Origin of the sequence: uncultured Flavobacterium sp., from assembly GCF_963922255.1 — a bacterium.
Classification (GTDB): Bacteria; Bacteroidota; Bacteroidia; order Flavobacteriales; family Flavobacteriaceae; genus Flavobacterium.
This window is the reverse complement of sequence record NZ_CAWUIC010000002.1, coordinates 115343-173013: the sequence shown is the minus strand read 5'-3', so window position 1 is coordinate 173013 and position 57671 is coordinate 115343. Positions and strand designations below refer to the sequence as shown.

Annotated in this window: 44 protein-coding genes, 1 tRNA gene and 1 pseudogene (2 of these 46 running past the window's edge); 26 read left to right on the top strand and 20 right to left on the bottom strand. The window is 30.5% G+C overall.

Annotated elements, in window-relative coordinates:
* Positions 1-1767, bottom strand: partial view of a transcription-repair coupling factor gene (gene mfd, locus AABJ49_RS02825; RefSeq protein WP_338376182.1) — the 5' portion only. The gene continues 1545 nt to the left of window position 1, outside the view; 1767 of the gene's 3312 nt are visible here — the first part of the coding sequence; its start codon is at positions 1765-1767; its stop codon lies beyond the left edge, outside the window.
* A gap of 45 nt (positions 1768-1812) precedes the next feature.
* On the bottom strand, positions 1813-2475 hold the full coding sequence (locus tag AABJ49_RS02820; protein ID WP_338375955.1) for a hypothetical protein: 663 nt from the start codon (positions 2473-2475) through the stop codon (positions 1813-1815).
* A gap of 249 nt (positions 2476-2724) precedes the next feature.
* On the opposite strand from AABJ49_RS02820, the gene AABJ49_RS02815 reads away from it, so the two are divergent.
* On the top strand, positions 2725-3681 hold the full coding sequence (locus AABJ49_RS02815) for an L-threonine 3-dehydrogenase (RefSeq protein WP_338375953.1): 957 nt from the start codon (positions 2725-2727) through the stop codon (positions 3679-3681).
* On the opposite strand, the gene AABJ49_RS02810 is transcribed toward AABJ49_RS02815, so the two are convergent.
* Positions 3682-4191, bottom strand: a complete 510-nt coding sequence (locus AABJ49_RS02810) for a nuclear transport factor 2 family protein (RefSeq protein ID WP_338375951.1) — start codon at positions 4189-4191, stop codon at positions 3682-3684.
* A 55-nt stretch (positions 4192-4246) separates the two neighbouring features.
* Positions 4247-5581: an ammonium transporter gene (locus tag AABJ49_RS02805; RefSeq protein ID WP_338375948.1), complete on the bottom strand. Its 1335-nt coding sequence runs from the start codon at positions 5579-5581 to the stop codon at positions 4247-4249.
* A gap of 309 nt (positions 5582-5890) precedes the next feature.
* Between AABJ49_RS02805 and AABJ49_RS02800 the strand changes: the two genes are divergently transcribed.
* The 4 genes from AABJ49_RS02800 to AABJ49_RS02785 all read left to right on the top strand — a co-directional run bounded on the left by AABJ49_RS02800 (position 5891) and on the right by AABJ49_RS02785 (position 10469).
* Positions 5891-7258 (top strand): HAMP domain-containing sensor histidine kinase, encoded by a 1368-nt coding sequence (locus AABJ49_RS02800; RefSeq protein ID WP_338375947.1) that lies wholly within the window; start codon positions 5891-5893, stop codon positions 7256-7258.
* A gap of 2 nt (positions 7259-7260) precedes the next feature.
* A complete protein-coding gene (locus AABJ49_RS02795; RefSeq protein WP_338375945.1) occupies positions 7261-7959 on the top strand; it encodes a response regulator transcription factor in 699 nt (232 codons plus the stop codon).
* Positions 7960-7979: 20 nt separating this feature from the next.
* Complete coding sequence (locus tag AABJ49_RS02790; RefSeq protein WP_338375943.1) at positions 7980-9707, top strand: T9SS type A sorting domain-containing protein; 1728 nt, start codon at positions 7980-7982, stop codon at positions 9705-9707.
* Positions 9708-9854: 147 nt separating this feature from the next.
* Positions 9855-10469, top strand: coding sequence for a 2OG-Fe(II) oxygenase (locus tag AABJ49_RS02785; RefSeq protein ID WP_338375941.1), 615 nt, complete (start codon positions 9855-9857; stop codon positions 10467-10469).
* On the opposite strand, the gene AABJ49_RS02780 is transcribed toward AABJ49_RS02785, so the two are convergent.
* The 4 genes from AABJ49_RS02780 to AABJ49_RS02765 all read right to left on the bottom strand — a co-directional run bounded on the left by AABJ49_RS02780 (position 10456) and on the right by AABJ49_RS02765 (position 18175).
* The gene (locus AABJ49_RS02780; protein ID WP_338375939.1) at positions 10456-14529 is read right to left on the bottom strand and encodes a choice-of-anchor L domain-containing protein; all 4074 of its coding nucleotides are present in this window, start codon (positions 14527-14529) and stop codon (positions 10456-10458) included. The genes AABJ49_RS02785 and AABJ49_RS02780 overlap by 14 nt on opposite strands.
* 123 nt (positions 14530-14652) lie before the next feature.
* Positions 14653-14726, bottom strand: a tRNA-Asn gene (locus tag AABJ49_RS02775).
* Between the two features lie 109 nt (positions 14727-14835).
* Positions 14836-16161 (bottom strand): RIP metalloprotease RseP, encoded by a 1326-nt coding sequence (gene rseP / locus AABJ49_RS02770; protein WP_338375937.1) that lies wholly within the window; start codon positions 16159-16161, stop codon positions 14836-14838.
* 73 nt (positions 16162-16234) lie between these two features.
* Positions 16235-18175 (bottom strand): M1 family aminopeptidase, encoded by a 1941-nt coding sequence (locus tag AABJ49_RS02765; protein WP_338375935.1) that lies wholly within the window; start codon positions 18173-18175, stop codon positions 16235-16237.
* 159 nt (positions 18176-18334) lie between these two features.
* Here AABJ49_RS02765 and serS point away from each other — a divergent pair, with 159 nt between their 5' ends.
* From serS to AABJ49_RS02720, 9 genes and pseudogenes are all read left to right on the top strand, one after another.
* Positions 18335-19606: a serine--tRNA ligase gene (gene serS, locus AABJ49_RS02760; RefSeq protein WP_338375934.1), complete on the top strand. Its 1272-nt coding sequence runs from the start codon at positions 18335-18337 to the stop codon at positions 19604-19606.
* Between the two features lie 84 nt (positions 19607-19690).
* Positions 19691-21466: a tetratricopeptide repeat protein gene (locus tag AABJ49_RS02755; protein WP_338375932.1), complete on the top strand. Its 1776-nt coding sequence runs from the start codon at positions 19691-19693 to the stop codon at positions 21464-21466.
* A gap of 33 nt (positions 21467-21499) precedes the next feature.
* Entirely contained in the window at positions 21500-21823 is a 324-nt protein-coding gene (locus AABJ49_RS02750) for a DUF4286 family protein (protein WP_338375931.1), read from the top strand.
* A 39-nt stretch (positions 21824-21862) separates the two neighbouring features.
* Complete coding sequence (gene rsmA / locus AABJ49_RS02745; protein WP_338375929.1) at positions 21863-22639, top strand: 16S rRNA (adenine(1518)-N(6)/adenine(1519)-N(6))-dimethyltransferase RsmA; 777 nt, start codon at positions 21863-21865, stop codon at positions 22637-22639.
* Positions 22629-23981: a magnesium transporter gene (gene mgtE / locus AABJ49_RS02740; protein ID WP_338375928.1), complete on the top strand. Its 1353-nt coding sequence runs from the start codon at positions 22629-22631 to the stop codon at positions 23979-23981. The genes rsmA and mgtE overlap by 11 nt, the downstream gene beginning before the upstream one ends.
* Before the next feature lie 60 nt (positions 23982-24041).
* Positions 24042-24989, top strand: a pseudogene (locus tag AABJ49_RS02735) (2-hydroxyacid dehydrogenase); the annotation flags it as partial.
* Positions 24963-25400 carry a VOC family protein gene (locus AABJ49_RS02730; protein WP_338376181.1) on the top strand — a complete coding sequence of 146 codons (438 nt, stop codon included), beginning with the start codon at positions 24963-24965 and terminating at the stop codon, positions 25398-25400. The pseudogene AABJ49_RS02735 and the gene AABJ49_RS02730, both read left to right, overlap by 27 nt.
* 36 nt (positions 25401-25436) lie before the next feature.
* Positions 25437-25805: a DUF4234 domain-containing protein gene (locus AABJ49_RS02725; protein WP_338375926.1), complete on the top strand. Its 369-nt coding sequence runs from the start codon at positions 25437-25439 to the stop codon at positions 25803-25805.
* Between the two features lie 26 nt (positions 25806-25831).
* A complete protein-coding gene (locus tag AABJ49_RS02720; RefSeq protein WP_338375924.1) occupies positions 25832-26248 on the top strand; it encodes a DUF2752 domain-containing protein in 417 nt (138 codons plus the stop codon).
* A gap of 3 nt (positions 26249-26251) precedes the next feature.
* On the opposite strand, the gene AABJ49_RS02715 is transcribed toward AABJ49_RS02720, so the two are convergent.
* Positions 26252-27259: a serpin family protein gene (locus AABJ49_RS02715; RefSeq protein ID WP_338375922.1), complete on the bottom strand. Its 1008-nt coding sequence runs from the start codon at positions 27257-27259 to the stop codon at positions 26252-26254.
* A gap of 5 nt (positions 27260-27264) precedes the next feature.
* Entirely contained in the window at positions 27265-29070 is a 1806-nt protein-coding gene (locus tag AABJ49_RS02710) for a lysophospholipid acyltransferase family protein (protein ID WP_338375920.1), read from the bottom strand.
* Positions 29071-29259: 189 nt separating this feature from the next.
* Here AABJ49_RS02710 and AABJ49_RS02705 point away from each other — a divergent pair, with 189 nt between their 5' ends.
* The 5 genes from AABJ49_RS02705 to AABJ49_RS02685 all read left to right on the top strand — a co-directional run bounded on the left by AABJ49_RS02705 (position 29260) and on the right by AABJ49_RS02685 (position 34571).
* On the top strand, positions 29260-30021 hold the full coding sequence (locus AABJ49_RS02705; protein ID WP_338375919.1) for an exodeoxyribonuclease III: 762 nt from the start codon (positions 29260-29262) through the stop codon (positions 30019-30021).
* A 189-nt stretch (positions 30022-30210) separates the two neighbouring features.
* A complete protein-coding gene (locus AABJ49_RS02700) occupies positions 30211-31173 on the top strand; it encodes an OmpA family protein (RefSeq protein ID WP_338375917.1) in 963 nt (320 codons plus the stop codon).
* Positions 31174-31265: 92 nt separating this feature from the next.
* Positions 31266-32942: a S41 family peptidase gene (locus AABJ49_RS02695; RefSeq protein ID WP_338375915.1), complete on the top strand. Its 1677-nt coding sequence runs from the start codon at positions 31266-31268 to the stop codon at positions 32940-32942.
* Positions 32943-32944: 2 nt separating this feature from the next.
* Positions 32945-33436: a MepB family protein gene (locus AABJ49_RS02690; RefSeq protein WP_338375913.1), complete on the top strand. Its 492-nt coding sequence runs from the start codon at positions 32945-32947 to the stop codon at positions 33434-33436.
* Between the two features lie 94 nt (positions 33437-33530).
* Entirely contained in the window at positions 33531-34571 is a 1041-nt protein-coding gene (locus AABJ49_RS02685) for an aldo/keto reductase (RefSeq protein WP_338375911.1), read from the top strand.
* A gap of 71 nt (positions 34572-34642) precedes the next feature.
* Here the strand turns inward: AABJ49_RS02685 and AABJ49_RS02680 are convergent, their stop codons facing one another.
* From AABJ49_RS02680 to panC, 6 genes are all read right to left on the bottom strand, one after another.
* The gene (locus AABJ49_RS02680; protein WP_338375909.1) at positions 34643-36256 is read right to left on the bottom strand and encodes a DUF4139 domain-containing protein; all 1614 of its coding nucleotides are present in this window, start codon (positions 36254-36256) and stop codon (positions 34643-34645) included.
* Between the two features lie 380 nt (positions 36257-36636).
* The gene (gene radA / locus AABJ49_RS02675; RefSeq protein ID WP_338375907.1) at positions 36637-37998 is read right to left on the bottom strand and encodes a DNA repair protein RadA; all 1362 of its coding nucleotides are present in this window, start codon (positions 37996-37998) and stop codon (positions 36637-36639) included.
* Entirely contained in the window at positions 37998-39146 is a 1149-nt protein-coding gene (locus AABJ49_RS02670; protein ID WP_338375905.1) for an alpha/beta hydrolase-fold protein, read from the bottom strand. Before AABJ49_RS02670 ends, radA begins: the two co-directional genes overlap by 1 nt.
* Before the next feature lie 37 nt (positions 39147-39183).
* Positions 39184-40146, bottom strand: coding sequence for a lysylphosphatidylglycerol synthase transmembrane domain-containing protein (locus AABJ49_RS02665; RefSeq protein WP_338375902.1), 963 nt, complete (start codon positions 40144-40146; stop codon positions 39184-39186).
* Complete coding sequence (panD, locus tag AABJ49_RS02660; RefSeq protein ID WP_338375900.1) at positions 40147-40497, bottom strand: aspartate 1-decarboxylase; 351 nt, start codon at positions 40495-40497, stop codon at positions 40147-40149. It lies immediately after the preceding gene.
* Positions 40498-40510: 13 nt separating this feature from the next.
* Positions 40511-41359 carry a pantoate--beta-alanine ligase gene (panC, locus tag AABJ49_RS02655; RefSeq protein WP_338375899.1) on the bottom strand — a complete coding sequence of 283 codons (849 nt, stop codon included), beginning with the start codon at positions 41357-41359 and terminating at the stop codon, positions 40511-40513.
* Between the two features lie 101 nt (positions 41360-41460).
* On the opposite strand from panC, the gene AABJ49_RS02650 reads away from it, so the two are divergent.
* The 5 genes from AABJ49_RS02650 to AABJ49_RS02630 all read left to right on the top strand — a co-directional run bounded on the left by AABJ49_RS02650 (position 41461) and on the right by AABJ49_RS02630 (position 47819).
* Entirely contained in the window at positions 41461-42264 is an 804-nt protein-coding gene (locus AABJ49_RS02650; protein WP_338375897.1) for a glycogen/starch synthase, read from the top strand.
* Positions 42265-42275: 11 nt separating this feature from the next.
* Positions 42276-43940, top strand: coding sequence for a DUF4270 domain-containing protein (locus AABJ49_RS02645; RefSeq protein ID WP_338375895.1), 1665 nt, complete (start codon positions 42276-42278; stop codon positions 43938-43940).
* A gap of 8 nt (positions 43941-43948) precedes the next feature.
* The gene (gene glmS, locus AABJ49_RS02640; RefSeq protein ID WP_338375894.1) at positions 43949-45796 is read left to right on the top strand and encodes a glutamine--fructose-6-phosphate transaminase (isomerizing); all 1848 of its coding nucleotides are present in this window, start codon (positions 43949-43951) and stop codon (positions 45794-45796) included.
* 152 nt (positions 45797-45948) lie between these two features.
* Positions 45949-47460 (top strand): F0F1 ATP synthase subunit beta, encoded by a 1512-nt coding sequence (gene atpD / locus AABJ49_RS02635; RefSeq protein WP_338375892.1) that lies wholly within the window; start codon positions 45949-45951, stop codon positions 47458-47460.
* Positions 47461-47537: 77 nt separating this feature from the next.
* Positions 47538-47819, top strand: coding sequence for a F0F1 ATP synthase subunit epsilon (locus AABJ49_RS02630; protein WP_338375890.1), 282 nt, complete (start codon positions 47538-47540; stop codon positions 47817-47819).
* A gap of 71 nt (positions 47820-47890) precedes the next feature.
* On the opposite strand, the gene AABJ49_RS02625 is transcribed toward AABJ49_RS02630, so the two are convergent.
* From AABJ49_RS02625 to AABJ49_RS02615, 3 genes are all read right to left on the bottom strand, one after another.
* Positions 47891-48097, bottom strand: a complete 207-nt coding sequence (locus AABJ49_RS02625) for a helix-turn-helix transcriptional regulator (protein WP_026717633.1) — start codon at positions 48095-48097, stop codon at positions 47891-47893.
* Positions 48098-48099: 2 nt separating this feature from the next.
* Positions 48100-48657: a DUF2975 domain-containing protein gene (locus tag AABJ49_RS02620; protein ID WP_338375886.1), complete on the bottom strand. Its 558-nt coding sequence runs from the start codon at positions 48655-48657 to the stop codon at positions 48100-48102.
* An 81-nt stretch (positions 48658-48738) separates the two neighbouring features.
* A complete protein-coding gene (locus tag AABJ49_RS02615) occupies positions 48739-50235 on the bottom strand; it encodes a PLP-dependent aminotransferase family protein (protein ID WP_338375884.1) in 1497 nt (498 codons plus the stop codon).
* A 77-nt stretch (positions 50236-50312) separates the two neighbouring features.
* Between AABJ49_RS02615 and AABJ49_RS02610 the strand changes: the two genes are divergently transcribed.
* On the top strand, positions 50313-52136 hold the full coding sequence (locus AABJ49_RS02610; RefSeq protein ID WP_338375882.1) for a TonB-dependent receptor: 1824 nt from the start codon (positions 50313-50315) through the stop codon (positions 52134-52136).
* Positions 52137-52206: 70 nt separating this feature from the next.
* On the opposite strand, the gene AABJ49_RS02605 is transcribed toward AABJ49_RS02610, so the two are convergent.
* Entirely contained in the window at positions 52207-52590 is a 384-nt protein-coding gene (locus AABJ49_RS02605) for a regulatory protein RecX (RefSeq protein ID WP_338375881.1), read from the bottom strand.
* Positions 52591-52822: 232 nt separating this feature from the next.
* Here AABJ49_RS02605 and AABJ49_RS02600 point away from each other — a divergent pair, with 232 nt between their 5' ends.
* A protein-coding gene (locus AABJ49_RS02600) for a choice-of-anchor D domain-containing protein (protein ID WP_338375878.1) crosses the window boundary here: on the top strand, positions 52823-57671 show its 5' portion. The gene runs 1046 nt beyond the window's last position; 4849 of the gene's 5895 nt are visible here — the first part of the coding sequence; it begins with the start codon at positions 52823-52825; the stop codon falls past the right edge of the window.

Genomic DNA, 57671 nt, shown 5'->3' with positions numbered 1-57671 from the left:
TTTGAATGCTGCTCTTATGGCAACTTCTGTTTTTCCAAAACCTACATCACCACAAACCAATCTGTCCATTGGTCGTTCGTTTTCCATGTCAGCTTTTACATCAGCTGTTGCGGTAACTTGATCTGGTGTATCTTCGTAAATAAAAGAACTTTCTAATTCTTTTTGCAAGTAACTATCAGGTGCATATTGAAACCCTTTTTCCAGTCTTCTTTTCGCATATAATTGAATCAAATTGAAAGCAATATGTTTTACTCGAGCTTTAGTTTTCTGTTTTAAAGCTTTCCAAGCACCACTTCCTAATTTGTAAATTTTTGGAGCAATTCCGTCTTTTCCATTAAATTTTGAAATTTTGTGTAAAGAATGAATACTCACATAAACAATATCGTTATCAGCATAAGCAATTTTGATAGCTTCTTGTGTTTTGCCTTCAACCTGAATTTTTTGTAAACCCCCAAATTTTCCAATTCCGTGATCAATGTGTGTTACATAATCTCCAACTTGTAAGGAAGTCAATTCTTTGAGCGTAATGGTTTGCTTTTTAGAATAATTACTCTTGATGTTGAACTTGTGATAACGTTCAAAAATTTGATGATCTGTATAACAAGTTATTTGCATTTCTTCATCAATAAATCCTTGATATAAAGGAAGAACTACGCCTTTGAATTTTGGATTTTCTTTCTGACTTTCATCTTCTGTTAAATCTTCAAAAATATCTTGAAAACGAGTGATTTGATTGCTATTGGAACAACAAATAAAGTTGGTATACCCATTAAAATGATGTTCGTTTATATCATTCAATAATAAATCAAACTGCTTGTTGAAAGAAGGTTGCGGTTGAATATGAAATTCAAATGTTTTGGTAGTTTTGAATAAAGCAGTGTTGTTTAATTCAACTATATTGAAGTTAAGAGCTTGTTTCAAAAATTGTTCTTGATTGACAAATAATTCTTCTGGTTGCGCATGTTTGATGTCTTTGGAAAGTTTACCAAAGGCTTCCACAGCTTTTTCAAAAATTTTGTCTAATTGATTCCCAATGAATTCAGAATTTTGAGTGAAAATAACCGTTTTCTCATTGATATAGTTCAAGAATGTTTCACGATTTTCATTTAAGAACTTATTTTCCACATTTGGAATAACTGAAATTTTCTTCAATTTTTCAACGGAAAGTTGGGTTTCCACATCAAAACTTCTGATGCTATCGACTTCATTTCCAAAAAATTCAATTCTGTAAGGATGATCATTTGAAAATGAAAACACATCGATAATTCCACCACGAACCGAAAATTCTCCGGGTTCAGTTACAAAATCAACTCTTTTAAAATTGTATTCAAATAAGGTTTCGTTTATGAAATCAATAGATAATTTATCGTTTACATGAACTTTTAAGGTGTTTTTTTCTAATTCTTTTCTAGTAACTACTTTTTCAAACAAAGCTTCAGGATACGAAACAATTATAGCAGGTTTTTTTCTGGAATTGATTCGGTTTAAAACTTCAGCACGAAGCAAAACGTTGGCATTGTCTGTTTCATCAATTTGATAAGGTCTTCTGTACGAACCTGGATAAAACAACACATCATTGGTATTGATAAGCAATTCCAAATCATTCAAAAAATAAGCCGCTTCTTCTTTATCATTAAAAAGCAAAAGAAAAGGCAAATCCGATTTTTCAAACAAAGCCTGAATTACAAATGAAATGGATGAACCTAATAAACCTTTGGCATGTATTTTTTGATTTTGTTGTGCTAACGTTTCGGCAAAAACAGTAATTTTTGCAGATTTTTTATAAGAATTGGCTATATCAGGTTTCAAAAATTATTCGGTTTTAATAAGTTTTTTTCTCTGTGGAATAATATTACTATTCTGTGTTTGTTGATTATTTATTGAATCTTGTTTACGCATTTTTTCCATCATTAATTCAGGGTTAGCATTTCTAGTAGTGTCTAAAGCCTGAATCATATATTCTTCTCCAATTTCTTTAGGAATTCTTTTCTTGATGATAATTTCTTCCCACTGACCTACTAAAGAAGTCATTTCTTCATTAATTTCAGGAATCAATTCTTTAATTTTACTTTGAGGAACATCTGTCAAATGGATAAAAGTGTCTAACATTTTAATTTTAGTATCCAAAGCTGCAATTCTGCTTTTAACTTGAGGAATATTAAATTGTGGTGGAATATTTAACTGAAGTGAATCAATTTTAGAAGATATATTCTTAGTTTTTAATTGAAAAGCCGTCAAATTACTTTTAGGTTTCTGGTTAATTTCAATGACAAATTGTTGCCATTCATTCCAATTACGTACTTCATTTTCAGCAGTTGGTGAAAGTGTAGGAGTTTTTAAGTTCCAAATTGAACTTAACAAATTAAAAGTTTGCTTGTTTTTGGCTATAATTTTTTCATTGTCTTCTTGAGTAGTTTCATCATTACAACAAATAAACAAAAGTGAAATTATAAATATAAAAATCGATTTGTGCATAAATATCAATTAGAATACAAATGTACAAATGTTTAAAAAAGAAAGTATAGTAATTAGCATAAGTTAACACAATTTAGTAAAAAAAGTAAATGTGTTTAAATCAGTAAATTAAAGGGTGCTAATTATGACATCTTGAATCAAAAGCTTTGAGAGTGAGAAGTTTTTAAATTTTTACTAAAAAATTAGCGATAAAATTCAAAAATCAACAATTGAAAATAATATATTTGTACTCGTTAATTTAATGACAATATGAAAACAAAAATTTTAATTATCGGTGCTTGTGGGCAAATAGGAACAGAACTTACCAAAAAATTGCGTGAGATCTATGGAATTGAAAATGTGATAGCCTCAGACATCAGAAAATTAAATATTGATGTTGTCAATGAAGGAATTTTTGAAGTAGTAAATGCTTTAGATTACAATCAAATTGAGCATTTGGTGGAACAGTATGAAATAACAGATGTTTATTTAATGGCTGCTTTACTTTCGGCAACTGCAGAAAAAAATCCAGCTTTTGCTTGGGATTTGAATATGAATTCACTTTTCCACGTTTTAAATATTGCCAAAGCAGGTAAGATTAAGAAAATCTTTTGGCCTTCAAGTATAGCGGTTTTTGGACCAACAACTCCAAGTCAAAATACACCACAATATACAGTTATGGAACCTTCAACAGTATATGGAATCAGTAAACAATCAGGTGAAAGATGGTGTGAGTATTATAACAAACAATATGGTGTTGATGTGAGAAGCATTCGTTATCCAGGTTTAATTAGTTGGGTTTCTGAACCAGGTGGAGGAACTACAGATTATGCGGTTGAAATTTATCATAAAGCTATCAATGAAGGGAAATATACTAGTTTTTTATCTGAAAAATCAGCTTTGCCAATGATGTATATGGATGATGCCATCAAAGCAACAGTTCAAATTATGCAAGCTCCTGAAGAACAAATTAAAATTCGTTCTTCTTACAATTTAAGTGCAATGAGTTTTACTCCAGAACAAATTGCTGCTGAAATTAAAAAGCATTATCCAGATTTTAAAATGAGTTATGAACCTGATTTTAGACAAAAAATTGCGGATAGTTGGCCAGCAAGTATTGATGATTCTTCTGCTCGTGAAGATTGGAATTGGCAAAACGATTTCAATTTAGAGAATATGACTACTGAAATGCTTAAAAATCTAAAAGAGCATATTTACAACGTTTAGTTATTTCTTTTTATCGTCTATAATTTTATCCTCAATTGCTGATTTTATTGAAATAACGTCACTAGAATTATCATTTGGAATTGTCATAGACAGGACATAATGTTTGATTTTCAACTGACCATCAATTTTTTCTAAAACACCTGAACCTCTACAAAGTTTCATTTGAGTGTCTAATAATTCATCAAACCAAATGGTATTTTTGTCTTTTGAAAAATAGATGTTTCTTTCTAATGCAGTAAAATTCCATGCTTTTCCTTTATCGAAATAAGGTTTTGAAAAAGCCATAAATTCTTTTTTGTTCCAATTTTCAGTAGCATCTGTTCCAATGAAAATACCATCTTCTGCAATTGCATCAAAATACGCTTGAAAATTAGTTTCAGCAGCATCTTTATGCCATTTGTCTAGGAAAGTATTTATTTCTTTTTTTGTGGTATCGGTATTTTTAGCTTTAGGTTCAATGCAAGAAACACTTAGGAGTAACAACGATAAGAATAGAAAATATTTTTTCATTTTGAAGTTTTATTTGTTCTAAATGTACAAAATTTTCAAACGATACTATTGTTTCTTAAAATTTCTCATCATGTTGTGATAAATCTAATCCAACTCTTTCTGAATTATCAGAAACACGAAGTGGAATGATGCTATTGGTTATTTTAAATAACAAAATAGATCCAAAAAAAGTAAAGAATGAAACCATAACAAGAGCCATCATGTGATGACCAAAAATGGTCCATCCACCATGTAAAAGACTTGCATTTTCACCATTTGCAAAAATAGCAGTTAAAATCATACCCATAATTCCACCAATTCCATGACATGCAAAAACATCTAATGTATCGTCAATGGCTTTAAGTTTTTTCCAATATAACATTTTGTTAGATACAATTGCAGTAATGAACCCAAAGAAAATGCTTTCAGGAATTGTTATAAAACCAGCAGCTGGAGTTATGGCAACTAAACCGACAACAGCACCAATGCAAGCTCCTAAAGCAGAAACTTTTCTTCCGTTAATTCTGTCAAAGAAAATCCAAGTTATCATAGCAGATGCAGAAGCAATAGTAGTTGTTGCAAAAGCCATTGCTGCAGTTCCATTAGCAGCTAAAGATGAACCAGCATTAAATCCAAACCAACCAAACCATAGCATTCCAGTTCCTAATAATACAAAAGGAATGTTTGTGGGAATGTGTTCGCTGTTTTTACGTTTACCTAAAGTTAAAACTCCAGCTAAAGCGGCAAAACCTGCACTCATGTGTACTACTGTTCCACCTGCAAAATCTTTTATGCCAAAGTAGGCACCCAATAAACCGTTTGGATGCCATGCCATGTGACATAAAGGAGTGTAAATAAATAACGTAAACAAACAAATAAATAATAAATAAGAAATAAATCGAACTCTTTCGGCAAAAGAACCCGTAATAATTGCAGGAGTTATTACGGCAAATTTCATTTGGAAAAGGGCAAAAAGGACAAACGGCAAATTGGATGCAAGATTTTTATGGGGTAAAACACCAACATTATTAAAAAAAGTAAAGTCAAAAGGGTTTCCGATAATTCCGTAGAGTATTCCATCAATAGTAATTCCTATTGACGAACCAAAAGCCATACTAAATGCGACCACAACCCAAACCAAAGAAACAACTCCTAAACATATAAAACTTTGAAGCATGGTTGAAATAACATTTTTTCTTCCAACCATTCCACCATAAAAGAAAGAAAGTCCTGGTGTCATCAATAAAACAAACGAAGAAGAGGTTAGTAGCCAAGCTACATCAGCAACATTAATTTCTGATTCTGGTAAGAATTGATCCTTCAAGTTGTTAGAAGGTGTCCAAAATAAACTTGTTATTGCTAATATCGTTATAATACAGAACGAAATAATCCATCTTTTTTCTATTTTCATATTTTAACCCCTAAAATTATAGGGTAAAAATATAAAATATAGATTTATAAATAAAAGTAACCCCTATAAAATTAGAATGTAAAATGGATTTTTGTTATATTATTATAATTTTGAATTTTTTTTATTTTTTCTTCAAATAAAACTTGATTAATAAATAAATTGTTCAATTGGCTATCAAAATTATTTATTATATTTATGTAAAAACTTAGTTTACTGCTTATTACTTTTATGAAAATAGGTTAATAGTAAGTTAATGATTAAATGTTTTTAAATATAGTAATCACTTTATAATATTTTTACAAAATGTCCTTGAAGTCAAGATTTTTAATTTTAGGTTCTATTGTTACATTAATAGCGATTTCTGCTATTCAAGCCTATTTAATTTATAATACTTATGAATTAAAGAAGAAAACATTTGCAATGGATGCAAGAAATTCAATTGCAAAAGTTTATACAACGCAAGAGGTTGATTCTTTATCTTGGATCTATAGAAATGACTTTCTAAATCAGTTGGAGCTTTATGAAAATTCAAAAATTAGTAAATCAGAAGTTTTAAAAAATCTTGAAACAACAACAAGAGAGATAAATAAGTCATTTTTAAAATTATATGAAGAAGGAATTAAAAAAACGGATATAAACTTTGATGTTAAAATTAAGGTTTCTGTAACAGACATCATAATTTTAGATAGTTTAACAACTGTAGACGAAAAGATTTTAGATTCACAAAAGGACAGTGCTATTTTTATATTAGGAAATAATTTTTCTAGTAAAGACGCAATGTTGATCAATAAAAGCACTTGGCAAAAAGAGTTAGAAGATTCAAAACAATTTAAGGATTTACATTTTAAAACTCAAATTTACATGAACCTTGTAGATTGGGAAAACGTTATTATAAAGGAGCTTTCAGTTTTGTTAATACTTTCGGTTTTGTTATTTGCATTCGTAATAGGATTGCTCTCATATTCAATTCACAATTTAATAAAACAAAAAAGATTAGCCGAAATTAAAACAGATTTTATCAATAACATAACGCACGAGTTAAAAACACCTTTGTCAACACTAGCCATTACTACAAAAACCTTAACTAATAAATATGCAGAAGGTCAAACAGAAATTGCAAAAGAAACAATTCAAGTAATTGATAGGCAAAATAAGCGTTTGCAAAATTTAATTGATCAAGTCGTTAATAATAGTGTTGGTTATGACGAAATTGACTTATCATTAAAAAAATTCAAAACGATTCCCTTTTTGAATGATATTATTAATGATTACAAAATTACTTTAAATGAGAATGTTGAAATAGTTAGAAATTTTATTGAAACTGATGAAAAAATCATTGCAGATAAATTTTATTTGGGAACAGCAATTTTAAATTTATTATCAAATGCAGTTAAATATGAAGGCACAAAAATTGAAATTTCATACTCATATAATGAAAAAGTAAAACAGCATATAATTTTAGTTTCTGATAACGGAATAGGAATATCTAAAAGACATCAAAAACTAATATTTGAGAAATTTTTTAGAGTGAGTGAAAAAGACAGACATAACTACAAAGGCTTAGGTTTGGGTTTATACTATAGTAAGCAAATAATTAAGGCTCATAAAGGAATTTTAGAAGTAGAGAGTAAAGAAAATGAAGGCTCAGTATTTAAGATAATCATCCCAAAACAATAAAAATGAAAAGAATATTATTAGCAGAAGATGATTTTGATTTTGGAACAGCATTAAAACAATATTTAGAGTTAAATAAGTTTGAAGTTGTTTGGGGAAAAGACGGTGAAGAAGCCTTTGAATTGTCCAAAAATGATTCCTTTGATATTGGAATTTTTGATGTAATGATGCCAAAGCTTGATGGTTTTTCATTAGCTGAAAAAATTATAAAGCACAGTCCTGATTTGCCTTTTTTGTTTTTAACAGCCAGAAAAGCAAAAGATGATAGAATAAAAGGATTAAAGTTAGGAGCTGATGATTATATAGTAAAACCTTTTGAGGTAGAAGAATTGATCTTAAGATTGCAAAATATAATTAGAAGAACAGAAAAGAAGAATTCAATTACTGACGATTTTTTTAAACTTGAAAGCATTGCTATAGGTAAATACACATTTGATATTCAAAAATTAGAATTACGAATTAATGATTCAATTTTTAAACTAACAGAAAAAGAAGCGCGATTAATTTATTTTCTATATGAATCTAGAAATAATTTAATTCAACGAGATGAAATACTGTTAAAGTTTTGGAATAATAATGATTTTTTCTCAGGTAGGAGTATGGATGTATTTATAAGTAGAATTAGAAAACATTTTAAAGAAGACGAAAATATAACAATTAAAAGCACGCGAGGTATTGGTCTCGAATTTATCATTAACAATTAATTAAATCAAATATTAAAATCATGAAAAAGATTACTTTATCACTACTATTATTTTCGATTTCATTGTTGAGTTCTGCTCAACAATATTTTGGAACAAGTACATTTGGTACAACAGGTATAGATACCAATTATGATGTAGCAAAAGATAGTCAAGGAAATGTATATAGTGTTGGTTTTTATGCAGGAACATTAACAGTAGGAACCACAACTGTAACTTACAATGGTGGAAATGCGGATGGATACTTAGCAAAGCATGATGCTAATGGAAATCCTTTATGGGTTAAAAGTTTCGGTGGAGCAGCTGATGATGTTGCTATAGCAGTAACCATTGACAATGCAGATAATATTCTTATAACTGGATATTTTCAAGGAGCAGGTTCGAATTCTTTTGATGCAGATCCAGGACCAAATGTTTATCCTTTATCTCAATTAGCACCTATTTTAAGTCGAGATTGCTTTATAGTAAAATTAGACAGTAACGGAGACTTCCTTTGGGCAAAACAAGTTAGTAATCCTGCTGGTGCTGCAGCAAATGAGGATTCTAAAGATATAATAGTAGATTCTTCAAATAATGTATATGTAGTAGGTGGTTTTAATTATGCAGATTTTGATCCAGGAGCTGGTCAGCAAATTATATTAGCTACTGGAAGTGGAGCTAGTCAAGACGGTTTTGTTTTAAAATTAGATAGTAATGGGGATTATGTTTGGGTAAAAACTTTTAACTCTTCAAGTGCTGTAGTAGTTGAATCAATAGATATAGATACAGCAGGTAATTTATTAATCGCTGGTCGTTATCAGGGAATTGTTGATTTAAATCCATCTACAACAGTTGCAGCAAATTCTTCAACTTCAAACGGAAACTTTGATGCCTTTTTAGTAAAATTAGATGCAACAGGAGAGTATGTTTGGGGAAAAGTTTTTGGAGGAAGTGGATACGACAATCCTAAATTTGTTGAAACAATTGGGACAGATGTCTATATTGGTGGAGCTTTAATTGGAAATCAAGATTTGGATCCATCTAGTGGAACAAATATGTATACTGTTTTAGGCTCGTCAGATGGTTATATATCTAAGTTTGACTCTTCAGGAAATTATGTTGCTAGTTATGTTGTTGGTGGTTCTACTACAACTGAAAATGAGGAAATGTATAGAATGACAGTAGGTCCAAACGGAAATTTATTTGTTACAGGAACCTTTTTAGATACTGCAGATTTTGATTTTGGAACAGCTACAGTAAATACAACTTCAAATGGTGGATTAGATGCTTATATTTTAGAGCTTACTCCATCTATGCAATATGTAAATCATGTTACTGTTGGTGGTACAGGAAGAGAAACTTTTGCCAAAATGGTTTTTAATGCAGATAATTCATTATTATTCACAGGTTCATTTGTGAGTTCAACAGTAGATTTTAATCCTTACTCTGGAATTGATACCATCAATAATTCAGGTGTCAATAGTTATGATGTTTTCGTTTCTCGTTTTGAATGGTTAAGTATTGCATTGCCAACTGCTTCATTTATTCAAAATGAAGTAGTAATTTATCCAAATCCAGTAAAAGACATCTTGAGTATTAGTAATAATGAAAGTTTTACTTCATACAAAATATACAACACACTTGGTCAAATAGTAAAACAAGATTCTTTAAACGGAGAAACAATTGATTTATCTACGATTTCTAATGGTATTTACTCTTTGCAATTATCAGGAAACAATATCAATCAAACTAAAAAATTTATAAAAGAATAATTCTGTTTTTTATGAATTGTTATAGGGGAAGAAGGAAGTGGAAACGCTTCCTTTTTCATTTAAATATTTATTTTTTTAAGAGTGTGATTTTCAATTGAAAAATAATGTACTTTCGCACGTTATTTGTCCTTTCAGATAACCTATACAATGGAAGCTAGTTTTGAAGAATTGATTTCGAGTTATATTGACAATAAAGTTGGAATTTCAAAAGATTTTTTAAGTGAATCATTGGCAAATAATCTTAGAGATAGTTTGCTAAATCTTTATAAAGAAGAAGAATTAAAATCGGCTGGAATAGGTCATTTTGGTACATTTGCTAAAAATAAAGAAATCAGAAGTGATGTTATTTATTGGTTAGACAAAGCAAACAACAATCCTCATGAAATGGAATTCTTTGCACTTATTGAAGATTTTATCGATTACTTAAATAAAGAATGCTTTACAGGAATAAAAAGCTATGAATTTCATTATGCTTTATATAAACCAGGGACTTTTTACAAAAGACATTTCGATCAATTTCAAGATACTAGCAATAGGCAATTTTCAATGATTACATATTTAAATGTAGATTGGAAAGAAGGTGATGGTGGAGAATTAAAAATATATGACAAAGAAGACTCACAAACGATAAGTCCAACAAATAGAAAAACCGTTTTTTTTAAAAGTAATGAATTAGAACACGAAGTTTTAGAAACCAATCAAATGCGATTGAGTATCACAGGTTGGCTTCGAAAAGACCTTATTGAGGTTATCGTTTCATAGCAAAATGAGCTCTAAACTCTCTTGCTTCATTATTCTGATTAAAATAATTCACAACAAACCAATAATCAGTTGAAGGTAAATCATAACCATCTAATTTTCCATCCCAACCAAAACCTGATGTTTTAAATTGCTTGATGAATTTTCCATAACGGTCAAAGACAGTAACAGTAGCATTTGGACTATTTCTTAAATCCCAAATATTCCATGTATCGTTGTAGCCATCACCGTTTGGTGTGAAGAATTTTGGGTATTTTAAAACAGTTGCAGTTAAAGTTATATCATTACAATTTCCCAAGACATCTCGAACATGAATAATATGTTCTCCAGATGAAACATTAGAAAACACGTTACTTTCTTGAAAATTACCAGAATTATCCAATTGATATACATAAGAACCATAACCATTTAAAATGTTTACAGTTATTGAAGCAGTATCATCAAAATCTGTTGTTACAATAGCTTCTGCAACAGCATAACTAGATTGAGAAACTAAAACTGTCGTTGAGTTATAATTACAATTTGAACCCACATCTGGAGTCAGTTTACTGGTTTCAACAGTATAAGTTCCTACTTGAGTAGCGTTATAAAAAGAACCCGTGTGAACCAGATTGTTATTCAAATACCAATTTACAGTGAATTGCGATGGATTAAGGTTTGTATTTATAAATGCAGGTTGAATAATATCATTCGTAATTGGATCAACACACATATAAGCATCTTCAATATCTAAATTTAACAATGGATAAATTGTCAAAGTAAATGATTTTTCATCGGTACAATTTACATTGTTGAACGCAGTTGCATAAACATAAATGGTATAAGTTCCAGCTGTGTCAAAAGTGTAATCTGTTAGATTTATTATATCTGTTCCATTTGGACTTAAATAATAATTTACGTCATAAGCAGAATTATCTAAAAAAGGCAAAGTATATGTTCCGCATTTAACAATATTTGAAAATGTAGGCAAAGTGGGAGTTTCGGAAATAGTTATAGTAAATGATTCTTCATCACTACAAAAAGTTCTTCCTCCATTTTGAGCATAAACAATAATAGTATAAACTCCAGGAACATTAAATGTAAAATCTGAAACATCTATTGGGTTAACACCATTGGACTCCCAAAAATAGTTTCCAATAGTCAAAGCAGGTAATGTATAACTGTCACATTCTGAAATATCAGTAAAATTCCCTACATCAACACCTAAAACATTTACTTGAAAAACAGTTTCAGCATAACAACCGTTAGCATCTAAAGCATCATTAAAAATATAAATCACTTGAGTAGAATCTATAGCTGTTCCACTTGGGATTATATTTCCATTTCCAGCAGGTTCTGTGTAATAAGTACCGTATGTTAAATTCGGCAAAACAAAAGGATCACAAACAAAAATGTCTGTAAAATTTTCAACCAGAGGCAATGGAATAATCTCAACACTAAATGAAGTTTCATTTGAACATCCATTTAAAATATCATAAATATAAATAGTTTGATTTGTAGAAATTATATCTCCAGCATTTAACATAGTTCCTCCACCATTTGTAGCAGTGTAATAATTTCCTCCAGTTAATGTAGGTAATTGATATGGATTATTTGCACAACGAATGACATCACTAAGATCATCAACTATAGGTTTTGGTTTAATAGTAATTGGCAATGTAAAAGTTGATGTACAATTTGGAGTTGTAGTTGTGTTGGCATAAACATAAATAGTTTGTGAGCTTGCAATTGGTGTACCGGAAGGAATAATTGCACCTTGTCCTCCAATTTGAGTGTAATAATTTCCTGCGTCTAAAGCGGGTAAAATATAGTCTCCACAAGAAATCACAGGATTTGGTTGATTTAGAATTGCAATATAAAAACTAGTTTGATTGGTACAAATTCCGTCATCCGAAAAAATATAAATAGTATCAGTAGAACTAATAACATCTCCAGCAAATAGAGCAGTTCCTCCACCATTTGTGTCAGTAAAATAATTACCATTAGCTATAGGTTGTAATGTATAACTACCACATGTAACTACATCATCAAGAGTGTCAACAAGAGGTAATGGATGTATAGTTAAAGGATATGCTTCTTCTCTACAAAAAACACCATCAATTTCAACATAAAAATATATGGTTTGATTTGTAGTAATAATTGTTCCAGAAGGAAGAACCGTTCCTGTTCCATTTGGGCCACCTGTCTGTGTGTAAAATTCACCAGCTAATGGAGCAGGAACAGTGAATTCACCACAATGTTCAAGACCAATATCATATTCATCCATGAACGTTGCTAAAAAGCTTGATTGGTTTGTACAACCATTAGCGTCTGGACCACTAAAAATATAATAAGTGCCCGTTTCATCAATGATGTCATTTGGGTTTATCTGATTTCCAGTTCCATTTGGTCCATCATAATAAGCACCATTAGTCAAAATTGGCAGAGTGAAATTTTCACAAGCAACAACATCTGATAATGAATCAACAGCTGGTAAAGGATTTACAATAATATCAAAGCTAGTAACATCAAAACAATCAGGATTTGTAATACTTTCAACTCTTACCCATATTGTTTTGGGAGAAGTTGCTAATGTAATACTTGCTGAACTACTTATATTATTGGTATTATCGATTGCATTTGTTTCTGAATTAAAATAAGTGATAGATAAATCACTAGGATTTTGACCATTCAAAATTTGATTGTTTTGGCTGGTTAAGTCAACTGTTATTGAAGGAGCGTTATTGCATAAATTAATAGTACTAGGTTGATTAGCCGAAACTGTAGGATTCACCATTAAATTAAAAGAATACTGAGCATTACATATTGTATTAGTAGTAGTATTTAAGAGTTTAATGTAAATTGTTTCATTTCCACTACTAGAATATGCGTTTAAATTTGAATTTGGAATAGGGTTATTAGAAGCTACATTAGCTAAAGAATTAAAATATAAAACTTGATATTGATTAGGGTTTATTCCTAAAGCAGTAGAATTATTCTCAGTCAAATTATATATATAAGAGCCAGAATTATCATTACACACATATAAACCTTCAGGATTTGTGACTTGAAGGTCAGAAAAAACAATTGTATCTGTCATTTGACATGCAGTTCCGTCTTTTACAACAGTTACAACATAAGTTCCTGCTTGAGTAATTGATAAAATATTACTTGTTTCACCTACTAAAACATTTCCATTCAAAGACCATGAATGATTGTATTCAGTGCTATCAAGGTTGGTTGTTATAGTTGTGTTGTTTCCCGAACAAAGACTTGCATCTGGACCTAAATTTACGGTGCTGTTAAAACTAGCTGCCGAAATAAAAACTGCTGAATCATAATCAGCATCATTATAATCTCCAATAACAAGTTTTATTCGGTACGGATTATTTGGAATGGTTGGTGCTGAAGCATTTAATAACTTCGTAAATCCTCTCATGTTTAAACTTGAAGCAGCAGGATTATTTACATTGTAAATGTCAAATAAACTTGGATTTACAGAGCTGCAAGATGAATTATAGATATTATTTCTTATATCTTTTACGGAAATTGGTGTATTTGTTCCCGGAACAACCGCAATGTTCGTTGTTACACCAGTGGTTAAGTCAGTTAACAGAAAAGCAAAAACATCACTAAAACCACATTGAAATTCACCATATTCATTCGATGCAAATAAAAATCTAAAATTAAAATTATTAGAGATAGGAATAAAATCAAATTGTAAATAAGCTGCATCAGTTATAGTTGAGGTTTGTCCAGAACTATTACTGATGTTTACTAAATCAACATCGCTGTTTGAGTTTACTTGACTACTTAGGTTGTTTCCAGTGTAAATTCCTTCAGAGTGTTGGGCAATACCATTTCTGATAATAACACCTTGATTAATAGGAAAATTTGAACCATTCTTATTGAAATACGCTACAGATTGACCAGAAGAATAGGAAATATTGGTAGGACTGATACAAGAATTAGTTACCAAAAGATTGGCTAAATCTGAAGCTGAGTAGGTATTACTATCAACACTAATAGTTTGACTGTAGCTTATGAATGAACATAAGCATAATAAAAACATTAATTTTTTCATAGTTCGGGGCTTTATGAAAATGATTAACAATGTAAAGCACAAATATATACAATAAATATTTAAACGTAAATTTTTAAAAAAATTGCATAAAAAAAGCCTAACATTGCTGCTAGGCTTTTAAAGCTCCCCCTCTTGGGCTCGAACCAAGGACCCTCTGATTAACAGTCAGATGCTCTAACCAACTGAGCTAAGGAGGAAACTATATATCTTAGTTTATGAACGTCTATTTAAGAAAGGTTTTATCCTTTTTTGCGAGTGCAAATATAGCACACATTTTCTTTCTCGCAAACTTTTTTATAAAAAAAATTAAAATAATTTATCAGCAATTAATTGATATATATCCTTTCCAAAGGTTAAGGCCATCAATGTCAATAAGATAATCATTCCAAAGGTTTGAACTCTTTCTGCTGCTTTTACGCTTAAAGTTTTTCCTGTAATCATTTCTGCAATGGTAAATAGTGCATGTCCACCATCTAAGCCTGGAATAGGTAATAAATTAATAAACGCTAAACCAATTGAAAATAGTGCTGTAAAATTCCAAATGAATTCCCAATTCCATTCATCAGGTAAAATTCTTGCAATACCAACAGGACTTTTAACTTGTTTGTAAGCTTCTGTTTTTGGACTTAAAATTAACTTAAACTGTTTTACATTATAAATTAACAATTGCCATGCTTCTTTTGCAGCAGCAGGAATGGCTTCACCAATGCTCAATTGGTTATTAACAACATAATCAGTTGTGTCTGCGGGTTGATAGATGATTCCAATTTCATTTTTCTCATTAGCAATAGTCTTTATAGCTAAATTTTTATTATTTCTTAAGATATCAAGTGTAATTGTGTCTTTTTTCTCTTTATCTAAGACTTCTTTGAAACTAAAATAGTTGTCATATTTTTTTCCATTAATACTATTAATAATGTCTCCTTTTTCAAAACCAGCTAAAGCAGCATTAGAATTAGGCACAATTGAATCAATCTTAGCTAATTTTGGCATGGCAAAAGCAAATCCTTTTCCTTCTTTACTAATGATTTCTCCTTTTTGTTCTTCGGTTAAATCAAGTTCTATTTTTTTTCCATTACGGTCAATCTCAATTTTATCACTTAATAGAACATCAATAACCATCCAATTAAATTTTGGTTGTAATTTTCCGTCAACAGCAATAATTTTATCACCGTTTTCAAAACCAACGCTTTTTCCAACATCTCCAAAAGCTAAACCATTTTCTTGAATTAACTCCGTTGAGACATATTTTTGCCCAACCGTAGAAAACATAATTAAATAAATCAACCAAGCTAAAAGAATGTTTACAATAATTCCACCTAACATGATAATCAATCTTTGCCATGCAGGTTTTGCTCTAAATTCCCATTCTTGCGGTTCGCTATTCATTTGTTCAGTGTCCATACTTTCGTCAATCATACCTGAAAGCTTAACGTATCCACCAATTGGTAACCATCCAATTCCCCATTCAGTTTCCCCAATTTTTTTCTTAACTAAAGAAAATCCTGCATCCATAAATAAGTAGAATTTTTCTACTCTCACTTTAAACATTTTTGCTGCTATATAATGTCCAAACTCATGAAGAATAACTAATACGGATAATATAAATAGAATTTGTGCTACTTGAATCATTGTTTACTTAAATTTTATAAGCGACAAAAGTAAGGTTTTCACCTTACTTTTGATAATTATTTTTAAAAAGCGTTTATTTTTTTAATAGATTCTTAACGACTATTCCCTCATTTGTATAGATTTTAGCAATAAATAGTCCAGTTGACAAATCTTCAACTGAAAATTGAGTTGTTGTTTTGTGTGAAATTAATTGACCAAGAGTATTGTATAATTCAACTTTTTCGATAGAAATAGAATCAGGTGAACTGATTTCAAAGTAAGAATTTACAGGATTTGGATATATAGCAATAGATTCTTGTAATTCGAAAAGTGAATTAGATAAAACTGTAGTATTATTATTTGAGATAATATGTTTGTTAGGGTCAAATTCAACACCCGTAACAGTAAAAGGGACATTTACAATAAATTGTTGACCGTCAGAGGTGTTTTCTAATCGTGTATCAAAAACCTGATTTCCTGCACCTGTCAATCTAACTTCAATAGGCATTTCAAAGTAAGAAACACTTGAATGAGATTGAGTTTGATTAACTGTAATCTGAACTTGACTTGAATTTATTTGTGTAGCATTTATAGTATATGTGGGATAACCTTGGTTGTAAATCCAATCTGCAAAAAAATCAGTTAACGAGCTTCCATAAACAGTTTCTAAATGAGCTTGTAGATTTGATGTCAATGCATAAGCATAGGCTAAATTAGAATCATTTAAATAATTTTTTAAGGCTTGAAAAAACATAGTATCTCCCATTTTCCAACGAAGCATTTCCAAAACCATTGCTCCTTTTTGATAACTAAGTCTATAATTAAAAATTCGATTTACACTTTCAGCTTCGGTTGCAGTTAAATAAACAGCACCACCTGGTTGAGAAGTAATGCTATTAATCATATTATTTTTATCAGCTACAAAAGCGGCATTTCCATCTAAATTTTCAATAACTAATGAAGCTAAATAAGTAGCAAAACCTTCATTTAACCAAATGTCTCTCCAAGAACCGCATGTTATTTTGTCTCCAAACCATTGATGTCCTAATTCATGTGCAATTAGACTTCTACTATAAGATCCACTACTGTTAGCAGTCATAAATGAAACAGTAGTATGTTCCATTCCGCCTCCCCAACTAAATTGAGCGTGTCCATATTTTTCATTTCTAAAAGGGTAAGGCTCAAAAGTAGATTCAAAAAAGTTCATTATGGTAGGAGTAATAGCAACGCTTGCTATATTTGCTGCTGCTGTTTCAGGATACATATAATTAACAATTGGAAAAAATGGACTTGCAGTTGTTCCTAAACCAGCTTGCTGAGTATGTGTTTGATAGTTAGTGACAGCAATAGCAATTAAATAAGCTGGAATTGGATAACTATGATGAAAATGAGTTGTTTTATTAGAACCATTTGTTGTTTGAGAAATTTCTAATCCATTAGCTACACTTGTATATTGTGATGGTGCAGTTATGTAAACATCAATATTGTTTATTTTGTCATTCAAATCTTGTTTACACGGCCACCAATCTCTTGCTCCGAAAGGCTCAGATAAAGTCCACATTACAGGCACTCCATTATGCTGGGTATTTACAAAAGATCCAAAACCACTTGGATCTGGTGGACCAGCATAAGTTATAATTACCGTTGCACTTGTTCCAGTAGTTATTACAGATGGGAAATTAATTATTAACTCTTTAGTAGTGCTTTGAAAAAAGGTTAAAGCTTGCCCATTTCTAGTCACCGAACTAACTGTCATTGAATCACTCATGTCAAATGTAATAGATGACATATTGGCTAAAGCAGTAAAAGTAGTAGTAACAATTCCACTAATATTTGAAACCGCAGGATCAACAGTAAAACGTAATTCATGATAAGTAATATCATAATTCTGCGTATTTGGATTGACCGTGAAATTTTGAATTTTTGCGGCTGATTTCATTTCTGCTTCGACCATTTTTTCAAATTCAGAATTATCAATTTGTGCAAATGATATAGAGCTAACAATCAGAATTATAGAAAGTATTATTTTTTTCATTTTTTCAAGATATTTATTCAAAAGTAAAGTTTTTTTTCTAAAAAGTTTTTTAAGGGACATATTTATTAACAAATTGGAAAGAAATTTAACAACTGTTTTATGCTATTTTTAGTATCTAAACATTCTATTTTATACATTTGCATTCTTAAATAATTTACTATGTTACAAATACAATTTATTAGAGAAAACAAGGAAGAAGTTATTGCGCGTTTGGCAAAGAAAAACATGGATGCAAAATCGATTGTGGAAGACGTAATTAACTTAGATGAAAATAGAAGATCATCTCAGGTTGCTCTTGATAATATACTTGCGGAATCCAATAAAGTATCTAAAGACATTGGTGAATTAATGCGTAATGGTGAAAAAGCTAAAGCCGAATTACTTAAAAGCAAAACCACTGAATTTAAAGAGCAAACCAAGGATTTAACTGAAAAGTTGAATGAATTTGCTAGTAAATTAGAGGAAGAATTATACAAATTGCCAAATCTTCCAGCAGAAATTGTTCCTAATGGAAAAACTGCTGATGATAATGAAAATGTTTTTGAACATGGAAAAGTTCCAACGTTACATGAAGGAGCATTACCTCACTGGGAATTAATTAAAAAATATGATATTGTTGATTTTGAATTAGGGACAAAAATCACTGCACCAGGATTTCCAGTTTACAAAGGAAAAGGAGCAAAATTACAACGTGCGTTAATTTCATATTTCTTAGATAAAAACATCGATGCTGGTTACCAAGAATATCAAGTACCTCATTTAGTAAATGAAGCTTCAGCTTACGGAACAGGTCAATTGCCAGATAAAGATGGACAAATGTATCACGATGCAAAAGATAATTTATATTTAATTCCAACTGCCGAAGTTCCAGTAACCAATATTTTTAGAGATGTAATTCTTCAAGAAAATGAATTACCAGTTTTAGCAACAGGTTATACACCATGTTTCAGAAGAGAAGCAGGTTCATGGGGAGCACATGTTCGTGGATTAAATCGTTTACACCAGTTTGATAAAGTAGAAATTGTTAGAATTGAACATCCAGATAATTCATATAAAGCTTTAGATGGAATGGTAGAACATGTAAAAGAAATTTTGAACGAACTGCAATTACCTTACAGAATTTTGCGTTTATGTGGTGGCGATATGAGTTTTGCTTCAGCTTTGACTTATGATTTTGAAGTATATTCAACAGCTCAAGAGCGTTGGTTAGAAATTAGTTCAGTGTCTAATTTTGAAACTTTTCAAGCCAATAGATTAAAATTAAGATTCAAAGACAAAGACGGAAAAAACCAACTAGCTCATACATTGAATGGAAGTTCATTAGCCTTGCCAAGAGTTTTAGCCGGAATTTTAGAAAACTATCAAACACCAGAAGGAATTGTAATTCCAGAAGTATTAAGAAGATACACAGGATTTGATATTATTGACTAATAAACGTTAATCTTTATAAAAACAATGTACTAAATTGGCATAAAAAATGTTACTTTAGTACATTATTTGTTTCTAACTACTTGTATGAAAAAACTTTTTATTCTTTTTTGCCTGTTATTATCTGGTTTGGTTAATGCTCAATCGGAGCAATTGGCTTTTAACTATTTTGATAGAGGTGAATTTGATAAAGCCATTTCTTTATTAGAAGAATTAGTAGTTAAACAACCTGGAAATTATGCTTATTTTCAAAAAATGGTTGCTTGTTATCAGCAATTAAAACAATATGATAAAGCCGATATTGCTATTTCAAATAAGATAAAAACGTCCAAAATGCCTAATCTATATGTAGAATTAGGTTATAATTTTCAATTACAAAAAAACGAACAAAAAGCTACCGAAAACTATAATTTAGCCATTGAACAAGTGGTTTTACAATCCAATTATGCGTATTCTGTTGCAGCTGCTTTTGAACAAAAAACACTTTTAGAATGGGCTATAAAAGCTTATGAAGTGGGAAAAACAGGTAACCCAAATCTAAATTTTGATTACCAAATTGCGTTATTAAATGGACAAATGGGAAATTTGGAAATAATGGTTGAAAAATTGTTAGATTATTCATTTAGTAATCAAAACAATACTACTTTAGTTCAAAATCAATTGACTCGATTTATTAGTGAAGATACAGAAGGAAATTTTACCAATTACATAAAAAAAGCACTCTTACTGAGAGTTCAAAAAAATCAAGATATTTATTGGAACGAGTTTTTGAGTTGGTATTTTGTGCAACAAAAAGAGTACGGAAAAGCATTTGCTCAAGAAAAAGCTATTTATAAAAGAAATCCAGAAGGTTTTTATAATATTGTGAATTTGGCCAAATTTGCTATGGAAGAAAAAGAAAATGAAACAGCAAAAGAAATTTTTCAATTCATTTTAGAAAATACACAAGATTACGGGTTACAAATTCAAGCACATGATTTTTTAATTTCAATGCAAATTGAAGAAGCTTCTGAAAAAGAATATCCAATCATTCAACAAACAATAGAAGATTTGGTTAAACAGTACGGAATTTCTCCTTACACATTAAATTTACAGCTATTATCGGCAAATTTCGATGCGTTCTATATGAAGCAATTTTCTAAAGCAAAAGCAACACTAGAGAATGCACTAACTTTGCGACTTTCTCCAAGACAAGAAAGCGAAGTTAAAATGGAATTAGCTGATATTTTAGTGTTGGATGAAAAATTCAATCAAGCTATTTTGTATTATGCTCAAATTTCTGAAACCTTAAAAAACGATGAAAAGTCACATGAAGCAAGCATGAAAATGGCAACAACAAGCTATTATAAACAAGATTTTGATTGGGCTTTACAACAAGTGAAAGTTTTGAAGCAATCTTCAAGTTTATTGATTGCCAATGATGCTATTGAAATGTTTTTGTTGATTAGTGATAATTCAGCTGAAGATAGCACTAGAGTTGCTTTAAAAGCTTTTTCAAAAGCCGATTTGTTAACATATCAGAATAAAAACGAGCAAGCATTACAAGGATTTAAAGACATTCTTGAAAAATACAAAGGTGATGCAATTGAAGAAGTAACCCTATTTAAAATTGCACAGATTTACGAAAAGAAAAAAGACTATGCAAATGCTTTAGCTTATTATAAAACTATTTTAGATACTCATTTAGATGGAATTTATGTTGACGAAGCATTGTTTTATTCTGCAGAGATTTATCATAAATATTTAAACGAAAATGACAAAGCAAAACCACTTTACGAAAAAATGATTTTTGAACATGCTGATAGTATTCATTTTACAGAAGCTAGAAAACAATTTAGATTGCTTCGTGGTGATGCTATTTAACTTATAAATTCCAAATTCCAATCCAATTAAATAATGATTATATATAACGTTACTATAAATATAGACCATTCTGTTCACAACAAATGGTTACAATGGATGCAAAACAAACATATTTCAGATGTTTTAGCAACAGGTTTATTTAACAATGCAAGATTCGTAAAAGTACTTGTTCAAGAAGACGAAGGAGTCACTTATTCGGTTCAGTTCTTTTCAGATTCTAAAGAAAAACTTAACGATTATTACCAAAATCACGCACCAAGATTAAGACAAGAAGGTCTAGAACTTTTTGGTGATAAAATGTTAGCTTTTAGAACAGAACTTGAAGTTTTGAGTGAACATTTTCATAGTGAAAATTAAAATTTCTAACTTCTGAATTCTAACTTCAAAATTTCCAAAATGTCAGTAAAAGCAAAAAAACACCTAGGTCAGCACTTCTTAACAGATGAATCCATCGCACAAAAAATTGCTGATGCTATGTCGTATTCTGGCTATTCAAAAACAATTGAAGTTGGACCAGGAATGGGTGTTTTGACCAAATATTTATTAGAAAAACCTACCGAAACTTTCGTAATAGAAATTGATACGGAATCAGTGGAATATTTACAAACTCATTATCTCAATTTAGCCAATAATATTATTTCTAAAGACTTTTTAAAGTATGATTTAAATGAAGTTTTCAAAGGAGAGCAATTCGCTATTATTGGAAATTTTCCTTATAACATATCTTCACAAATTGTTTTTAAAGCTTTGGAAATGCGAAATCAAGTGCCAGAATTTGCAGGCATGTTTCAAAAAGAAGTAGCTCAAAGAATTTGTGAAAAAAAAGGAAGTAAAGTCTATGGAATTCTTTCTGTATTAACACAAGCTTTTTATGAAGCAGAATATTTATTTACGGTTCCACCAGATGTTTTTAATCCACCACCAAAAGTAGATTCAGGAGTTTTGCGTTTAACGCGAAAAGAAAATTATACTTTACCTTGTGATGAAAAACTATTTTTTCAAGTTGTAAAAACAGCTTTTAATCAAAGACGAAAGACATTAAGAAATAGTTTAAAATCCTATGCTTTTTCGGATAGTTTAAAAGAAGATGTTATCTTTGACCTTCGACCGGAACAACTTACGGTGGAACAATTTATATACATTACGCAAAAAATAGCAGCCGATGGAGTTTAAAATCAGCAAAGAATTCATTGCTCTAATAGAGCAACTTATTAGTGAAAATAAAGAACAAGAATTACATGACTTGCTTCTGGATATTCACTTTGCTGATATTGCCGAAATTATGGACGAGCTTGATAGTCACGAAGCTAGTTATATTTTCAATGCTTTAGATTCCGAAAAAACAGCTGAAATTCTTTTGGAATTAGATGAGGATGTTCGAGAAAAAATTCTTAAAAACTTAACGCCAAAAGAAATTGCAGAAGAGCTAGATGAGTTAAGTACAGATGATGCTGCCGATATTATTGCCGAACTTTCTCAAGAAAAGAAAGAACAAGTAATTTCGGAATTAGAAGATGTTGAACATGCAAAAGACATTGTTGACTTGCTTCGTTATGATGAAGATTCTGCCGGTGGTTTAATGGCAAAAGAATTAGTAAAAGTCAATGAAAATTGGAATGTTTTAACTTGTGTAAAAGAAATGAGAGCTCAAGCGGAAAACGTAACAAGAGTACATTCTATTTATGTAGTTGATGATGAAAATAGATTAAAAGGAAGGTTATCATTAAAAGATTTATTAACCACATCTACCAAAACACCAATTAGTGATGTTTATATTCCAAAAGTTGACTATGTAAAAGTTGATACTGAAAATGTTGAGGTAGCTAGAATCATGCAAAAATATGACTTAGAAGCCATTCCAGTTGTAGATGAATTAGGCAGATTAGTTGGTCGAATTACCATTGATGATATTGTCGATGTCATTAAAGAAGAAGCCGATAAAGATTATCAATTAGCAGCAGGTATCTCTCAGGATGTTGAAGCAGATGATAGTATTTTAGAGTTGACAAAAGCACGTTTACCTTGGTTGGTGTTAGCTCTTTTTGGAGGATTTATTTCGGTTCATGTTTTAGGTTTGTATGAACCAGCAATGAATGTTCATCCTGAATTATTTTTCTTTACACCACTTATAGCTGCGATGGCCGGAAATGTTGGAGTACAATCTTCCGCAATTATTGTGCAAGGTTTGGCTAATAATGCTTTATCAGGTTCTCTTTTTAATCGATTAGCAAAAGAATTAACGTTGAGTTTATTAAACGGAAGTATTTTAGCGATAATTCTAATTATTGGAAGTCATTTTATTTTAAATATTGACTATATGACTGGAATTACTGTTTCTTTAGCATTACTTTCCGTAATTATTACAGCTTCTTTGATTGGTACTTTTATTCCAATTATTTTAGACAAATACGGTGTTGATCCAGCATTGGCAACAGGTCCATTTATTACAACTAGTAATGATATAATGGGAATTGTTATTTTCTTTACTATTGCTAAAGCTATTTTAGGGTTTTAGATTAAATTTTCCTTTTTAATATATCCTTTCTTTATATTTGTTATCAAATAAATTAAAGAAATGTCACCTAACAACATAAAAATCCTTCATATTGATTCAAATAATCCTTTGTTGTGGAATCAATTGGAAGAACTAGGCTTTCACAACGAGATAGATTTCACTTCATCTAAAGAAGAAATTGAAACAAAAATCCAAAATTATCACGGAATTGTAATTCGAAGTCGTTTTAAAATTGATAAAACATTTTTAGATAAAGCTACAAACCTTCAATTTATTGCTAGAGTTGGAGCAGGTTTGGAAAGTATTGATTGTGAATATGCAACTTCAAAAAATATTCATTTAATTGCTGCTCCAGAAGGAAATAGAAATGCAGTTGGAGAACAAGCTTTGGGAATGTTACTTTCTCTTTTCAATAACCTAAACAAAGCCAATGCAGAAGTCAAAAATGGTCAATGGAACCGAGAAGCTAATCGTGGTTATGAATTAGATGGTAAAACGGTTGGAATCATTGGCTATGGAAATATGGGAAAAGCTTTTGCCAAAAAACTAAGAGGTTTTGATGTAGAAGTTTTATGCTATGACATTCAAGAAAATGTAGCTGATGCTAATGCCAAACAAGTCAGTTTACAAGAACTTCAAGAAAAAGCAGATGTATTGAGTTTGCATATTCCTTGGACACCAGAAACCGATAAAATGATGAATGCTGAATTTATAAAACAATTTAAAAAATCATTCTGGCTAATCAACACAGCTCGTGGAAAAAGTGTTGTGACTTCAGATTTAGTAGAAGCATTAAAATCTGGTAAAGTACTTGGAGCAGGTTTAGATGTCTTAGAATACGAAAAACTATCCTTTGAAAATTTATTTGATGAAGAAAGTAAAAACGAAAGCTTTGAATATTTGCGTCAAGCAGAAAATGTTTTATTAACACCTCACATTGCTGGTTGGACCTTTGAGAGTCATGAAAAATTAGCACAAACTATAGTAGATAAAATTAAGGCAATTTACTTTAAAGAAGAAGTTTCAGAAGTAGAAGAAAAGCGTGTTACTGGAATTGGTGGTTTTTTCTTTAAAACTGAAAATCCCAAAGAATTGAAGGATTGGTATAAAAATCATTTAGGGTTAAACACAGATGATTACGGTTGTACTTTTTGGTGGAATGATGAAAAAGGCAACAAATGTTCCACACAATGGAGTCCTTTTAAAAATGATACCAATTACTTTGAACCATCACAAAAACAGTTCATGCAGAACTTTAGAGTACATGATTTAGAGAGTCTTATAAAAAAATTATCGCAAGAAGGTGTAACAATTATAGATGAAATGCAGACTTATGAGTATGGAAAGTTTGCTTGGATTTTGGACCCAGAAAATAACAAAATAGAACTTTGGGAACCAATTGACTCAGCCTTTCTGTAAAAACCTAATCATCAATCATTAAAAAACTAACCAAAAATGGAAGTAATCAACTCTTTTAACAACAAACCCAACATTCCTTATTTTAAAGTAGACCCAATAGTTGTTCTAATTTTAGGATTTTTTACTTGTGGTTTATATTTAATCTATTGGAATTTAAAAATTTCAGAAGTTATTAATGCAGCCAATGAGCGTGAAGTAATTTCTCCTGTTGTGGCAATTTTAACTAGTTTTTGTGGTTTAAGTTTCTTTTTTTACTGGTTAGTGGGAAGAGATGGTTTACCAAAAATTTATGAATTAACCAATCAACCTCAAAAAGACGATTCAGTATTATTGTTAATTTTAGGTTTCTTTTTCCCAATGATTACAGCAATGATAGTTCAATCAGAAATCAATAAATTGTACTAATCAAAAACTTTATTACAAATAGAATTATGGGTATTATTGGTGCTTTTGCAGTGCTAATAATACCTTTTGTTTTAGGATTTCAAAACCATAATCATTCACTTGATAAAGAGCAATCGCTTTGTCCACTTAAAATGCTTACGGGTTTTCCTTGCCCTTCTTGCGGAATTACAAAATCAATGGTTTATTTGTATGAAGGTGATATTCTAACAAGTTTGAGTTATCATTTACTTGGACCAATAGTAGTATTCTTTGCTGTTTTTATAATTATCCTTTTTTCAGTAGAAATTAAAACAAAAAAAACATACTTTAGAGAGTGGTTTTTAAATAGAAAATTTGCTTATGCTTTAGGTGCTTTTTTAATGGTTTATCACACGATTAGATTAGTATTTTTTATAAAAGAAAACAGTTGGGATTCTATTGTGGAACAATCTATATGGGGTTGATTGTTATTTAACCATTAATTCAGCATTTATATTCCAAAGTCCAAAATAAGGATTTGTTGAATCTTTTCTTTTTAACAAAATTAAAAAAGGCTTATCAAAAATCAATTGTTTTGGTTTAGGTTTTTCTTCTATGACTTTTTCAGCAGCTTCAACTGCAAATTCCACTTTGCTTTCGATTTCTGCTCCGCTTTCATCTAATATAAAAGCAGTTCTTTGTATGATTGATTCAATTTTATATTGACGCTCAAATCCACTAAATAGATTTCCTTCTAATTTTGGAAAATTAGTTTTAATATTAAAATTAATTTTAGGAATGATTAACTTATCTTCTTCTCTAAATTGAAATTTCCAATAAAGCTTATTGTTCTGTTTTTGAATGTCAGCTAAATCAGTTAATTTTTCAATTTCTTGATTCATTTCAGAAATAGAAGTAAATTTTTCTTTCGTTTTAAATAAAATTATTTCGTGATTTTCATCTTTTGGGAGTAATTTTATTATGAAATTTTCATCATCTTTATAATAAATAATTTTTACAGAATTTATCATTTCAAATTCATCATAACCACTTAAACCAAATGACTTTACAGGTGTTTTATCAAATATCAATTTTTTATCATAACTATTCAATTTAAATTCAAATGGCAACGACTTTTTAAAAAACACATTTGCTTTTATTGTTTCGTCTTCAATTTCGATAGAAGATTCATATTCATCTTTATTTAAAGCATCAATGTAAGTTTTTGAATTATTTAAGAGTATTAAATCAATATAATTTTTATTAATGTTCGTGGGTTTTCCAGTTTCTTGTAAAATTTCGTTCCAAGCAAAAGGAAGAGTTGCACAATAAACTGCATTTTTATTATCAGAAATATTATTTTCTAAAGTTGGTAGAAATTCAGTTTTTGGAAATTTAGATAAGTCTTTAACTTCATCAAAGTTCCTTTCTTCAGTTTTGCAAGAAAGTATAAAAAAATAAATTAATAAGACAGATATTACTATTTTAAGATTCATATTTTTTACTTAAAATTCTTCTCCTTTTTTTCCAATTCAGCTTGAAACTCTTCCATAACTGGTTTAACAGTGCTTTCAGGTAAATCAGCAATTCTAATATACATTAAACCATCAACAGCATTATTGAATAAGGGATCAACGTTAAAAGCTACTACACGAGCATTTTGCTTAATATATTTCTTAATTAAAACAGGCAAACGAAGATTTCCTGGTTCAACTTCGTCAATAATTTTATCAAATTTATTCAAATCAGATTCAGTTTCATTGAATACGAAGTCTTTGTCAGCATCTTTCAGTTTAACTTTATATTCTTTTTTAGGATGAATATATTGTGCCACATAAGGATCATAATAATGTGATTTCATAAACTCAATCATCAAAGATTTAGAAAAATCAGTAAATTGATTGCTAATGCTTACACCACCAATTAAATACTTATGTTCAGGATAACGAAGCGTAGTGTGGACAATTCCTTTCCATAACAAGAATAAAGGCATTGGTTTTAGTTGGTATTCTTTGGTAATGAAAGCTCTTCCCATTTCAATAGAATTATTCATCATGTCAAATAATTCAGGTTCAAAACGAAATAATTCTTGCAAATAAAATCCATCAATTCCATATTTTGGATAAATATGAGAACCTAATCCCATTCTATAAGCACCAGCAATTAATTGTGTATCGCTGTCCCACAAAAACATATGATGATAATATTTGTCATATTGGTCTAAATCAATAGATTCATTTGTCCCTTCACCAACTTCTCTAAAAGTAATTTCTCGAAGACGACCTAATTCATGTAATATATTCGGAATTTTATCAGCAGTTATAAAAAATACCTCATAATTTTTACTTTGCAATAAACGACAATCATTTTCCTGGCAATAAGCTATTTCTTCTAGAATTTGCTCATGATTGGCTGGTAAAACTATTTGTTTTGGAGGTTTAGGTGTTGAAAGGTTTAAATTAGGAGATTTTAAAAACGAACTTTCTTTTTCAAATGAATTTGAAAGCATATATGTTTTTCTTCTCAAAAATTCTCCAAAAGATTGATTCGTTTCAAATTCGTTTTGTTCGTTAACCGAAATAGGTTTTCCAATACGAACTTTAATGACTCTGTTTTTTTGCGTTAAAACTTCACTAGGTAATTTAGCAGTTCTAAATGTTCCATTAAGTTTTGATAAAATGTAAAAAAATGTACTGTTTTTAGCATGAAAATAAATAGGAACAACGGGTACTTTCGCTTTCTTAATCAACTTCAAAGCACCTTCTTCCCAAGGTTTGTCAACAATTAAAGTACCATCTTTATAGGTTGAAACTTCTCCAGCAGGAAAAATTCCTAATGGTTTTCCTTCACTCAAATGACGTAATGTTTCTTTTAAACCAACCACACTAGATTTAACATCCTTATGATTTTCAAAAGGGTTAACTGGCATAATGTAGGGTTTCATTGGTTCAATTCTATGCAATAGAAAGTTGGCTACAATTTTAAAATCAGGCTCTCTTTCTAACATAAGTTTTAACAACAGAATACCATCAATTCCACCTAAAGGATGATTAGAAATAGTGATATAAGATCCGTCTTTTGGAATACGTTTTAAATCTTCTTCAGGGATTTCAAACTTAATTTCCAAATCATCTAATAAACCATCTAAGAAATTAATTCCACTTAAATGTTTGTTTCGATTGTATATTTTGTTGAGAGTAGATATTTTGGTTAACTTCATTAGTAACCATCCTAAAAAAGTCCCAACAAAACCATATTTGTCTAAGTTAATAGCTTTCGCTACTTCTTTGGCAGAAACTAATCCCATTTATTTTGTTTGTTTTTTGTGCAAGAAACAAAGATAAACAAAACAAATTAAATCAAAACCTTTAAAAAAAGTAGATATCAACAATTAAAAACACACAGCAAAATTGCTCATAACGATGTTAATAAATATATAAAGGAGTTTATATTTCCATTAGCTTTTTAGTACTTTTGAAAGAAATAAAATTAAAGCATGAAAATAATCTCTTATAATGTAAACGGCATTCGAGCAGCTATTAATAAAGGATTTGTTGAATGGTTGCAACAAGCAAATCCAGATGTAATATGTCTGCAAGAAATCAAAGCCAACGAAGATCAAATTCCAACTGAAGAAATTACAAAAGCAGGTTATCCTTATCAATATTATTTTTCGGCTCAGAAAAAAGGATATAGTGGTGTTGCCATTTTAAGTAAAACCAAACCAAAGCATGTTGAATATGGTTCAGGAATAGAACACATGGATTTTGAAGGAAGAATTCTTCGTGCTGATTTTAATGATGTATCAGTGATGAGTTTGTATTTGCCTTCAGGAACAAATATCGACCGATTAGATCATAAATTTATGTTCATGGATGATTTCCAAAAATATATAGATGAACTAAAAGTTACTTTTCCTTATCTAGTAATTTGTGGAGATTATAATATTTGCCATGAAGCCATTGATATTCATGATCCAATTAGAAATAAAACTGTTTCAGGATTTTTACCAGAGGAAAGAGCTTGGTTAGACAAATTCATGAAAGCTGGATTTATAGATTCATTCCGACATTTTAATAAAGAACCTCACAATTATAGTTGGTGGAGTTACAGAGCAGGAGCAAGAGGTAACAACAAAGGCTGGAGAATTGATTATTGTTTGGTAAATGAAACGTTAAAAGATAGACTTTCAAGAGCTTTAATTCTGCCAGAAGCCAAACATTCTGATCATTGCCCAGTTCTAGTAGAAATAGATTAATTTTTAAAAGCTAATCGCGCTGTCCATTACAACATTTTTGCAAAAACAGCGTTTTTCTAACTGTAAAAAGAGCTTCTTAGGTCGCTTTTTTACAGCAACAAAAACAGCCGTTTATCACAAAAAGGGTTTTCATTACCATCACGGCTAAAACACAAATATTCAATATAATAAGATAAATAAAAAAAGAAAATGATAAAAAAACTTGCCCTAAGTTTAGTAATAGTTGGACTAACAACTTCATGTGTTTCAAAGAAAATATACAATGATTTAGAAAACAAATTTGCCGATTTAAAAAAAGAACGCAACAATTTATTTGACGAAAACACAGCATTAACAAAAGACAAAAACGCTTTAGATATTCAAGTGAAAGATTTACAATCTCAATTAGTTAAAACAAAATCTGAAAGAGATAAATTAGCTACAGATTATGCAGCAACTAAGAAAAATTATGACAATTTAAAAGCTTCTTATGATGCTTTAGAAAAAGATAGTAACCAAGCTTTAGCAGCCAATATCAATAAAAACAGAGAATTGTTAGCAGAATTAGATGCCAAACAAAAAGTGTTAAGTGCAGAACAAGACAGACTAAACAAATTAAAATCAGATTTAGAAGCTAGTTCAAAACGTTTAAATGAATTAGAAGAAATGATTGCAGCCAAAGATGCTGGCATGAAAAAATTAAAAGATAATTTGTCAAAAGCATTGAATGCATTCGAAGGAAAAGGATTAACTGTAGAACAAAGAAACGGAAAAGTATATGTTTCCATGGAAAACAAATTGTTATTCGAATCAGGAAGTTGGACTGTTGGAACTGAAGGTAAAAAAGCAGTAGTTGCATTAGGAAAAGTATTAGGTGAAAATCCAGAAATTTCAGTTTTAATTGAAGGTCACACGGATAATGATAAATTTTCTGGAAGCATTGGTTCTGTGGAGAACAATTGGGATTTATCAACCAAAAGAGCCACAGCCATTGTTAACATCTTATCTGAAAATAAAGCAATAGATAAAAAGAATTTAACAGCAGCTGGTCGTGGAGAATATGCTCCAATGGCATCCAATGACACAGCAGAAGGAAAAGCAAAAAACAGAAGAATCGAAATTATTTTAACTCCAAAATTAGATGAGATTTCTAAGATGTTGGAGGATTTTTAAACAGTTTTCTTACTGTAATAGTATATAACACTAAAAGGAATGTTCATTAATTTAATCAAATAGACATTCCTTTTTATTTTAAAAATAATTTGATGAAAACACTTTTTCTTTTGATAGTATTGCCGTTCACTTTTTTTGGTCAAACTAAAGTTTCAGATGAAAAAAAAGCGATGGATTTAATTCATATTTGGGGATTGCTAAAATATCAACATCCAGAAATTAGTGAAGGAAAATATAATTTTGATAACGAATTTATTAGTGAGTTTAATAAAATTCAGAGCCTTACAACTCAAGAGGAACTTAATCGCGAATTTGAAAATTGGATAGCAAGTTTTGAAACGAAAAAGACCAATTATAAATCAAATAAAAAACTTTTAAAAAACAAAAAATTATTTACTAAAAACGCAGATTTTACATGGATTGAAAATTCAAATTTTAGTACAGATTTGGTTCAATTATTGAATAAAGTCAAAACCAATGGTTCTTACGGAAAATATTATGCAAAAATAAACCCACTAGCTAGCATGGTTTCTTTTCCAAACGATAAAGGATATGATAATTTTGATGCAAAAGAAACCTCAAATAGAATGTTATTTTTAGCTTCTTTTTGGAATACTATGCGTTATTGGAATGTGAATATTTATCTAACAGAAACACCTTGGGAAAGAGTTTTAGTTGAAATTATCCCTGAATTTTTATCTAATGATATCGATACTTATGAATTAGCAAAAGACAAACTTTTTTCTAAATTGAATGATTCTCATTCTAATTATAGTGACAGTTATTTATTTAAAGATATTTCTATTAAAAATTCCCTTTACGGTGGAAGAGTTATCAACGATACTTTAGTAATTAAAACAGTTTTTAATAAAGAATTATCGGATAAAGAAGGTATTGAATTAGGGGATTTGATTTATAAAATCGATAACAAAAAAATAAGCGAATATTACAATGAAAATTTTTCAAATAGAATCAGTGCTTCAAATGAAAATTATTTAAAATCCTGTCTGCAAGGCTATTATTTACTTTCTGGGAAAGCTGAAACGCTTAAAGTTGAAGTTATTAAAAAGGATAAATCATCAAAACTCGTTGGAATTAAACTTTATCGTAATGGAGATTACAAGTACGAACCAGTAAATTTAGGAATAAACACAGTTGAAAATTATAATGCAATAAACGATTCTATTGGCTATATTAATTTAAAAAAAATAACAAAAAAAGAATTAAAAACAGCATTTAAAACTTTTGAAAACAAAAAGGGAATTATTATAGATTTAAGAAATTACCCTAAAAATTTAAGTCAATCAGATGTTCCTAAATATCTTCTTCCAAAAGGAAAACAATTTATGAAAGCATTAGTTCCATTAGCTCCTTCTTTTGCAGAATATGATATAAAAACAAAGTTACGATTTATATATAATCCATTTTCTACGGGTAAAAAAAACAAGAACTATTACAAAGGAAAAGTAATTTTATTAGTAGATAGAAAAACTGGAAGTATGGCAGAATATTTCGCAATGGCAATCCAACAAGCTCCAAATTGTACTACCATTGGAGAACAAACTTTTGGAGCAGTTATGAATCGTAACCCAGTAATTCTTGCTGATAAAACTGAAATCGATTTTACGGGTATGGGTGCATTTTATCCAAATGATGTAGAAGTTCAAAGAAAAGGAATAAAACTAGATTATGAAGTTGTTGAAAATGCTTTAAATTATAACCCAAATTTATACATAGAAGAAGCAATCAAGTTAATTGATAAAGAATAGATATGACAAAAAGCTTATCCTTGATTCAAACTAATCTATATGATAAATTAAATTATAATATTTTTGAATTAATAACTGAAAAAGAAAGTCAAGAATATGAAGCATGCAGCTTTAAGTTAGACAACAAAAATATTATTTGTAGAACTTCTAAAATCACACCAAAAAAAATTGGACAATTTGTAACTTTTTGGAAAAGAAATAAAGATGGAATTACTGAACCTTTTTTTGAAACGGACATATTCGATTATTATGTAATCAATGTTCAATCAGAAAATAAAATGGGTCAATTTGTAATCCCAAAATCGGTTTTGATTGAAAAAGGAATTATTTCAACTTCAAAAAAAGAAGGTAAAAGAGGTTTTAGAGTTTATCCAATTTGGGACAAAACGATAAGCAAACAAGCTGTTGCAACTCAAAAATGGCAATTGAATTATTTTTTTGAGATAAATGATGACTTAGATCTGAGTTTTGTCAAAAAGCTATATTCAAATTAAAAGCATTAGAATCTTGTTAGTTGAAAAGCAAAACAGGTTTTATTTTTATTAAACCTACTAGCTTAGTATCTTTGCAAACCAGAAACTTAAAAATATGAAATACACAACTCTTCCAAATTCTGATATAAAAATTAGTAAAATTTGTCTAGGCACCATGACTTTTGGCAATCAAAATACCGAAGCCGAAGCTCATTCACAATTAGATTATGCTGTTGAACGAGGTATAAATTTCATCGATACAGCAGAAATGTATCCCATAGGAGGAAATGCTCAAATTTTTGGAAGTACAGAAAGACATATTGGTACATGGATCAATAAAATTGGTCAAGCTGAAAGAGAAAAATTAGTTGTGGCAACCAAAATTGCTGGTCCAAATCGTGGAATGGATTATATTCGTCAACCGTTAGATTTTTCTAAAAAGAACATTATTGATGCTGTAGAATTAAGTTTGAAAAATTTACAAACAGATTATATCGATTTATACCAAATGCATTGGCCAGAACGTATTATGAATATGTTTGGACAAAGAGGTGTTCAAAAAATAGATGAAAATTGGCAGTATTCTATTCTGGAAATTCTGCATGTTTTTGATGGTTTAATAAAAGAAGGAAAAATAAAGCATATTGGTGTTTCAAACGAAAACCCTTATGGAGTGATGCGTTATTTGATAGAAAGTGAAAAACATAATTTGCCTAAAATTGCTACGATTCAAAACCCATATTCCTTGTTAAATCGTTTGTATGAAGTTGGACTTTCAGAAATTTGTATGCGAGAAAATGTCGGATTACTAGCCTATTCACCATTAGCATTTGGTTTTCTAACTGGAAAATATTTAAATGGATATCCAGAGCAATCGAGAATGAATGTTTTTCCTCAGTTTACAAGATATACCAATGAGAATTGTTTCGAAGCCACAAAATTATACAAAGAATTAGCTGAAGCGAATGGATTATCTCTTAACGAAATGGCTTTAGCATTCGTAAATCAACAAGATTTGGTTACTTCTACAATTATTGGAGCAACTTCGATTCAACAATTAAAAGCGAACATTGATGCATTTGATATTGTTTTATCTGATAATATTTTATCTGAAATTGATAAAATTCAGGAAATGATTCCAAATCCAGCACCTTAAATCAGTGTTTAGTGCTCTGTTTTTAGTAAGCAGTTTAACTGAACACTAAAAACAGAGCACTGAATTCTATTCTACAAATTATCTATTATTTTATCTTTTGGATATTTCACCTTATAACTAATCCTGATTTTCTTAGTTTCATTTGGTGCGAGTTTTAATTCCCATGTCATGACACCCGTTTCTTCGTTGACTTTTGCTTTATCTTTTTCTAAAACTTCAATGGTAATTTCTTTGTCAGTACTTATAGGATATTGATCTTTTAAAAGCATTTCAACAGCTTCTTTTTTGTTATTTCTAACAGTTATATCATAAGTAAACGTTTGCTCTTTATAGGATGATAAGAATTTTGTACCCGATTTATCAGTTACTTTTTCACGTTTTATGGAAATTTTTTTATCTCTTCCCATTGATAAACTCAAAGTATCCGCGGTTTGATTTGGATTGATGAATGTTTTTCCAACATACATGCCTTCAAAAATAATGTTGGCTTCACCAGGTAATAAGTTTAATTTAGAATAATCATTAATTTGTGCCAATAAGAAAGCTTCTTTTTCAACTCTTGGAACAGCATAATATCTGTAAGATGCTGGTAATTTAATTTCTTTCAAGGCAACACTATGTGCTTTTCCGTTAGATAAGATGTCATAAGGAATATCTATGTCGAAAGAAACGTTTAGTTGGTTTTCATTAACTGTTGTATAATTTGAAATTGACGATTCTTCCATTTCATCAGCCTGAATTTTTAATCCAGAAGATTTTCCTTGTATTCTATTCATTGTTGCATTTTGATTTAAATAACCATAAGCAGCCATTGGATTTCCATACCTCAAAAACCATGATTGTAAAATGGGTGCTTCATTATTCTGATTTGGATTTCCACTTGATAATGTTAGCTTCACTTTTTTCCAATCAATTCCTGTGTTTTGAATTACTTTTGCTTTGTACATCATGTTGATGGGTTCGTTGATGTTTTCAGCACGTAAATCATAAAATGGTTGCCAAGAAGCGTTGTTGGTCATATAATTTATATCCAAATTTACATTGCCAGCGACTTCATTCATCACTTGAAGAATTAATTTTCCTCTTGATGTTTTTTCTTCGTTTTTGGTATTTATTTCAAGCTTAGAATTTAGTTTTTTCAATTGTTCATTCAACTTGTTTTCTTTTTCTTGAAATGTTGTGATTGCGTTATTTAATTCAGTTCTTTTAGCTTTATAATAATCCACTAACTTCATCAATTCCATAACATTTAACCCCGAATTTTGACCAGCTACTTGTTGGTTTTTATCCAATAATTCAACTGTTTTTGAATGTGAAGTTTTATCAATTTGAATTTTTGCAATTTCTTTCTGAACTAAAGTAATACTATCTCTCACTTTTTTAATAGCAGGATTACTTTCGTCAATTTCATATTCAGAAATATAATTTTGGGTAAACTGAACTGAAAGTACAGTCAACGAACTTGGAGCACCAATTTGAACGGTATTTTCATTCAAATAATCAGCTACATTTTTAATGACAATTTCACTTGTTCCTTTTGGAAGATTTAAGGTAGTCGATTGCGAAAGTTCAGCACCATTCGTATAAACGGTTGCTGCATTTACTTTTGCAGAAGTAAAAATGGGTTTTTGAGCCCATGCAATTACTGAAATAAAAAGCGTTAAGAGTAAGAGTATTTTTTTCATGATAGTATATTTTCTATTTAATAGTAAGAGCATGTTTTTTATGAAAAGGTTGGAAAGGAATGAATTTTTTTATTTTGGAAAGCTATCAATGAGAAATAAAATCTGTTATTATCATTATTGAAATTAACACAAATCCAATCCAGTAAAAAGCTTTAGCAAATTTTATAATTTGATTTTTGTTTTGGATAAAAAACTTTAATGGTTGTTTGTCCAAATTGCTAAAATTGTATTCTTTATGAAATTTTTCAGCGCGATTTATTACAAATTCAATTACATATTTATTCCATAAATAGATAACTATGAATAAAAATAATATAGTCAAGAGTACATTTAAAAATTCCATGATTTAATTTTTAAATTTAGAGTTGATTGATAAATGTTTACCCAAACAAAACCCCAACCACATCTTCAATTTTAGCCACTAAAACCACTTTGATTGTGGTATTTTTTAAAGAAATTTTGTTGTGTTTGGAAACTAAAATAGTAGTAAAACCTAATTTTTCTGCTTCTTGAATACGTTGGTCAATTCTGTTAACTGGACGAATTTCTCCTGATAAACCAACTTCACCGGCAAAACAAAACCCATCTTCAATAGCAATGTCTTCATTGGAAGATAAAATAGCTGCAACAACCGCTAAATCAATAGCAGTATCATCTACATTAATTCCACCAGTTATATTCAAAAAAACATCTTTTGTACCTAAACGGAAACCAGCTCTTTTTTCTAATACAGCCAAAATCATGTTTAAACGTTTGGCATTATAACCTGTTGTGCTTCGTTGAGGTGTTCCATAAACTGCAGAACTTACAAGCGATTGAATTTCAATCATCAAAGGTCGCATTCCTTCTAAAGTACAAGCAATGGCAGTTCCAGAAAGCTGTTCGTCTTTGTGTGAAATTAAGATTTCAGAGGGATTGTCTACTTCGCGTAAGCCACTTCCTAACATTTCATAAATGCCTAATTCAGCTGTAGAACCAAAACGGTTTTTTAAACTTCTCAAAATTCTATACACATGATTTCTGTCACCTTCAAACTGAAGAACAGTATCCACCATATGCTCTAATATTTTTGGACCAGCAATGGTTCCATCTTTTGTGATGTGTCCAATTAAAATAACAGGAACATTTGATTCTTTAGCATATTTTATCAACTCAGCTGTACATTCACGAATTTGAGAAATACTTCCTGCAGAAGATTCGATATAATCAGTATGTAAGGTTTGAATGGAATCTATAATTACAATTTCGGGTTCAATATCTTGAATTTGTCTAAAGATGTTTTGCGTTTTGGTTTCCGTAAGAATATAGCAATTATCACTATTTGGTGTAATTCTTTCGGCACGCATTTTTATTTGTTTTTGGCTTTCTTCACCAGAAACATAAAGCGTTTTATAGGGTAATTTTAAAGAGATTTGAAGTAAAAGCGTACTTTTTCCAATTCCAGGTTCACCACCTAATAGAATTAAGGAACCAGGAACAATTCCACCACCAAGAACTCGGTTTAGTTCGTTGTCTGTTGTATTTAATCGAACTTCTTGAGAAGAATCTATTTCTTTAATTAATAAAGGTTTAGCGGCTTTTGAAGTTGAACCAGAATCACTTTTCCAAGTTTTCTTTTCTTCTTTTTGAATAATTTCTTCAACAATAGTATTCCATTGTTTGCAATTGTGACATTGTCCTTGCCATTTAGAGAAAGGAGTACCACAATTTTGACAAAAAAAAGATGTTTTTACTTTACTCATTATATGCCAGCTCTTTTTCTTTTTAAATCTTCTAATTTTTCTAGCATAAATCCTTTGGTGAACATGCCTATATCTTTTGAAGTATATCCTTTCTCAACAGCTTTTATAGCTTTATCATAATTGCCTTCTTTTTCATAATAAGAAGCTTCAATAAAATACTGTAACATAGTTTTAGGATATTCTTTGCTGGCTAATTTTTCTAAATTTCTTAATTCGTCAGTTGTTCCATTCTTCATGATAAGATTTTGAATGGCCATAAAGTCAATTAATCTTATTTTCATATCTACTCCATAGAGAACATTAATGTTTTTATATTTTTCAGTTAGATAATCAATAAATCCGCTATTTGTGTCTTGAAGTTCCTTGTATTCTTGTTTGTTTATAGGTTGATATCCTTTAAAAACATGGTATAAGGCTTGTGGAACAGCAACTGGAACCATCGAATAATGTGAAAAGCCATCTAATTGTAAATATTTATAAGACACATTTTTATTCAAAACGGTTTTAAGATTTTCATCAAGCAGTTTTACTTTTTCATAAATTGATTTTTCATCGGTTGGAGAAGACACTTGAAAATAACTAATAGGTTTTGACATCATTGTCATTCTATCCTCAATTCTATTTTCCATATCATAGGGTAAATCTGGGCAAAATGAGATATAAGCATCAAAAATGGGATCGTCTTTATAAAGAAAAAAGTTTAAAAAACCAGCCGTAACATCATGTCCAGCAATTGCTTTGAAAGAAACTGTTCTATAATTGCTATTGATGTATGGAATTACTTCAGATGCGATAAATTCATAGAAATTCCCGCTTTTTTCAGTTGGTAAACCATCTTCATCACTTTTGGAATCAATAAGTCTGTCATTATTTTTTCCTTGATGAATTCCAACTAAAATAACCTCTGGCAAATCATCAAAATAATAACCATATTGTAAGGAACCGTTGAAGGGTTCCATTAAATATTCACCATCTAAAAGATAAATTACAGGATAATTTTTTTTAGATTCAAATTCATAAGAAGGAGGTAAAATAATAGAAATCTGTCTTGGCTTTCCAAGTTTATTTGAATCAATTGTTTCTGTCTTCTTTTGTGCAATAGAACTTAAAGAGGACAAAATTGCAAGTAGTATATATACATATTTCATGATCTTGTTTTTTGTAAAGGAACTGCAATTTAATTATTTATTTATGTTTATTAAAAAAATGCAATAATAAATACGATAAAAGTCCTAATAATATGGTAAGTAGAGTTTGAGAAGTCCAGATAATCCAACCTAAAGCAGCACCCGCACCTTTATTGATGCCATAAAGTAATAAAACGGTTTGTATAGAAATTGGAAACGCTCCTATTCCTCCATTTGTAAAACCAATAGCGACACTACCAAAAATGAATCCCATTATTACAATACTAAATGAAATGTCAGCTGTTTCCGGAATTGCAAAGATGCATACATAAAACATCATTAAATAAGAAAACCAAATGAAAAATGAAAAAAACAGGTATTTCCAACGATCTTTCATTACTAAAATACTTGTCATTCCTTCTATTAAGCCCGCAAATTTTTCTTTTATTTTGCTGATAATTTTCCAATTAGATCGAAACCAAATTAATAAAAAAAGGATGCTTAAAACAAATCCAAAAGATCCAATCATGATTAATTTCGAGGGAGAAATATTTCTGAAAATAAAATCGCTTATTGTGTTAAATTGTAACACAAAAGCAATGATTACAAACAGTAGAAAGATCAATAAATCAACTACTCTTTCGGCTACTATAGTGCCAAATCCTTTGTCAAAAGGTACTTTTTCATATTTCTTTAACAGTACAGCCCTGGTGACTTCTCCAGAACGAGGAATGGTTAAATTTACTAAATAGGCAACTCCAACAGCAAAAAAATTATTATAAATTGTTGTGTCATAACCTAAGTGATTTAAACTATATTTCCACCTATAAGCTCTTGCCCAATAACCAACAAGAGCTATACAAAGCGATAAAAAAACATAATTATAATCTGCATTTTTAAAGTACAGCTTTATGTTTTCTAATTGCTCTGAAGTAAGGTTTGTGTATTGGTAAGATATAAGCCCAATTCCAATTAGTAGAGGAATTGTTAAACTAGCTATCTTTTTAAATGGCGAAGCCAATTAATTTAAAAAATTAGTTTCTTCATTTGGAAAAACCAACGCAGGCTTGAATTTTTTTGCCTCTTCAATAGACAAAATACCATAGGCAATGATGATTATAATATCACCTTTATGAACTTTTCTAGCTGCTGGTCCATTCAATGTTATTTCTCCAGTATTGCGACCACCTTTAATGGTGTAAGTCTCAAAACGTTCTCCATTATTGATATTAACTATTTGAACTTTTTCACCTTCAATTAAGTTAGCGGCTTCCATTAAGCTCTCATCAATAGTTATACTTCCAATATAATTTAAATCGGCTCCAGTTACAGTTACTCTGTGAATCTTGGATTTTACTACGTGAATTTGCATGGTGCAAAAATAATTAATTAAGTGAAATATTATCTATTAATCTGATATTATCTATAAAAACCGCAATGAAAGCTCTATATTTTTTATTTTTAGATTTTCTGAGGCAAGTTTTTAAAGTAGTTTCTTCAGCAATTTCAAAATATTCCAAGGTTATTTTTTTGTTTTTTTCAAATGAACTTTCTACCCATTTAGTTACTTCTTTAGCACTTTTTGTGCCAAACATTTTTTTAGCAGTTACTAAAGTTTTGTAAATTACAGAAGCCTCTTCTCGGTCAATTTTGGAAAGTCTTTCATTTCTTGAACTCATAGCTAATCCATTTTTTTCTCTAAATATCGGACAGCCAACTATGTTTACTTTTATATTATTATTAGCAACTAATTTTTTTACAATTTGCAATTGCTGGAAATCTTTTTCTCCAAAATAAGCATTAGTTGGTTGCACGATTTCGAATAGTTTTTTTACAATTGTGCCAACACCATCAAAATGTCCTGGACGATGTTTCCCTTCCATTTCATGTTCAATTCCGTCATAATTAAACGAGGTTGAGTTGGTTTTTCCTTCATAAATATCTTCTACAGATGGAGCAAAAACAATGCAATCTGGACAAACTGTTTTTATTTTTTCAATATCCCTTTCTAATGTTCTAGGGTATTTTTCTAAATCTGAAGCGTTATTAAACTGTGTAGGGTTTACAAAAATGCTAATCACATTGAATTGATTCTCAGCAGAGGATTTTTTTATTAATGATAGATGACCTTGATGAAGAGCACCCATTGTTGGGATAAAACCTATGGCACAATTCTTGTCCCAAATTGTTTTTAAATAAGCAGTTAAAAGCGCTTTTTCTTTAAAAATTTGCATCAATAATAATAATAAATTGACTGCAAACTTACTATTTTAGTAGATAAATACATAAAATTTTGTAATTTTGCATGTTTTACAATTAGAAAATAAACAATTTTATGGAGGATAAAAGGATTTTGTATGTGTCATCTGAAGTAGTTCCTTACTTGGCCGAAAACGAGGTGTCGATACAATCTTATGAATTACCAAAAATGATTAATGATTTAGGAGGGCAAATTAGAATTTTTATGCCTAGATATGGTAATATTAACGAAAGAAGACATCAATTACACGAAGTTATACGTTTGTCAGGAATGAATTTGGTAGTAAATGATGTAGATATGCCTCTGATTATTAAAGTAGCTTCTATTCCAAAAGAAAGAATTCAGGTTTACTTTATTGATAATGATGAATATTTTAAAAGAAAAGCTACATTTTCTGATGAAGAAGGTGTTTTGTATCCAGATAATGACGAAAGAGCAATCTTTTTTGCAAAAGGAGTTGTTGAAACAGTTAAAAAGTTAAATTGGGTTCCAGATGTTATTCATGTTCATGGTTGGATGGCTTCTTTATTGCCAATTTACTTAAAGCATTATTATAAAAATGAAGGAATTTTTAATGAAACAAAAATTATAACTTCAGTATATAACCAGTCTTTTGAAGGAGAATTAGATGTTAATTTGATCAATAAAATGATTTTTGATGAAATTCCTGAAAAGAGCATTTCAGATTTGAAAAAACCAAATTATGAAAACTTATTAATGGCATCAATTCAGCATTCAGATGGTATTGTAATTGCATCAAATGACTTGTCTTCAAGTTTAACAAAATATATAGAAAGTTCAAAAAAACCTTTTTTACCTTTCACCCCTAAAGAAAGCTTCAATGAAGTTTATACAGATTTCTTAAAAAATAAGGTTTAAAAATAAAATTTATGAATACATTCACTAAAGCAGTTTTACTTTTATTTGCTTTTACAATTATTTCGTGTGATAAAGATTATAACACGTTAGGCTCTGATATTGTTGGAGATGAGCATTTTAATTTTGAAAAAAGGACGGTTCAGAATTTGACTTCATATTCTATGGGAGCCGGTCCGGTTCAAACCAATAATCTTCCATTAAATTCCTTAGGTATTTATGATAATCCTATTTTTGGAACTACAAAAGCAAATTTTGTTTCCCAAATAGAAATGGTATATGAAAACCCAAGTATAGGCTATGATTATGATATTACAGCTAATGATTCTGTCTATATTTATATTCCTTTTTTCAGTACTTTACAGAGCACTACTGAGAGTGGAGAAGGTATTTATGAATTAGATTCAATTTATGGAGATCCAACACAAAAATTTAATTTAAAAATTTACGAAAACGGTTATTATTTAAGTGATTTTGATCCGACAACACCCAATCCAAATGAAACAGCTCAAAAATACTTTTCAGATTTTAATACAACTATTTTCAACAATAAAGGAAGTTTAGTTTTAAATTCAGAAGGAGACTCCAGTGAAAATACCGAGTTTTTCTTTAATAAAAATCAAATCGTTTTATATGAAAGAAATGGTAATGGAGAATTTCTTAACAGTTCTGGTCAAGTAACAACTAATTCAAGTGAATATGTTGTTAAAGAAAGAAAACTTCCAGGAATTTGGATCAATTTAAACAAAAACACTTTTAAAACAAAAATACTTGATGCAGTTGCAGATGGAAAACTATTCAACAACAATATTTTTAAGCAACATTTCAAAGGTCTCTATTTTAATGTTGAAGAAATAAATCCAAAACAAGGTTCATTAGCAAACTTAGATTTTTCTAAAGCAGAGTTGGTAGTGCAATATCGATCTTATAGTGATAACGATTCTCCTCATTCAACTGCAATCAAAAAGAATTCTTTAACGTTTAGAATGGGTTATTCAGCAGCTGGTGTTAGTAAATGCAACTCAATTAATTTATTTGATTTTTCAAATATAACTTCAGGATATCAAAACGCACTATGGGCTACTGTACCACAAGAAAAACATTATTTAAAAGGAGGTGCAAATGGTTCGGTTGTCTACATCGACGCTTTTAATACAACAGAATTAGCAGAGTTGAGGGCTAAAAAATGGTTAATTAATGAAGCAAATTTAGTTTTTTATGTAGATCAAACAACTATGAGTGCTGCTGAATATGAACCGCTAAGACTTTATTTATATGATGTAACTAATAACAGACCTTTGTTAGATTGGTATTATGATACTACCGTTGGATCAAATACTAAATACAATAAATATGTTCATGATGGAATTATTCAAAAAGAAACTAGTGGAAAAGGAATAAAATATAAAATTAGAATTACCGATTATATAAATAATGTTTTGAACGGAACAAATCCTAATAATAACGGAAATTCTAGATTAGGACTTGTAGTTACAGAAAATATAAATATCTCAACAAACTTAAGTTTTAAAAATCCATTAAGTATTGGTGCAGATACTGTAGAGTTTTTGCCATCAGCGTCAATAATGAATCCTTTAGGTACTGTTATATATGGTGCTCAAAGTACAGATCCTGATAAAAAATTAAAACTTGAAATTTATTACACGGAACCTAATTAATTAATTGTATGTGTGGAATTGTTGGTTATATTGGACATAGAGACGCTTATCCTATTATCATAAAGGGATTAAAGCGATTAGAATATAGAGGTTATGATAGTGCTGGTTTAGTTCTGTTTGACGGAACTGACTTAAAACTATCAAAAACAAAAGGAAAAGTTTCTGATTTAGAAGCTAGAGCAGAACTAGAAGGAACAACTAAAGGTTTTGTAGGAATGGGACACACTCGTTGGGCAACTCATGGAGTTCCAAATGATGTGAATTCTCATCCTCACTTTTCAAATTCTGGAAAATTAGTAATCATTCATAATGGAATCATCGAAAATTATGAACCATTAAAAATTGAATTAATTAAAAGAGGTTATAAGTTTCAATCTGATACAGATACAGAGGTCTTAATCAATTTAATTGAAGAAGTTAAGAAAAAAGAAAATTGTAAACTTGGAAAAGCAGTTCAAATAGCATTAAATCAAGTAGTTGGTGCTTACGCTATTGCCGTAATAGATCAAGAAAAGCCTGATGAAATTGTAGTAGCTCGTTTAGGTAGTCCATTGGCTTTAGGAATTGGTGAAGATGAATATTTTATTGCTTCAGATGCTTCTCCGTTTATAGAATATACTTCAAACGCTATTTATTTAGAAGATGAAGAAATGGCAATTGTGCGTCTTCACAAACCAATTAAAGTTCGTAAAATTAAAGATGACTCTTTAGTTGATCCTTATATTCAAGAACTTCAAATGAATTTGGAGCAAATTGAAAAAGGGGGTTACGATCATTTCATGCTGAAAGAAATTTACGAACAGCCAAGTGTAATAAAAGACACTTACAGAGGAAGATTACATGCTAATAAAGGAATTATCCGAATGGCTGGAGTTGAAGATAATCTTGAGAAATTCACAAATGCTAAGAGAATATTAATAATTGCATGTGGAACATCATGGCACGCTGGATTAGTTGCAGAATATATTATTGAAGAATTTGCAAGAATTCCTGTTGAAGTAGAATACGCTTCAGAATTTAGATACAGAAATCCAATTATAAACAAAGATGATGTTGTAATAGCAATTTCGCAATCTGGAGAAACGGCTGATACTTTGGCTGCTATTAAATTAGCAAAAGAAAACGGAGCTTTTGTATTTGGAGTTTGTAATGTTGTAGGTTCGTCAATTTCTCGTGAATCTCATGCAGGTGCTTATACACATGCTGGACCAGAAATTGGAGTAGCTTCTACAAAAGCCTTTACAACTCAAATTACTGTTCTAACAATGTTAGCTTTGCGTTTGGCAAAAGCTAAAGGAACAATGAATAATTCTGATTACCAAAGATATTTGTTAGAACTAGAATTAATTCCAGAAAAAGTTGAAGAAGCACTTCAGACTAATGAAGTAGCTAAACAAATTGCTGAAATTTATAAAGATTCTCCAAATTGTTTATATTTAGGAAGAGGTTACAACTTCCCAGTTGCTTTAGAAGGAGCCTTAAAATTAAAGGAAATATCATATATTCACGCAGAAGGTTATCCAGCAGCAGAAATGAAGCACGGACCAATTGCATTAATTGACGAATCTATGCCAGTAGTTGTAATTGCACCTAATAAAGGACATTATGATAAAGTGGTAAGTAACATTCAAGAAATTAAATCACGTAGTGGAAAAATTATAGCAGTGGTAACTAAAGGAGATACACAAGTAAAAGCTTTAGCGGATCATGTTATTGAAATTCCAGAAGCTACTGAAGCATTAACTCCATTGTTAACCACAATTCCTTTACAATTATTGTCCTATCATATTGCGGTTTTACGCGAATGTAATGTCGATCAACCTAGGAATTTAGCAAAATCAGTAACCGTAGAATAGTATATTTAAAGCGAAATTGAAAGATTTCGCTTTTTTATTGCAAAAAATTCAAAAAATAAATTGCAAAAGTGTTTTGAAAAAAACTATCTTTGCACACGGAAAAAAGCATCTTTTTTTCAACAGTAAATAGCTATTAAATAAATACATAAGTAATGTCTAAAGTTACAGGAAAAGTTTCAAAAATTATCGGACCAGTTGTTGACGTAGTTTTCAGCACAGAAGGTATCGAACTTCCAAAAATTTATGATTCATTAGAAATCACTAAAAAAGATGGTACATTATTAGTACTAGAAGTACAATCTCACATTGGAGAAAATACTGTTCGTACTATCTCAATGGATTCAACAGATGGTTTAGCGAGAGGAGTAGAGGTAGTTGCTACAGGTGCTCCAATTCAAATGCCAATTGGTGAAGATGTTTTTGGACGTTTATTTAACGTAATTGGTGATGCCATTGATGGATTAGGAGATCTACCAAAAGCAGGAGCTAGCGGTTTACCAATTCACAGAAATGCACCTAAATTCGAAGATTTATCAACAGCTACTGAAGTATTATTTACAGGAATTAAAGTAATTGACCTTATTGAGCCTTACGCAAAAGGAGGTAAAATTGGTTTATTTGGTGGAGCAGGTGTTGGTAAAACAGTACTTATTCAAGAATTAATTAACAACATCGCAAAAGGACACGGTGGACTTTCAGTATTCGCAGGAGTAGGAGAAAGAACACGTGAAGGAAATGACCTTTTAAGAGAGATGTTAGAATCAGGAATTATCAAATACGGTGATGATTTCATGCACTCTATGGAAGATGGTGGATGGGATTTATCTAAAGTAGATAAAAATATCATGAAAGATTCGAAAGCTACTTTCGTATTCGGACAAATGAATGAACCACCTGGAGCTCGTGCTCGTGTGGCTTTATCAGGATTAACTATTGCTGAATATTTCCGTGATGGAGCAGGAGATGGACAAGGAAAAGACGTACTTTTCTTCGTGGATAATATCTTCCGTTTTACACAAGCTGGTTCAGAGGTTTCGGCTCTTTTAGGTCGTATGCCATCTGCGGTAGGTTATCAACCAACTTTAGCAACAGAAATGGGTGTGATGCAAGAGCGTATTACATCAACAAAAACAGGTTCTATTACATCTGTACAAGCGGTTTACGTTCCTGCGGATGACTTAACGGATCCAGCACCAGCAACAACGTTTGCTCACTTAGATGCTACAACTGTATTGTCTCGTAAAATTGCTGAGTTAGGTATTTATCCAGCGGTTGACCCGTTAGATTCTACTTCAAGAATTTTAACTCCAGAAATCTTAGGAAAAGACCATTATGCTTGTGCTCAAAGAGTAAAAGAAATATTACAACGTTACAAAGAATTACAAGATATTATCGCAATTCTTGGTATGGAAGAATTATCTGAAGAGGATAAATTAGTTGTAGGTAGAGCAAGACGTGTACAACGTTTCTTATCGCAACCATTCCACGTAGCTGAGCAATTTACAGGTATTCCAGGAGTTTTAGTAGATATTAAAGAAACTATTAAAGGATTTAACATGATTATGGACGGTGAATTAGATCACTTACCAGAATCTGCTTTTAACCTTAAAGGTACTATCGAAGAAGCTATCGAAGCTGGAGAAAGAATGTTAGCAGAAGCATAAATCAGTTAGTAGATGGTAGTTTGGCAGTATTCATTTAGTGCTAATCACTAATCACTAATTACTAATCACTAAAAATTATGATTTTAGAAATAGTATCACCAGAAGCTACATTATTCAAAGGAGAAGTTACTTCGGTAGCCTTACCAGGTGTTAATGGTGAGTTTCAAATGTTGAATAATCACGCACCAATTGTTTCTTTATTGACAAAAGGTAATGTTAAAATTAATGCTCCAAAAATCACTATTGAAAAAGAATTTGCTTCTAAATTCAATAAGGTTAACGAGCAAACATTTTGGTTACCGATCAACTCTGGAACAATTGAGATGAATGAAAATAAAGTTATTGTTTTAGCTGACTAAGACAACAATTTATTCTATAAAAAAAGCCAAACAATAACGTTTGGCTTTTTTATTTGCATTAAGTAAGTTCTTTATTCTTTTACATACTCCAAAATGTCTGCAGGTTGGCATTCTAATTCTTCACAAATAGCTTCTAAAGTAGAAAATCGGATGGCTTTTGCTTTACCTGTTTTAAGAATAGATAAATTAGCAACAGTAATTCCAACCTTCTCAGCCAATTCATTGCTTTTCATTTTTCGTTTGGCAAGCATTACGTCTAAGTTTACAATTATTGGCATAGTTATATAGTTAATTCGTTTTCAGTTTGAATTTCAATTCCTTTTTTTACTACATGTGAAATAATAAAAAGTATCACAGCCATAAACAACCAAACATCAGCTCCTTCTAAGTTCAACAATTGTAAATTAGCTGCTTGAAGTCCTTGTTTAGAAAAGAATTCAGAATATTTTTCACCTGAAATAGAAAATAATCCAATTCCTAAAGCAAGATAGGATAGTTTTGTGATAAACTCTTTTAATTCCAAACTAAAGGGTTTATAAAAATCTAACTTTTTATTTAGGAATAATTTTATGATAAGGTAAAACATAATAGCTTTCAAAATAGCAACAATACTCATTATAATTGCTACAACCATAAAATAACCATAATCATATTGGTAAAGACTAGATAAATATTCCTTTCCTTTCCAAAAATTTTCAACACCATCAGGATTAATGAAAAGCGAAATAAATGTATTGACGACAATTGCACCAGCTTCAATACATAAACCAATAAAAATAATCCACGAAAGTATTTCCAATACCTTCAAGATTTGATTTGTTGTGATTTTAATTTCCATACTTATTTAATTAAAATTATTCGACAAATATATAAAAATTATCGAATAACAATAAAAAAACATTAAAAAAGAATAAAAAAATTATTTTTTGCTAACTAAATCATAAGCTAGTTTCAGTTTTTTAACCACAATTTCAATTTCTTCTTCATTCAAATGGCCAAAACCAAATCGAATGGCACAAGTACTTTTATTTTGATAAAGTATTGTTTTTGGAAGTAATAAATCATTTTTTTCTGCAACTTCTGTTAATTTTACCAATGAAAATTTAGGTTCAAACTGTAGCCAAATAGCCAATCCACCAGAAGGTTTTGTCCATTGAACTCCTTTTTTAAAATATTTGGATAGCATTTCACACAAAAAATCACGTCTTTGTTTATACTGAATGGTGTTTTTCTTAATTAAACGGTGAATTTCTCCTTCATAAATTAATTCAGATAACATTTGTTCCTGAATAACATCACCTTGTCTGTCTAACATTTTTAAATAATTTTTAGCTTCAACAATCAAATTATAAGGAGCTACAACAAACCCAGTTTGAAAACTTGGAAATAAAGATTGCCCTAACTTTCCCAAATAAATTACATTTCCATTCGCATCAGAACTTGCCATTGGTAACATTGCTGAACCTTCAAACTGAAAATCATAATCATAATCGTCTTCAATAATGGCAAATTCAAATTCCTTAGCCAATTTCAATAATTCCAACCTTCGTTCTGCACTTAATGTATGTGTAGTTGGATAATGACGATTGGAACAAACATAAACACAGCGAATTGATTTTTTTATATAATGTTTTTTAATGTAATTAATGTCTAAACCATTTTCATCAATTGGAATAGTGTGAATCGTAGCTCCAACTTGCTGAAAAATCATATTAGCAGCATAATTACTCAAATTTCCCACTAAAACCACATCATTTGGTTGCAGTAAGAGCTGTGATACGATGTACAAACTCATTTCTGTACTTCTTGTACTGATTAAATTTTTAGGTTCAATGTGAAAGCCACGAGTAGCATTCAGATAATTACACAATTGATTTTCATAAACAGAATGTTTTGAATTGGCATTTTCATTCCATTTAGAAACCACAGTTTTTCGTTTCATGGAAGCACTATACCATTTTGAAAATTGATGAACAGGATGCAATCGCAAATCGGGTTGTCCATCATTTAAAGTGTATTTCGTTTGAAGTGTTTCCGAAATTGAAGCCAAATGAAAGGAAGGTTTAAAATCAAATCCAGTTTTTTTTGCATATGCATTGTCTTGATTTATGGGATACGAAATCGCTTTAATGGCTGCCGTTTTCTGTTCTGGTACTAAAACAAACGTTCCTTTATTGGGAATAATCTCAACCCAACCTTGTGAGGCTAACTCATCATAAACAGCTACGACTGTATTTCTATGAATGTTCAGCAATTGACTCAAAGTTCTGCTTCCTGGCAAAGAAGTTCCTTTTGTCAAATAACCACGTTGAATCGCATCAATAATTTGATGAGAAATTTGGATAAAAACGGCAGTCGAACTCTTTTTTTCAAAATGAATTAACTGTTTTAAAAGATCATTAACCGGACTATTCATGATTTGATAACTGGACTATATTACTCGTCCGGAAAGTTACGAATTTTGCAGCGTTTTAAAATAAACATTTAAAAATTATGAAAAATTCAATCTTAGTAGCTTCTTTAGCCTTATTTTCTTTAGTAGGAAAAGCACAAGATATTCAACAGAAAACAGATTCATTACGTGAAGTTATAGTGACTTCTTCAAGAATTGATTTACCTTTTGATGAAAATTCAAGAACCATTCAAATTGTTACAGCTTCTGATATTCAGAAATTAGGAATTACAAATGTAGCAGATGCATTGCAACAAGTAGCTGGAATTGATGTAAGAAGACAAGGTGTAAACGGAATGCAAGCTGATTTATATATTAGAGGTGGAAGTTTTGACCAAACGTTATTATTAATTGATGGTATAAAAGTAGATGACCCACAAACAGGACACCACACATTAAATCTAGCATTGCCAATAGAAGTTATTGAAAGAATCGAAATCATTAAAGGACCAGCGGCACGTATTTTTGGACAAAATGCTTTTTCTGGAGCTGTTAATATTGTAACGAAAAGCAATTCTCAAAACGAATTAGTAACCAAATTGCAAACAGGTTCTTATGATCAATTTATGGCTGAAGCTACTGGTTCAATTAACTTAGACAACAGCAGTCATATTGTTCATTTTAGCAAGAATTTTTCAAATGGTTATAGAGAAAATACGGATTTTGACAATCAAAACTTATTTGTAAAGAGTCAATTTAATAAAAATAAATTACCAATTAACTTTATTGCTACTCATGCTGAAAGAAAATTTGGAGCCAATGGATTTTATGGAATTTCAACTGCAAAACAACAATATGAAGAAACTCAAGCGAGTTTAGTTGGATTTTCTACTGTAATTAAAAAAGGAAACTTAACATGGAAACCAAGAATTTATTGGAGAAGAAATCAAGATGAATATATATACATCAGAAGCAATCCTTCCATTTATAGAAATTTACATATTACCAATAAAGTAGCTGCAGAATTAAATGGTTCTTATGCTTCAAATTTGGGAACAACTGGGTTTGGAGTAGAATTTTCTAAATACTATATTGGAAGTAACAATTTAGGAGACAATCAAAGAGAAATTGCGACTTTATTTTTAGAACATCGTTTTCAATTTTTAAATGATAAGTTAGATGTAACTCCAGGAATTGCAGCTTCTTATTTTTCAGATTTTGATAACAAATTATTTCCTGGAATTGATTTAGGATATAAAGTTACTGATGGTTTAAGAGTGTATGGAAATGTTGGATTTACATACAGAGTGCCAACGTATACTGACTTATATTACATTGGACCACAAGCTATTGGAAATGAAAATTTACAACCAGAAGATGCATTTGCTCAAGAGTTAGGAATTCGTTGGAACACTAATAAAGTTAATGTATCGTTGGTTGGTTTCAACAGAGATTCAAATGATTTGATTGATTACGTAAGATTAAATCCTTCAGATGTTACTTTTACACCTTTAAACATTCAAGATGTCAACACAAAAGGGTTTGAAACACAATTGGATTACAAATTCAACTTGAATAACTTAGGTCAAAAAATTAATGTTGGATATACATTTATGGAAGATGAAATCCAGCAAACTTCAGCAGCAGAATCGAGATATTCAATCAATTCTTTAAAACATCAATTAGTGGGTTCTTATCAAATGCAATGGTTTAAAAACTTTACCAATGCAATTTCATATCGTTATTTAGAAAGAACTTCAGGTATAAGTTATAATGTTGTTGATTTAAGTGCAGTGTATAAATTAAAAGAAATGGAATTGTCCGTTTATGCCAATAACATTTTCAACACTGAATACTCTGAGACAAGTTTAATTCCAATGCCAAAAGGAAACTTATTATTTGGATTAAAATACACTTTTAAATAAAAAGAATTTTTTAAATACTAAGAATCCGTTATAACCTTTAAGTTGTAACGGATTTTGTGTTTTACAATTATCAATTATTAATTTTCTCCAATTCCTTCACTTTCTCATAAATCAAATCGTTTTCCCAACCTTTTCTAATGAAATAATCGCAGAATTTTTTTCTTTTTTTCATAAGATTTTTTTCTAAAATAGTTTCCCAATGTTTTTCAGCTATATCATCAAAAGTTTCAAAATAAAGAGAATCATTGATTTCCTTTAAAGCAATTTTAATGATTGTAGATGAAATATTTCTGGCTTTTAATTCATTAATAATTCTAACTTTTCCCCATTTTTTATAATTGTGTTTTCCTCGCACAAAACTTTGAGCAAAACGTTCTTCATTAAGAAATTTATTATCAATTAAATAAACCATTATCTCTTCTTTTTCTTGAGAAGATAAATTAAAAGAAAACATTTTTTGATACACCTCTTGATGACAACGATCTTGATAAGCACAATAATACTCAAGCTTTTTGCGAATTTCAACGATAGAAAATGTATTCGAACGGTTGTTTTGCAATTATTTAATGATTATTTAATGGTGTTTTGAATTAATTTATTGCTTAATGTACTAATATATAGTAACTTTGTTTGTTAAAATAGAAATAGTACCCCAAAAGTATTTAATAAATTAATACAATCAAAAAATGAAGAAACTTTTACTCGCTATAATTTTATTATGTTCATTTATTAGTTTTGGACAATCTATATTTGAAAACCCGATAACGGATTCTAATCCTAGTGCATCAAATCCTTATACAAATGGACAAATAGTTAATCCGAATATAACAGTTTCTGGTATTGGAAGAGGGACAGGAATTAGTGGTTCAAATGCAAATAACAGATATAATGCTAGTGGTTGGGACAATACTGTTTTTGATGTAAATGATTATTTTCAATTTACTCTTACACCAAATACAGGTTTCGCAATAAATTTCACTAATTTTATATATACAAGTCAAGCATCAGGAACAGGTCCAACTAATTTTGTATACAGATCAAGTGTTGATGGCTTTTCTTCTAATATTGGAACTGCATTAGTTACTGGAACGACTATATCACTAACTGCTGGAGCATATCAAAACATTACAACTCCAATCACTTTTAGAATATATGGATGGGGAGCATCAGGTTCAGGAGGAACATTTAGCATTAATGACTTTACCTTTAACGGTACTGTTGTAGCAACTGGTCCAATTTCAATAACATCTGGAGATTGGAATGTAGGTTCAACTTGGAATACTGGAATAGTACCTTCAGCCACTGATAATGTCACAATTTCTTCAGGTGACGTAGTTCACACAAACACATCACTAACTAGAAATGGAAACACTCAAGTAAACGGTACATTTGAGCTGAGAGATGGTGGTTTCGCTTCTGGAACAGGGACTTTTACTTATAATGCAACAACAGGTACTCTGAATTTTAATGCATCTTCGAGTTATGGAGTTGATAATACACATGTTTATTGGCCAACTACAAATGGTCCTTTCAATGTAAGTGTTTTAAGTGGTGGAGTAACCTTAAATGCAGGTGCAAACAGAACAGTTAATGGTTTGTTTTCAACAGCTGCTGGTGTTACATTCGGTAGTTCAACGTTAACCTTAAACGGAACATGTAGAATAAATGGTGGAGGTTTTTTTAATAATGCACCCATTTATGGAGCAAGTTCAACCTTATTATATAATACTGCTGGAACTTTTAATAGAGGAATAGAATGGATTTTTAATGGTGTTGGAACAATAGGAACAACACCAGGTTATCCCAATAATATACAATTAGGTAACAATACAACTCTTGATTATAACAACGGTACACCTTTAAACAAAGCTATAGCTGGAAATTTGACGATTGATGCTGGTTCTAGTTTTTACATGGATTATGGAGGATTACCTTCTGGTGGGACATTAACCGTTGCAGGAAATATAGTTAATAATGGAAACTTTACATTAGGAAATGCTATTGGTGATGACTTGCGTTTAAACGGAAATTTCACCAACAACGGAGTTTTTAATGGAAATGGAAGAGCTATTTTCTTTACAAAAAACGGAACGCAAACCATTACATCAACTCCACTTTTAACTATACCATACATTGTTCAACAACCTTCATCGGGAACAAATACGATTCAATTAATAAATGATTTAATCGTTTCTGCACCAGCTGGTGGAAATGCAATTTCTTTTAGTAGTGCAGCTGATATTTTTGATATTAATTCAAGAACATTGACTATTGGAACTGTTGGTGTGGCTAATACAATTTCAGGTTCAGGAACTTTTAAAGGAAGTACAACTTCAAATTTAATTTTATTTGGAAATGGAAGTTTAGGAACTTTAAGCTTTACATTAGGCTCCCAAATATTAGGAAATTTAACTTTAAACAGGCAAGCTGGAGTTATCGGTTTTGATTTAGGAACTGATTTATCTATAAATAGTACTTTACTATTAACAAACGGAATCTTAAACACAGTTGATAAAACTCTTACGATTACAAATTCTGGATTAATCACAGGAGGGAATGCTTTAAATTATATCATTGCTGATTATACAGCTGGTGGATTTTTGAGAAAAAATTTCAATGCTGTAGGAGCATTTATATTTCCAATTGGAGATAGAGTTGCTTCAGCAGATGGTTCTCAATATTCACCAATAACAATTAATTTTACAGCTGCAACATTTAGTTCAGGATATGTAAGTTTAAATGTAGAAGATTCAAAAGAACCAAACAATGAAGCTCCAACAGATTATATTACTAGATATTGGAATTTAATTGGTTCAGGAATTACAAATGCAACTTATAATGTAACAGGAACTTATTTGCCAGTTGATATTAATGGAACAGAATTAAACTATAAATCAGGAAGATATGCTACTTCAAATTCTACTTGGACAGAAGGGCCAAATGTAATAGGTGGCTCAAATACAATTATTTTAACAGGATTAACTTCTGCAACAGGAGCTTTAACTAGCGAAAACCATTACACAGCTGGGAATCCGTTTAAAGGAGCAGAAATTGATGTGCAAGGAAATGGTGTTAGTATTGCAGACGGAGATACAACTCCTTCTGTTACAGACGATACAAGTTTTGGATCGGTCGTTACCAATACGAATACAACACATGTTTTTACTATCCAAAATTCAGGAAATTTAGATTTAATTTTACCTTCTAATTCAATTAGTCTTTCTAATACAACTAATGGTTTTAGTGTTACACAACCTTCTCTACTAACTATTCCACCAGGTTCTTCTACAACATTTTCGGTGACGTTTAATAGTGCGGTTGCTGGTACTTTTACAAATACAATAAGCATAATAAATAACGATTTAAATGAAAATCCTTATGATTTTGCTATAAATGCAACTGCTTTTGTTCCTGTTCCAGAAATAAATATTGCTAGAGACCAATCTTCAACAGATATTCCTTCGGGTTCAGCAGCTAGTACAGGATACAATACAATTTTTGCAGCTTTGAATATTGGAAGTAGTTCAAATAAAACCTATTATATTGAGAATGAAGGAACAGCTACTTTAACAATTGGAGCAGTAACTATAACTGGAGCTAATCCTGGAGATTTTTCTATATCAGCTATATCTTCAACTATTGCTGTGGGTTCTGTCTTGACAAGTTCTATACCATTTACGATTACTTTTACTCCTCAAGCATCAGGAGTCAGAACAGCAACCATTTCAATTGTCAATAATGATTCAAATGAAAACCCTTATACTTTTGATGTACAAGGTACAGGAAATTGTCCTTCTTACACTACAACATTATCACCTTCGTCAGGACCAGTAGGAACCACAGTTTACATTACTTCTTCCATGAATTTATCTGGTGCTAATACAGTTACACTAAATGGAACTTCATTACCAGTAACAGTGATTAGTCCAACGCAAATTTCAGTAGTTATTCCTTCTGGAGCAATTACAGGAAATTTAATTGTTGGCAACAGTCAAGGCTGTTCTACTACAAATACATTTACGATCATAGATAATTTAACCAGTGGATGTGAAGGAGGAGGAACAAGTGCAACTAATCTTTTCATTAGCCAAGTAACAGATGCAAACACAGGAGGACTATCTTATATAGAACTTTACAACGGAACAGGAACATCAATAAATTTAGGAACCTATAGACTTGAACTTTATAATAATGGTAGTTCAACAAATAATGGTGGTTCTGTATCTTTACCGTCATTTAGTTTGGCAAGTGGAGGAGTTTATGTTGTGGCAGTTGGTACAGGTGGTGCAACATGTTCTGGAGTAACTGGTTCAGATGGAAGTTTAGCCAATTTATCATCAGGAATTTCAGGGATAAACTTTAATGTTGGTGAGAATGACCATATAAAACTATTTAATAATACAACTGAAATCGACAGATGGGGTGTATATACTTCTAATAATTGGGCTGATGGTTTAGGACTTGGTACTGAAGGTGCAAATTTTGTTAGAAAAAGTACAGCAACTGCACCAAGTTTGACTTACAATAATAACGATTGGAATATTATAGAGTGGACTGATTGTTCAAACAATAGTTATTCAACAATAGGTGCTCATAATTTTTCTTCAGGTACACCACCAACTATTACTAGTCAACCGACATATACACCAAATTGTGGCACGGTTGTTTTAACCACAACAGCCTCAGAAGGTTTTACAGGTGGATTTGGATTAGTTTATCAATGGTATGTTAATATCCCAGGAAACTCCACATGGACAGCTTTAACAGATACAGGTGTTTATTCCGGAACAACTAGTGCTACTCTATCTATTTCTTCAACAGCTGGTTTAAATAATTACCAATATTATTGTCAAATAAGAGAAAATAGCGCTACATGTTATACAGCTACTAATGCAGTAAAAATTAGTGATGATATTACTACTTGGAATGGTAGTGCTTGGTCTTATGGAGCTCCAACGTTAAATAGAAAAGCTATTATAAATGGAAATTATATTACAGCTTCTCACGGTGATTTTGAATGTTGTGTATTAGAGATTAATGCTTCAAATACTTTGACAGTATCAGCTGATGGATATGTAGTTATTGAAAATAACATTATTAATAACGGAAATGTGATTGTTTCTTTAGATGGTAGTATTGTTCAAGTTAACGAAGCAGATACAAACTCAGGAACTTACACAGGGACAGCATTTCAAGTGCATAGAGAAGCTCAAGCAAGAAACCTAGATTATGTATATTGGTCTTCTCCAGTTGAAAATTTCAATGTATCTAATTTGCCAAATTCGCACCGATACAAATGGTTTCCAACAGCTCCTAATCCAAATAGTACTCAAGGAAATTGGTTGGCTGCTTCTGGGACAATGGCTTTTGGTGAAGGGTATATTGCTAGAGCTTCAAATGGATCATCAGCAGCAGTTGCCTTGCCAATTACTTTTCAAGGAGGAAAACCACACAACGGCCAAATAAGTGTTCCAATTGAAAGAGGATTTACAACTGGTACAGATGATTCTTGGAATTTGTTAGGAAATCCATATC

Bases quoted from the DNA above. Each gene is read 5' to 3' on its own strand.
- AABJ49_RS02820 (WP_338375955.1), bottom strand. From the start codon at position 2,475: ATGCACAAATCGATTTTTATATTTATAATTTCACTTTTGTTTATTTGT.
- AABJ49_RS02815 (WP_338375953.1), top strand. From the start codon at position 2,725: ATGAAAACAAAAATTTTAATTATCGGTGCTTGTGGGCAAATAGGAACA.
- AABJ49_RS02810 (WP_338375951.1), bottom strand. From the start codon at position 4,191: ATGAAAAAATATTTTCTATTCTTATCGTTGTTACTCCTAAGTGTTTCT.
- AABJ49_RS02805 (WP_338375948.1), bottom strand. From the start codon at position 5,581: ATGAAAATAGAAAAAAGATGGATTATTTCGTTCTGTATTATAACGATA.
- AABJ49_RS02795 (WP_338375945.1), top strand. From the start codon at position 7,261: ATGAAAAGAATATTATTAGCAGAAGATGATTTTGATTTTGGAACAGCA.
- AABJ49_RS02790 (WP_338375943.1), top strand. From the start codon at position 7,980: ATGAAAAAGATTACTTTATCACTACTATTATTTTCGATTTCATTGTTG.
- AABJ49_RS02785 (WP_338375941.1), top strand. From the start codon at position 9,855: ATGGAAGCTAGTTTTGAAGAATTGATTTCGAGTTATATTGACAATAAA.
- AABJ49_RS02780 (WP_338375939.1), bottom strand. From the start codon at position 14,529: ATGAAAAAATTAATGTTTTTATTATGCTTATGTTCATTCATAAGCTAC.
- rseP (WP_338375937.1), bottom strand. From the start codon at position 16,161: ATGATTCAAGTAGCACAAATTCTATTTATATTATCCGTATTAGTTATT.
- AABJ49_RS02765 (WP_338375935.1), bottom strand. From the start codon at position 18,175: ATGAAAAAAATAATACTTTCTATAATTCTGATTGTTAGCTCTATATCA.
- serS (WP_338375934.1), top strand. From the start codon at position 18,335: ATGTTACAAATACAATTTATTAGAGAAAACAAGGAAGAAGTTATTGCG.
- AABJ49_RS02755 (WP_338375932.1), top strand. From the start codon at position 19,691: ATGAAAAAACTTTTTATTCTTTTTTGCCTGTTATTATCTGGTTTGGTT.
- AABJ49_RS02750 (WP_338375931.1), top strand. From the start codon at position 21,500: ATGATTATATATAACGTTACTATAAATATAGACCATTCTGTTCACAAC.
- rsmA (WP_338375929.1), top strand. From the start codon at position 21,863: ATGTCAGTAAAAGCAAAAAAACACCTAGGTCAGCACTTCTTAACAGAT.
- mgtE (WP_338375928.1), top strand. From the start codon at position 22,629: ATGGAGTTTAAAATCAGCAAAGAATTCATTGCTCTAATAGAGCAACTT.
- AABJ49_RS02725 (WP_338375926.1), top strand. From the start codon at position 25,437: ATGGAAGTAATCAACTCTTTTAACAACAAACCCAACATTCCTTATTTT.
- AABJ49_RS02720 (WP_338375924.1), top strand. From the start codon at position 25,832: ATGGGTATTATTGGTGCTTTTGCAGTGCTAATAATACCTTTTGTTTTA.
- AABJ49_RS02715 (WP_338375922.1), bottom strand. From the start codon at position 27,259: ATGAATCTTAAAATAGTAATATCTGTCTTATTAATTTATTTTTTTATA.
- AABJ49_RS02710 (WP_338375920.1), bottom strand. From the start codon at position 29,070: ATGGGATTAGTTTCTGCCAAAGAAGTAGCGAAAGCTATTAACTTAGAC.
- AABJ49_RS02705 (WP_338375919.1), top strand. From the start codon at position 29,260: ATGAAAATAATCTCTTATAATGTAAACGGCATTCGAGCAGCTATTAAT.
- AABJ49_RS02700 (WP_338375917.1), top strand. From the start codon at position 30,211: ATGATAAAAAAACTTGCCCTAAGTTTAGTAATAGTTGGACTAACAACT.
- AABJ49_RS02695 (WP_338375915.1), top strand. From the start codon at position 31,266: ATGAAAACACTTTTTCTTTTGATAGTATTGCCGTTCACTTTTTTTGGT.
- AABJ49_RS02690 (WP_338375913.1), top strand. From the start codon at position 32,945: ATGACAAAAAGCTTATCCTTGATTCAAACTAATCTATATGATAAATTA.
- AABJ49_RS02685 (WP_338375911.1), top strand. From the start codon at position 33,531: ATGAAATACACAACTCTTCCAAATTCTGATATAAAAATTAGTAAAATT.
- AABJ49_RS02680 (WP_338375909.1), bottom strand. From the start codon at position 36,256: ATGAAAAAAATACTCTTACTCTTAACGCTTTTTATTTCAGTAATTGCA.
- radA (WP_338375907.1), bottom strand. From the start codon at position 37,998: ATGAGTAAAGTAAAAACATCTTTTTTTTGTCAAAATTGTGGTACTCCT.
- AABJ49_RS02670 (WP_338375905.1), bottom strand. From the start codon at position 39,146: ATGAAATATGTATATATACTACTTGCAATTTTGTCCTCTTTAAGTTCT.
- panD (WP_338375900.1), bottom strand. From the start codon at position 40,497: ATGCAAATTCACGTAGTAAAATCCAAGATTCACAGAGTAACTGTAACT.
- panC (WP_338375899.1), bottom strand. From the start codon at position 41,359: ATGCAAATTTTTAAAGAAAAAGCGCTTTTAACTGCTTATTTAAAAACA.
- AABJ49_RS02650 (WP_338375897.1), top strand. From the start codon at position 41,461: ATGGAGGATAAAAGGATTTTGTATGTGTCATCTGAAGTAGTTCCTTAC.
- AABJ49_RS02645 (WP_338375895.1), top strand. From the start codon at position 42,276: ATGAATACATTCACTAAAGCAGTTTTACTTTTATTTGCTTTTACAATT.
- glmS (WP_338375894.1), top strand. From the start codon at position 43,949: ATGTGTGGAATTGTTGGTTATATTGGACATAGAGACGCTTATCCTATT.
- atpD (WP_338375892.1), top strand. From the start codon at position 45,949: ATGTCTAAAGTTACAGGAAAAGTTTCAAAAATTATCGGACCAGTTGTT.
- AABJ49_RS02630 (WP_338375890.1), top strand. From the start codon at position 47,538: ATGATTTTAGAAATAGTATCACCAGAAGCTACATTATTCAAAGGAGAA.
- AABJ49_RS02625 (WP_026717633.1), bottom strand. From the start codon at position 48,097: ATGCCAATAATTGTAAACTTAGACGTAATGCTTGCCAAACGAAAAATG.
- AABJ49_RS02620 (WP_338375886.1), bottom strand. From the start codon at position 48,657: ATGGAAATTAAAATCACAACAAATCAAATCTTGAAGGTATTGGAAATA.
- AABJ49_RS02615 (WP_338375884.1), bottom strand. From the start codon at position 50,235: ATGAATAGTCCGGTTAATGATCTTTTAAAACAGTTAATTCATTTTGAA.
- AABJ49_RS02610 (WP_338375882.1), top strand. From the start codon at position 50,313: ATGAAAAATTCAATCTTAGTAGCTTCTTTAGCCTTATTTTCTTTAGTA.
- AABJ49_RS02605 (WP_338375881.1), bottom strand. From the start codon at position 52,590: ATGTTTTCTTTTAATTTATCTTCTCAAGAAAAAGAAGAGATAATGGTT.